Raw genomic sequence first — 57,671 nt, 5'->3', positions numbered from 1 at the left:
CGTGGCCGGTGACCGTGGACGCCGTCAGGATCCTGGGGTGGACACCGGACTCGGTCTCCAGCAACCGCCGCAGGTCGGTGAGCAGTTCCTCGACCTCGTCGTCGGCCACCCGATCGACCTGGTTGAGCACCGCCACGGTGACCGCGCCGTGGTCGGCCATCTCGGCGAGGTAACGGTGGTGGACGGCGGCGTCGGCGTACTTCTGCGGGTCCAGGACCCACACCAGCAGGTCGACGGCGCCGATGAGACGGTCGGCCTCGGCCGTGTGGACGGCCCGGACGGAGTCGTGGTCGGGCAGGTCCAGCAGAATGAGCCCGGACAGCTCGGAGTCGCCCTTGTCGAGTTCACTGACCCGCGAGTGACGGTGGCGGGGCGGGACTCCGAGCCAGTCGAGCAGCCCGCCCGCGCCCTCGTCCCCCCAGACGCAGGCGTGCGCCGAGGAGGTGGTGGGCCGGGTGATGCCGACGCGGGAGAGGTCCAGCCCGCACAGCGCGTTGAACAGCGAGGACTTGCCGCTTCCGGTGCCGCCCGCCAACGCGACGACGGTGTGGTCGGCCGACAGCCGAAGGCGCGCGCCGGCGTGTCCGAGCAGGTGCCGGGCCCGCTCGATGAGGTCGGGGGCGAAGTGGTCGCGGCCGATCTCGACCAGCGTGGCCAGCGCGTCCAGGCGTGCGATGAGTTCGGCGCGCGTGGTCTCGGGCATCGGCCGCCACGTCTCGTAGCTGGTCGGCCGGTACTCCTCTTCCTCTTCCTCCTCCACCGGTTCGGCCGGCGTCCAGGAGGGGGCCCCGTCGAGGCGCTGGTCGGCCTCCTGCTCCTCCGCGGGCGGCACCGCCGCGTGCTCGGACAGGGCTTCCTCGGGCTCTGACGCGGTGCCGTGTGCGGGGCCGGACGCGCTGCGACGGCCGGCGATGGAATCGTCATCGGCGACGGCCTCGGTGAGACTGCCGACCCAGCCGGCCAGGTCCTCGGGGTCGTCGGGGTCGACGGAGGAACCGCCGGCCTGCGACACCGCCTCGGTCTCGGAGGGCTCCTCCTCGGCCGGGGGGACCTGGACGGTGGGCCGGACGGGCGCCGCGTGACGCCCCTGGCTCTCGGGAACCGGCGTGTCGGTAACGCTGTCGGGCCGCGCGAAGGGGCCGGCCTCGGAGTCGGAGTGGGGCCGGGAGGTGCCCGCGGTGGGAACCGCGTACCGGAAGGCGGGCCGTCCCCCGGGAGTGGCCGCCGCGTCGCCGTCCAGGACATCGCCGTGCCGCGCCGGACGCAACCGCGGCTCGCCTTCCGCGCCGGCGGCGGACGCGTTCGCGGTGTCCTCGCGCTCGCGCGGGGCCACCCAGGTCGGCCCGGTGGCGGCGTGATCGGCGGCCCGGCGCAGGGGCGGGAAGGCGCCGCCCGTGTCTCCGCCCCCATCGGGCGGGGCCGCGGCGGGGCGGAGGGGCTCGGAGGCGTCCGGCTCGGCGGGCGCGGCAGCCGAGTACCGGCCCTCCTGCGAATGTCGGTCAGCGCCCGCGGGACGCGTGGCCGTCTCCCGGGGATCAACGTCCTCCGTCGTCTCGTCGACTGGGGCGGGGTTCCGGTGAGTCGTCATCGCGCAATCTCAAGGTTGTATGTGGCTTGGTAGAGCTGGACGGCGTCGTCCTCGCCCGGCAGGTCGGCGGCGGACAGCGCGGCGGCGAAGCGGCGCTTCTCCTCGTCGAAAAGCTCACCGATGCGCGCGTGGAGGTCGTGGCGCGCCTTGGTCCCAATGTTACGCAGGGACTCGGCGCCGAAGAGCGCTTTGAGGAGCCGCTGTGGGGCCGCCCCGCCGCCGGCCCTGTCCTCGGAAGCGTCGAACCCGAGCAGACCGACGATAAGCACCAGCGCGAACGCCTCTTCGTCGTAGGTGACGAAACGCGCGACCGAACGCTTCGTGACCCCTTCGGAGGCGATCAGCCCCACCACCCGGCGCTGCCAGGCGGCGACGGCCTCGCGCGTCCTGCGGTCCAGGCCGACCGGGGTCGCGCCCAGCCCGTGCCGCTCGACGAGTTCCTGCGTGCCCGGGACCTGGGCCCAGCGGTCCATGATCTCCTCGCCCGCGCGCTGGGCCGCGGTCACCACCAGCGTCTCCAGGCCGTCGTGGATGGCCTGTTCCAGCGCCTGGACCCGTGTCGCCTCGGCGGCGGACTCGTTCTTGGCGCCACGGCGGCTGCGCACCCGCAGGGAACGGAGGAGTTCTCCGCTGGAGACGACGTCCTGCCAGCGGGCCAGCACGTTGCCGCGCAGCAGCGCGCCCTCGCCCAGGGCCGCCTCGACCTCGGCGTGCGCGGTCCCGAAGGCCTCCGAGACGGCCGCCTCGAGCGTCCTGCCGACCTCGACCTGGATCTCGACCTGCTTGGCGAGCTCGGGGACACGGGTGCGGAAGCTGTCGAGCACCCCGGCGAAGGTACGGCGCGCGACGGTGTCGCGCAGGGCGAGATCGCCGGCGACGTCGGCGAGGTAGCCACGGACCTGGTCGGCGGTGCCCGCGGTGAACCGGCCGTTGGCGATCTGGTCGGTTTCGGGAATGACGAACCGCGCCGCCCCGCCCAGGCCGTTGGCCTCGAGCATCGCCCCGAAATGGTCGACGAGTTGTTCCCGGCCGCGTCTGGGCACCCTCGACAGCACCACGGCGAGCGAGGTGTCACGGTCGCGGGCGACCTGGAGGAACTCCCACACCCTGGCGTCGGCGTACCGGCGGCTGGTCGTGACGAACACCCACAGGTCGGCCGCGTCGAGGAACTTCGCGGCGAACTCGTGGTGGGCCGCGACCGCGGAGTCGACGTCGGGGGTGTCCAGCAGCGCCACGCCTTCGGGCATGCACTCGCTGGCGGCGAGGACGAGCATGCCGTCCTTGCCCGGCATGGCCAGTCCCTGCTGACGCACGCGGGGCAGCGACGGGAGGAACGCCGCCTCGCTGAACCAGTCGACGTCGGCCGGGTTGCAGGCGAGCACCGGGCTGTTGGTGGTGGGCCGGCGCACACCGGTGGTGGTGACCTGCTCGCCCACCAGGCTGTTGACGAGGGTGGACTTGCCGGCTCCGGTGGAGCCGGCGACGGCGATCAGCAGCGGGGTGTCGGCACGCCGTACGCGCGGCAGGACGTAGTCGTTGAGCTGGTCGAGGACGTCGCTGCGGGCGGTCTTGCCCTCGCTGGCACCGGGCATCCCCTCGGCGAAGCGGATGCCCTGGACCCGAGCGCGCAGCGTCTCAAGGAGTCTCTCCAGTTGCGCGTCGCTGGCGACGGGCCCCCGGTGTTTGGGGCCTGTTCGCCGTCCCTGGGCGGCGGACGGGGGGGTTCCCCTCGTTCCGGGCCTGCCCGATCCCGTCGCGTCCGGCTCAGCAGGCGGCCGGGGCATGGCGGTTCCGCCCTTCTCGTCGGCCTTCGTGGTCACAGAACCCGATTCCCCTCGGAGGCGGTGTCACTTCCGGTGCCGGCGGTTCCGCCGGGAAGAAAAGCGGATCCGGCGACGTGCCCGCCCATGTGCAGTATGTCAAGGTCGCGAGCCGTGTTCACCACCTCTCCGATGACGAGGACCGCCGGCGGTCGGATACCGGCCCGCGCGACCTCGGTGGCGACGGTGCCCAAGGTGGCGGTGAGGACACGCTGGCTCGGCAGCGTGGCCTCTTGGACGACCGCCACCGGGGTGTCCGGGGAACGGCCGTGTCCGGTGAGGGCGTCCGCGATCGCTCCGACGCGCTCCACCCCCATCAGGGCGACGATCGTCCCCCGCAGACGGGCCAGAGCCGCCCAGTCGACGGTGGACCGCTCATCGCCCGGGGCGACGTGGGCGGAGACGATGTGCACGTCCTGGGCGACCCCGCGGTGGGTGGCCGGGATCCCGGCGGCGGCCGGCGCGGCGAGCGCGCTGGTCACCCCGGGGACGACCGTGACGGGGATCCCCTCGCGCACACAGGCGGCGACCTCTTCGCCTCCACGTCCGAAAAGGAAGGAGTCGCCCCCCTTGAGGCGGACGACGAACTTCCCGGCCTTGGCCCGTTCGACCAGCACCTGGTTGATCCGCTCTTGGGCCATCGATCTGCCGTAGGGGATCTTCGCCGCGTCGATGATCTCGACATCGCCCGGCAGCTGGTCCAGCAGGGAGGTGGGCGCGAGACGGTCGACCACGACGACGTCGGCCTGGGAGAGCAATTGGCGTCCGCGCACGGTGATCAGGCCGGGGTCCCCGGGCCCGCCACCGACGAGAGCGACACCGCGCAGCGGTTCGCGCCCGCGCCGGGCGTCGAGAGCGCCCTCGGCCAGCCCCTCGGTGATCGCGTCGCGCAGCCCCGCCGCACGACGCGGGTCACCGTCGGCGATCACGCCCACGGTGACCCCCGCGGCCGTCCCCGCGGCCGGGGTCCAGGCACTGGAGGCGTGGCGGTCGTCGGCGCGGACGCACCAGATGCGGGCCCCTTCGGCCTCCGCCATGACCTGCGCGTTGACGTGGGGATCGTCCGTGGCGACGTGGACCAGCCAAAACCCGTCGGAGAGGTCTGCGGTCACGTCACCGGGCCGGTAGGCGCGCCGGTGCCAGATCAGGCGTCCGGACGCGGCGAGATCCTCCAGGGCGGGGGTGACCTCGGGGGCGACCAGGACGACGCGCGCTCCGGCGTCGAGCAGGACGGGCACCCTGCGTTGGGCGACCCGGCCCCCGCCCACGACCAGGACGTCGCGTCCCTCCATCCGCAGCCCGAGAAGGTAGGTCATCGAGGCAGCCTCCAGATCCCGTTCGTTCCCCTGCGCCTCAGGGGACGTGGCGCTCCGCCGGGCACCGGCCGCTCACGCGGCGCACCGGATCCGCGCGGCACGCGGCCGCAGGCGTGTCCACCCTGCCTGATCGGCCCCCTGGTGATCAACAGCAGCGTCATATCCGGCGATGCCCCAAAAAATACCGTGCCGGGCCGGGAACATGCCCACAGCCCGGCGGTTCCTCCCCCGTGTGCCACGGCTCACGTGGGCGGTCTCTCTCAGGAGCGTTCGGTCACACCGGCGCTGTCGAAGGTGGCGACCTCGCGCAGCGCCCGCACCGCCCCCTGGAGCAACGGCAGCGCGAGCAGGGCCCCGGACCCCTCGCCCAGGCGCAGTTCCAGGTCCACCAGCGGGCGCAGCCTCAGGTGTTCCAGGACCACCGAGTGCCCCGGTTCGCTGGATCGGTGGCCGGCGACACAGGCGTGCAGGACGTCGGGGCTGAGGGCCGCGGCGGCCAGCGCCGCCGCGCCCGCGATCACGCCGTCGAGCAGGACCGGGACCCGCAGCGCCGCCGCGCCGAGGATGAACCCGGTCAGCGCGGCGTGTTCCAGCCCGCCGACCGCGGCGAGCACGCCGACGGGGTCGGCCGGGTCGATCCGGTTGGCGCGCAGCCCCGCGCGGACGACCTCGATCTTATGCTCGTGCATCGCGTCGTCCACCCCGGTGCCGCGTCCGGTCACCTCGGCCGGGTCGCGGCCGGTGAAGGCGGCGATGAGCGCGGCCGAGGGGGTGGTGTTGGCGATTCCCATGTCCCCGGTGACCAGGCAGCGATTGCCCGCGGCGACGAGGTCGCGGGCGACCTCGATGCCGGCCTCGATGGCGTATCCGGCCTGGACCCGGCTCATCGCCGGCCCCCGGGTGAAGTCGGCCGTGCCGCGGGCGACCTTGCGGGGCAGCAGGCCGGGCACGGTGGGCAGGTCGGCGAGGACGCCCACGTCCACGACGGTGACCTCGGCCCCCACCTGGCCGGCGAAGGCGTTGACCACGGCTCCGCCGTCGAGGAAGTTGCGCACCATCTGCGCCGTCACCTCCTGCGGCCAGGCCGTCACGCCCTGGGCGTGCACGCCGTGGTCACCGGCGAAGATCGCGACGGCGGCGGGCTCGGGAATGGGGGGCTGGGCCTCGCCGGCCAGACCGGCGAGCTGCACCGCGACGTCCTCCAGGACACCGAGCGCGCCGGGCGGCGTGGTCATACGGCCCTGTCGTTCCCGCGCCTCGGCGACGGCGCGCGCGTTCGGCGGGCCGATCTCGGCGACGGTCTCCTCCAGCAGGCTCGTCGGCGCCTCGCCGGGCAGGCCGCGGCGGCCGTAATGGTCGCGGTGGACCGCCCACGACAGCGGGCGGCGTTGCGCCCACCCGCTGAGGGAGAGCTCGGGCTCGGTCGGGAAGTCGTCCACGTACCCCACGCACAGGTACGCCACGATCTCCAGGTGTGGGGGGAGGTCGAGCTCGCGGGCGAGGGCGCGCTCCTCGAAGAAGCTGACCCAGCCGACGCCCAGACCCTCGGCGCGGGCCGCCAGCCACAGGTTCTCGACGGCCAGCGAGGCGGAGTAGCCGGCGGTCTGGGGTTGGGCGTGCCGGCCGAGCGTGTGCCGGCCGCCGCGCGTGGGGTCGACGGTGACGACGACGTTGACCGGCGTGTCGAGGATCGCCTCGACCTTCAGGCCCGAGAAGGCCCGGGCCCGCGCTCCGGGGAGGGAGGAGGCGTAGGCCTCGCGTTGGCGGCGCACGAGTTCTTGGACACGTGTCCGGGTCTGCGTGTCATCGATGACGACGAAGTCCCACGGCTGGGAGAAGCCCACCGAGGGCGCCTGGTGCGCCGCCTCCAGGACCCGGGTCAGCACCTCGTGGGGGATCGGGTCGCCGCGGAAGCCCACACGGACGTCGCGCCGCTCGCGGATCGCCCGGTAGACGGCGTCACGCTGGGCGGCGGGATAGGCGTGCCTGGCGGGTCCCCTGTAGGGGGAGGGCGCCACGGACTCGGTGGGAAGGGCGCGGGCGGATTCGGGCGGCTCGGGCGCGGGGGCCGCCGCCCGCTCCGCCGGCCGGTCGGCGACCGCGCCGTCCTCGGCCGCGGAGGTGATCGCCTCGGAGGCGGGAACGGCCGCGCGCCGTGACGTGGTGGACGCCGTGGTCCGGTCGTGCGTGCTCCCCCGGAAGGGGATGACGTTGGGTTCCAAGAGGTGGTCCGTGTCCTGTGTACGGGGGTCGGCCGAGCGGGGCGCGCCGCCGGCCGACGGTTCTGCTGGGGCGGGTTCCTCCCGCTGGGAGGAGGTCTCGGGCTCGTCCGGGTCGGAGAGGGGGTCGGCGGAGGCGTTGCCGTGCGCGGGCGGGAAGAAGGGGTTGCGCCATTCGGGGTTGAGTCCGCGCCGGACGGCCGAAGGTCCCTCCTGGGCGGTCCCGGGGCGCAGCGGGGATGCCCCGCGCCCCTGTTCCGGCAGGTCGTCGAGGAGTCCACCGCCGCCCACCGGCGGGGCCGATGTCAGGGCCTCCCACCGGGTCGGTTCACGGACCGGCGGAGCGTCCACGGCGGCCGGCTCGGGCGTGGCGTTCCTGGCGGTGTGCTCGTGCTCGTCCGGGACGGCGGCTCCGTGCGGGCGGCCGTTGTCGTCAGCGGTCATGGCATCCCTCCCGCGTCGCGGAACATGGTCGGCGGACGGACAGGGCTGCCGTCCACGGGCGGTGTCAGCGCGTCACGTGGCGTTGCCGTGCGTCCGCTCCCTGCGGGTCTCGGCACGTCGTCTCCCCTCGTCGTTGCCGTCGCGGCGGTGCCGGTCTCCCCCTCGGCGTCCGCCGCGTGCGGGCGCCGCCCTCGCCGGCGGTCCCAAGACGATTCACAGCAACTCTGCCAGAGTTCGGGTCAGCCGTTCATTGGTCTGTCGATCCCGGACCGCGATGCGCAGGTATTCCGTTCCGAGCCCCGGGAACGTATCCCCCCTGCGCACGGCGATCCCGTGGGCGCGCAGCCGGGTGCGCAGCCGGTCGGCCTGCGGTGAGCGGACGAGCAGGAACGACGCCGCGGCGTTGGGGGTGACGCGCAGGCCCAGACCGGCCAGTTCGGCGGCGAGGCGGTCGCGTTCCCCGCCCAGCTCGCGCGCCCACTCCCGGGCCTCGGCGACGGCGCGGTCGGAACTGCATTCCAGGGCGGCCGTCAGCGCCGGGGTGGAGACCGCCCACAGGGGTTGCGTCTCGGCGAGGGAGCGGACCAGCGCCGCCTCGGCCAGCAGGTAGCCGACGCGCAGGCCGGCCAGTCCCCAGGTCTTGGTGAGACTGCGGACGACGATGAGCCCCGGCAGGTCGGCGCGGCCGCTCAGCGATTCGGGCTCTCCCGGCACGCAGTCGGCGAACGCCTCGTCCACGACGAGCAGCCGGCCCGGGCGCGCCAGCCGGGCCAGGGTGCGCGCGGGGTGCAGGACGGAGGTGGGGTTGGTCGGGTTGCCGATGATGACCAGGTCGGCGTCGTCGGGAACCAGGGCGGGGTCCAGCGTGTAGTCCGGCGGGAGGAGGACCCGGTGGACCTCGTGTCCCGCGGCCCGCAGCGCGGCCTCGGGTTCGGTGAACTGCGGATGCACCACGACCGCGCGGCGCGGCCGGGCGAACCGGGCGATCAACACGAACGCCTCGGCCGCGCCCGCGGTCAGCAGCACCTCGTCGGGGGCGCGCCCGTGCCTGCGGGCGACGGCCTCGCGGGCGGGGCGCGGGTCGGGGTAGGCGGCGAGGTCCTCCAGGGAGGCGGCGAGACGTTCGGCCAGCCACCGCGGCGGCGTCCCCGCGCGAACGTTGACCGCGAAGTCCAGCAGGTCCGGCCCGACCTCGGAATCACCGTGGTGACGCAGGTCGACACCGATCCCGTCGGCGCGGTCCGACCTCTCCTCCACGCGCATGGCCCACTCCGCTCCACCCGAAAAGGACAGATCGCAACAACAGGGCGAACCATATACCGGTGGCGGGGAGCGGGGACGTCGAGGGGACGCCCCTCGCCGCCACGGATCAGCCCCTAGTGGCCGTGCCCATGTCCGTGGCCATGTCCGTGGCCGTGGCCGTGGGCGGGATCGTCGGGGTGGTGGTGGGGCGTCTGCGGCGCGCCGACCTTGTCCTCGAAGCCCGGCAGGGCGATGCGGTAGACGCAGGTGTCGCAGTTCATCCGGATGTCGCCGGCGACGGCCTCGTCGTAGCGCTCGGCGATCACGTCGGCCAGCCCGTCGCAGTCGCCCACCACGGGCGCGCACCGCACGTCCAGTTCCGGGTGGGCCGAGGCGAACGCCGTGGCCTGGTCCACGACCCTGTCCGGCAGTACCCCGGCGAACAGGAAGTAGGGCAGGACGACGACGCGCCGGGCCCCCAGACGGCGGACCCGTTCCAGTCCTTCGGGGACCCCCGGCCAAGCCAGCGAGACGAACGCCGGCTCGACGAAGGAGACGCCGCGCCGCGCGGCGTGCCCCTCCTGGAGCAGGCGCGCGACCTTGCACACCTCCGCGTTGGCGTCGGGATCGGTGGAGCCGCGCCCGACGAGCAGCACCGCGGTCTCCCCCTCCGCCCGTCCGTCCTCGTCAGCGCCCAGGACGTCGTCCATACGCTCGGCCAGCAGGTCGAGCATCGTGGGGTGCGGCCCGATCGGACGACCGTAGACGTAGTCGAAACCGGCACGGCGTTCCCGCTCCCGGGCCAGCGCCCCCGGGATGTCCCCCTTGGCGTGCCCGGCGGCGACCAGCATCATCGGCACCGCGACGACACGGCGGTGGCCCCGTTCGTACAGGTCGCCGACGGCGTCGGTGAGCGGAGGCGGGGACAGTTCGATGAACCCTCCCGCCACGTCACGGTCGTCGAACCGGTGTCTCAGTCGCTCGACGAAGGCCTCGAACCCCGCGACGCCCTTGGCGTCCCGGGTCCCGTGTCCGACGAGCAGCAAGGGGGGTCTCATCCGTCACCTTTCACTATCTTCGGGGGAACCCCGCCAGGGGGCACCGGAACTCCGGGAGTCCCGTGGGCGGCGGGGACGTTCAGACGTGGGCGCGGGCCTCGGCGGGTTCCTCCTCCGCCGCCTCCTCCGCCACCGGGGTGGGCCCGTACAGCAGGGCGTTGAGCGCCGCCGCCGCGACCGCCGAGCCGCCCTTCTCCGAGATGTTGCTGATCTGGGGCAGTCCGCTGGCGCGCAGCGCGGCCTTGGACTCGGCCGCGCCGACGAACCCGACCGGCAGGCCGATGACCAGGGCCGGCTCGATCTTGCGGGCGATGATCTCCTCCAGGGCGGTCGGGGCGCAGCCCACCACCCACACCGCCCCGGGACCGACCTCGGAGTAGGCCAGCCGCACGGCGGCCGCCGACCGGGTGATGCCGGCGCCGCGGGCCAGGCGTTCGGCGATCGGGTCGGCGATGCGGCACACCGTCTCGCGCGCGGTGATCCCCGCGGCGACCATCGCGACGTCGGTGACGACGGGGGCGCCGGCGGCCAGCGCCGCGGCGGCGGCAGCGGCGCTCTCGTCGTCGATCACCAGGTCGGAGGCGTAGTCGAGGTCGGCGCTGGCGTGGATGACCCGCTCGGTGACGGCCCTGCTGTACTCGGGCAGGTGGGACAGGTCGATCCGGGAACGCAGGATGCGGTAGGACTCGACCTCGATCGGGTGGACCTGACGGCTCACGGACGTATACCCCCGGCGTGTTCGTGGACGGGACCGCTCACCTCGACGACGGCGTCGGCCGGACAGACCTCGACGCACTCCAGACACCCGGTGCACCGGTCGGCGAGGATGACCAGCGCGGCGCCGCGCCCCTGGGCGTCGTGCCGTGGCGTCGAGTGGACGGGACGGATCGCGTGCTCGGGGCAGGTGAGCAGGCAGGCGCCGCACGCGGTGCACGCCGGCGTGACGAGGACCGGGGCCGACGCCACTACGACGTCCGACACGGCCACGCCCCTCCCCTGGTAGGACACCCGATTCCCTCGGCGAGCCCGACCAGCGTACATGCCGGGGTCCCCGACCTCCCGGCGACACCACCGCGGGCCGGGAGAGCCGGGGACCGCGCTCCCGGGCCCGCCCCGGGGCACCGGTGCGGCGCTGTCACGGTGCGGCGCCGCCCTGCCCTGCCGCCATGGCGTCCGGAAGGCCGGCGCAGGCCCCTCACACTCCTCGCCGCCGTGCTCTGGAGGTTTCCGGCACCGCTTCGCGCGGACGCCGCGGGCCGGGCCGGGGCCGGCGGGCCGACGCCCGGGAGCAGCGCTGGGCCGGCGTCGCCGGAGGCCGGCTCCGCCCGTGGAGCGCGGACACCGGTGGCTCCCGTTGCGGCCCTCGCAACGGGAGCGGCCCCGCGCCGCCGGGGTCGTGGCCCCTCCGCGTCCGAGGAGGCGGCGCGGCCCTCACGAGGCGCGCGCGCTCAGCCGACGTCCTTCCACCGGTAGCCGCGTGGCGTGACGAACCGTCCGGCCACGATCCGGCTCGCCGAGGAACCGACGAGCACGACGGTGAACATGTCCACCTCCTCGACGCCCCCGGCGAGCATGTCCGACAGCGTGGACAGGGTGACCCGCTCCCCCTCGCGCGCGGCGTTGCGGACGTGGCCGACCGGGGTCTCGGCCGGGCGGTGCTCCGCGAGGATCTCCAGCGCGCGGAGGAGCTGCCAGTCGCGCTTGCGGCTGCGGGGGTTGTAGAAGCCCACCGTGAAGTCGCCTTCGGCGGCGGCGCGGACCCGGCGCTCGATCGCCTCCCAGGGCGTGTGCAGGTCCGACAGCGAGATGTAGGCGTGGTCGTGGCCGAGCGGCGCGCCGAGCAGGTTCGACGCGGCGACCGCCGCCGTGACGCCGGGGACGCCCACCACCTCGATGTCTGCTCCCGCGAAGTCCAGCGCGGGACTGGCCATGGCGTAGACGCCGGCGTCGCCGGAGCCGATCAGCGCCACCGCGGCTCCCCCGCGCGCCTCCTCCACGGCCCTGCGGGCCCGTTCCTCCTCCCGGCCCAGGCCGCTGGCGAGCACGCGCGTTCCCGGCCGCACCAGGTCGCGGACCTGGTCGACGTACTGGTCCAGGCCGACCACGACCGACGCCCGCTCCAGTTCGGCCACCGCGCGCGGCACGGTGAGGTCGCGGGCGCCGGGTCCCAGGCCGATCACGGCCAACCGTCCGCGTGGGACGAGCCGCGCGACCGCGACGGTCGCCGCGGCCGACTTGCGCTTGGGCACGACGAGTTCGGCCCCGCGACCGGCCCCGGCCGCGGTGCGCAACGCAGCGGCCTCGGCGACGCTGGGGGTGCCGACCTCGGAGCGGACGACCTCGCTGGGGTTGGGCACCTCGACCGCGGCGAGGTCCGCGGCGGCGTGGGTCACCACCTCCCAGCCGCGCTCCCGGGCCGCGGCGAGGATGCCCTCCTCGTCGGCCTTGAGGTCGACCGTCGCCAGGGCGCGCACCGAGGCCGGCGCCAGCCCGGCCTGCGCCAACGCGCCGTCGACGAGGGCGCCGACCTCCTCGGCCGTCACCCCCCGCGCCGAGCCCACCCCGACGACCAGGGAGGGCGGCCGATAGGTCACGACGGGCGTCTTCCGCGGACCCGCCGGGTCGTCGGCCCGGTCGCTCACCCGGATGACGGCGGCCGCCTCGCCCTCCGGCAGGTCGGCGGAGACGTTGCCGGGAAGGGCCGGCAGCGGCCACCCCGTGGCGCCCTCCAACCGGACGGGCTCACCCGAGAGCACCGCCGCGCCGACGCGCGCCAGCGGCCCCGGATCGTCGAGGACGAACCCCAGATCGGCCCCGTAGGCGTCGAGCGGTGTGACGCCGGCGCTGTCGCTGGCCGTGGTGACCACGGGCGCGCACCCCAAGACCCCGGAGACCCGTTGGGCGAGCTCGTTGGCCCCGTGGTGACCGCCGAGCAGGGCGACGGCGAACCGCAGCGACTCGTCGACGCAGACGACGGGCGGGTCGCTCCGCTTGTCCGCCAGCAGCGGGGCGAGCACCCGCACCGCCGCCCCGACGGCGAGGAAGGCGACGACCGACCGGCAGCGGGTGAAGGCCGAACGCAGCGCGTCGGCCGGGCGCTGCGCCGTGACCACCTCGACCTCGCCGGGCCAGGCCGCTGCCAGCCGCTCCGCCGCCGCCCGTCCGGCCGCCGTGACGGCGATGACGCCGATCTCGCTCATGTCCACCTTTCGTCTTGCGCGCCGCGATCCCCGTTGCGGGGACGGCGAAGCGCGCGGATCAGGCCCCGGCGAGCCCGCGCGACACGGCCCCGCCCTGCTCTCCCGTCGTCTCGGCGCCCGTCGCCCACAGCACGGTCACCGGGTTGGCCGCGGCGAACCGCAGCGAGCCCCCCGGCAGCGGCGCGAGCCGTGACGCCTGCACCTGGGCGCCCGACACCACGTAGCCGGCTTCGGCCAGCAGGTCGTGGGCCGGACGGACGCGGTCCACCGCGGCGAGCGCCACCACCACCCGCGCCGGCCGCCGCCGCACCACCCCGGCGAGCACCGCGGGACCGCCGCCGCCGACGAACACGGCGTCGGGGGACATGGCCGCCTCGGTGGAGGCCGGAGCCGTACCGGCGACCACCTCCACCCGCACCCCGTGCGCGGCGGCGTTGCGCCGGATCCGCTCCCGGTCGGCGCGGTCACGTTCGAAGGCGATCGCGTGGGCCCCGAACCTGGCGCACTCCACCGCGACCGAGCCGCTGCCGGCCCCCACGTCCCACACCACGGTCCCCGGACGCGGCCCGAGACGGGCGAGCACGAGGGCGCGCACCTCCGGTTTGGTGATCATCGACGCCCGGTGCTCGAAGGCGTCCTCGCCCAGCGCCCAACCGTCGGGAGCGCCCGGGTGGCCGGACGTCCAGGCCATCGTGGCGGCGACCGTGTTCTCGGGGTCCACCGCCACCACGACGTTGGGGTGGGCCCAGGTCCGGCGGGACGCCTCCTCCTCCCCCACCAGGGTGACCTGTTCGTCGGCCGTGCCGAGGCGCTGGGCGACGTGGACCCTGCGGCCGGCGGCCAGCAGGGCGGGCAGGAACGCCTCGGGTCCGGCCCCGCCGGGCGCGGTGAGGATGGCGGCCTTGGGGTGGGCCAGGGCCGCGGCGAGCGCCCGCCGGGGGCCGCGCCCCTGTTCGGCGCGGCCGTGCGCGGAGACGACGACCGCGTCGTCCCAGGGCAGCCCCAGCCGGGCGAAGGCCAAAGCGACGGAGGAGACGCCGGGAAGGACCCTCGGCTCGGCCCCCCGCGCGCGCAGCGCCCGCACGATCCCGAAGAAACCGGGGTCTCCGGAGGCGAGCACGGCGACCGGCCCGGGGTCGGACATGATCTGCTCCAGCGCGGCGTCGAGGGCGCGGATCGCGATCCGGCGCGTCCCGGCCGGCACCTCGACCGCGTCCAGGTGCCGTTGGGCTCCGGCCACGCACGCCGCTCCGGCGAGGCTGGCCACGGCTTCGGCTCCCAGCGGCCCGCCGTCGACGCCGATGACGGTGATCATCCGCCCGTCCCCCCAGCGCGGGGAAGCGGTCCTGCGCCCGGCCGGTCCCCTGCCGGCGACGGGCGGACGCCGGGCGTCGCCACGATGGTGGGGGGTCCGTCTGCGCGCCCCCACCGGGCTCCGTTGTCGATCACGGGCACCAAGGATCCCAGAAGCGGCGCCCGTGGCGGCGTGCGGGGGGCGGGGCAGGCGGTCGCGCGGCCGTCCCGGCCCGCCGGGTCTCCCTTCGGCGCGGGGCGCCCGGTGGCCCTCCTCATTCCGACGCGGGCGAAGAGGCGGCCACCACCCGGCGCCCCGTGAAGTCGACCATCGCGACCTCGGTCTCCAACGCCCCATCGGTGAAGCGGGCGAGTACGCGGGCGACCCTGCGGCACAGCTCGGTCCCCGCGCTGCCCAGCAGCCCGGCGGCCTCCCACAGCTCGTAGGCGTGCCGGCCGGTGTTGGCCGCGGCGACCTCGCGCGCCAGCTCCTCCCCTCCTCCGACGGCCCGGGTGATCTCGCCCAGAAGCCCGGTGGAGACCTTCGAACGGGTGTAGTGGGTCATCAGCACGCCCGCGGCGAGCTTGGTGAGCTTGCCCGCCATCCCGACGAAGACGACCCGGCGCACCCCGTGCTCCACCGCGCGGCGCAGCGCGGCACCGGTGAAGTCGCCCACCTCGACGAAGCACACCTCGGGAAGCTCCGGATGGCGCAGCATCGCGCCCTTCTCGGTCCGCCCGCCGGTGCACAGCACCAGCGTCGTCTCCCCCTGGGCCGCCATCACCGCCACCGCCTGTTCGACGCTGGCCCGCCACGACGCGGTGGAGAAGGGCCGCACGATCCCCGTGGTGCCGAGGATCGAGATGCCGCCGAGGATGCCCAACCGGGCGTTGGTGGTCTTGCGCGCCATCCGTTCGCCCTCGGGCACGCTGATGACGACCCGCACCCCCTGGTGTTCGACGTCGATCACCTCGCGCACCGCCCGGGTGATCATCTCGCGCGGCACCGGGTTGATCGCCGGGGAGCCCGGCTCCAGCCCCAGGCCCGGCCGGGTCACCACGCCCACGCCCACACCGCCGTCCAGCTCCAGCCCCGCCTCCGCGCGCCGGGTCACGGTCGCGGTGACGTGCGCCCCGTGCGTCACGTCGGGATCGTCGCCGGCGTCCTTGACCACCACCGCCTCGGCCCGGTCGGGCGAGAGCAGTTCGCAGCGCTGCGGGGCGAAGGTGACCCGCCGGCCCGAGGGGAGCGCCACCTCCACGACCTCCACCGGCCGCCCCGTGGCAAGGGCGTGGGCCGCCGCCTTGGCCGCGGCCGAGGCGCAGGTTCCCGTCGTCCACCCGGTGCGCAGCGCCTTGGGGCGCACCTTCATCGTGCGGGGGAGATCGGGTTCGCGCAGCTCCGGTCCCGGTTCGAAGGCCCCGCTCATGCCCGCCCGGCCTCGCGCAGCGCCCGCCGGGCGGCGCGGTCGGCGCGCCGATGCTCGTGGAAGTGGCCCGGGTGGTACAGGTGCGACCGGGTGCCGCCCGCGGCCAGGGCCGGGCCGACCAGCACCAGGGTGTGCTTCCACAACCGGTGTTCCTTGACGGTGGCCTCCAGATCGGCGAGGATGCAGCGCACCACCAGCTCCTCGGGCCAGGTCGCGCGGTAGGCGACGATGCACGGGGTCTCGGGCGGGTAGCCGCCCTCCAGCAGCTCGGCCTGCAACCTCCCGGAGCGGGCGGCCGACAGGAACAGGGCCATCGTGGTGCCGTGCCGGGCGAACTCGCGGACCTCCTCCCCCGCCGGCATCGGTGTCTTCCCCCCTCCCAGGCGGGTGAGGATCACCGACTGGGCGACCTCGGGGACGGTGAGCTCCCGCCCGGCGATCGCCGCGACCGCGCTGAAACTGGACACCCCCGGCACCACCTCGGTGGCCACCCCCAGCTCGGCGCAGCGTTCGAGCTGCTCCTGCATCGCCCCCCACAGGGAGGGGTCGCCGGAGTGGATGCGCACCACGTGCAGGCCCTCGCGCAGCGCGCGCTCGTAGTAGGGCAGCACCCCCTCCATCGGCAGTTTCGCCGAGTCGACGATCTCCGCGTCGGGGCGGGCGTGCTCCAGCACGTCGGGGTGGACCAGGCTGGCCGCCCAGATGACCACGTCGGCGGCCCCGATGGCGCGGGCCGCGCGGATCGTCAGCAGGTCGGCGGCCCCGGGGCCGGCCCCGATGAAGGTGACCTTGCCGGGGCGTGGTCGGGTGGCGCGTTCGTCGCTCACAGCTTTCCCCCTCGAATGTCGCGGCGGGCGGGCGCGACCAGCGTGGACAGGTAGGGCAGGGGCCGGCCGTCGAGCTCGGCCATGGGGGCGATCTCCTCGCCGGCCAGGCCCAACCGCGCGCCGTACACGGCCTCCCCCAGCCGGCCGGCGTCGCGCAGCGCGTCGGCGACCTCACCGGCGAAACGGCCGAACTTGTAGGCGACGACGGTGCCCTCGGAGGCCAGTGCCCCGCGCAGCCGCTCCACCCCGCCGGTGACCGGCAAGAGGGTGAGCGGCTCGGTCCCCTCGACGAGCACGCTGCCCGAGCGCGCGGCCAGGTCCTGCATGGCGGTGACGCCCGGCACCGTCTCGACCTCCACCCGCGGGACGAGGTCGCGCACGGTCTGGGCGAGGTAGGTGAAGGTGGAGTAGACGTTGGGGTCGCCGATGGTGGCGAAGGCGACGGTGGTCGCCCCCTCGGCGAAGTGGTGGGCGACGGTGCGGGCCGCCTCGTCCCAGGCGCGCACCCGCCGTTCGCTGCGTCCGCCGCGGTCGTTGAGGGCGAACACGACCCGGCGGATCCGCGCGGCGTCCACGTGGGCCCGCACGGTCGCCTCGGCGCGCCCCTGCTCGTCGTGGGACATGACCGGGACGAGCACGACGTCGGCCTCGCGCATCCGCCGTATCCCCTTGACCGTGACCAGCTCCGGGTCTCCCGGCCCCACCCCGACCCCGACGAGCCGTACGCCTGTGTTCATCCCCACCGTGCTCTCCGCATCACCGATCACGCCGCGGCCCAGGCTATCCGGGGGTCCCCGGCCGTTTCGGGGCGGGTGGGCCGGGGCCGGGCCGCGCGCGCCCGCCATCGGCCTTAACCTGGGACGCCGGTTCGGTGAAGGAGGGGGACGTGCGTCAGGTACCGCGGGTGGTGATCGCGGCGCCCGCCTCGGGCAGCGGGAAGACGACCGTGGCCACGGGCCTCATGGCGGCGTTGGCGGCGCGCGGGATGGTGGTCTCGGGGCACAAGGCCGGACCGGACTACATCGATCCCGGCTACCACGCGCTGGCCACGGGACGGCCACCGCGCAACCTCGATCCGGTGCTGTGCGGCGAGGAGCGGATCGTCCCGCTGTTCCGCCACGGCAGCGCCGGAGCCGACATCGCCGTGGTCGAGGGGGTCATGGGGCTCTTCGACGGCGCGGTGGAACCGGACGACTTCCCCGGCCCGGGCGACTACGCCTCCACGGCCCATGTCGCCGCCCTGCTCGGCGCGCCCGTCATCCTCGTCGTCGACGCCGCGCGCACCAGCAGGTCGGTCGCCGCGCTGGTGCACGGGTTTCGCACCTATGATCCGCGGGTCCGCGTCGGCGGTGTCATCCTCAACCGGGTCGGCTCGCAGCGGCACGAGGCCCTGGTGCGCCGGGCGTTGGCGGGCTGCGGCGTGCCCGTCCTCGGCGCGATCCGGCGCAGCGACGCCGTGGCCGCGCCCTCGCGCCACCTCGGCCTGGTCCCCGCCGCCGAGAGGGCCCCGCAGGCGCGCGAGGGGGTCGCCGCGCTCGCCGCGCTGGTCGCCTCCTCATGCGACCTGGCGGCGATCGTCGCGCTGGCCCAGACCGCGGCGCCGCTGAGCGCGCCGCCGTGGGATCCCGCGGCGGAGCTGGCCCGGGCCGGGCACGCCCTTCCGGCCCGGGCGCACGTGGCGGTGGCCGGTGGGGCCGCCTTCACCTTCTCCTACACCGAGAACACCGAGCTGCTGGAGGCGGGCGGCGCCGAGGTCGTCCCCTTCGACCCGTTACGGGACGAGGCGCTGCCCGAGGGCAGCGACGCGATCGTCGTGGGCGGCGGTTTCCCCGAGGTGCACGCCGCCACGCTGTCGGCGAACGCCCCGTTGCGGCGCCGCGTCGCCGCCCTGGCCCGCGCGGGCGCGCCGATCGTGGCCGAGTGCGCGGGACTGCTCTATCTCGCGCGCAGCCTGGACGGCGCGCCGATGTGCGGTGTCGTTCCCGCCGACGCCCACATGACCGAGCGGCTGACGCTGGGGTACCGCACCGCGGTCGCCGCGCGCGACTCGGTGGTCGCCGCCGGCGGGACACGGGTGCGCGGACACGAGTTCCACCGCACCGCGCTCTCCCCCTCCCACGGAGCGGTCCCGGCCTGGCGGTGGGAGAACGGCGGCGGCGACGGTTTCGCGAACGCCGCGCTGATCGCCTCCTACCTCCACCTGCACTGGGCCGGCGCGCCCGAGTGCGCGACCCGCTTCCTGCGCGCCGCCCGCCTGCGAACCGGAAGGCCCAGACCATGACCACCCCGCACCAGGTCATGCCGAGCGTGATCCTCCAGACCGAGCGGCTGACCCTGCGCGCGTTCACCGAGGGCGACGTCGACGGGGTCCTGCGGGGCATGACCGACCCGCTGACCCGAAGGTGGCTGCCCCTTCCGGCACCCGGCCGGGAGTACACCCGGGCCGACGCCGAGGAGTGGTGCCGGGTGCAGGCGCCACAGAGCAGGATCTGCGGGGACGGGCAGCAGTGGGCCGCCGTGGAGACGGCGACCGGCGCCTTCCTGGGGGCGTTCGGTCTGCTGCGCACGTTGTGGGCGGCGCGCACCACCGAGGTCGGCTACTGGCTGGGGCCGTGGGCGCGGGGACGGGGGTACGCGCCCGAGGCCGTCACGGCGGTCGCCCACTGGACGCTGCGCGACCAGCGCTTCGAACGGGTGGAGTTGAAGGCCGCGACCGGCAACCTCCCGTCACGCCGGGTGGCCGAGAAGGCCGGTTTCGTCTTCGAGGGCGTCGAACGCAACGCGATGGTGTTGCACGTGGGCCGCGCCGACCTCGCCGTCTACAGCCTCATCCCCTCCGACCTCGCGGCCTGACGGGGTGGCGCGCCCGGCGGGGCGGGCGCGCCGGCGTCACCACTCGATGCCGCGCTGGCCCTTCTGGCCCACGTCCATCGGGTGTTTGACCTTGGTCATCTCGGTGACCAGGTCGGCCGCCTCCAGCAGGCGGGGATCGGCGTCGCGGCCGGTGATGACCACGTGCTGGCTCCCGGGCCGGTCGCGCAGGGTCGCCACGACGTCGTCGACGTCGACCCACCCCCATTTCATGGGGTAGGTGAACTCGTCGAGCACGTAGAGCCGGTAGGTCTGGGCGGCGAGGTCACGTTTGATCTGCTCCCAGCCCTCGGCCGCGTCGGCGGCGTGGTCGGCCTCGGTCCCGGGGCGCTGGATCCACGACCATCCCTCGCCCATCTTGTTCCAGGCGACACGGCCACCGGCGCCGGACTCGCCCAGGACGCGCAACGCCTTCTCCTCGCCGATCCGCCACTTCGCGGACTTCACGAACTGGAACACCCCGATGTCCCAGCCCTGCGCCCATCCGCGGGTGGCCAGGCCGAAGGCGGCGGTGGACTTGCCCTTGCCCGGGCCGGTGTGGACGATCAGCAGCGGCCGGTTACGGCGCTGGCGGGTGGTGAGCCCGTCGTCGGGGACGTGGGTGGGTTTGCCTTGGGGCATGGCTGTGTCGTCTCCTCGTCGATGCTTCTCAGGCGGCGCGGCGGGCGTGCCGCACCAGTCCGCTCAGCGCGTCCGCGCCCAGTTCCGCCAGCCGGACCGCGCTGCCGCCCGTGACGGCGGCCAGCCGCGCCGCCCCGCCCAGACGCACCGGACCGTCCTCGCAGTCCACGACGACCGTCTCGACCCCCGTGGACCTGATCCGCGCCCCGGCGCGCAGCACCGCGTCGGTTCCGCCGTGGGTGGCCCTGCCGTCGGTGACGACCACCAGCAGGGGGCGACGGCGCGGATCGCGCAGCCGTTCCACCCGCAACAGCTCGGCGGAGCGCGTCAGGCCCGCGGCCAGGGGGGTCCGCCCGCCCGTGCGCAGTTCCCGCAACCGGCGCGCGCCGGCCTCGACCGATGAGGTGGGCGGGAGGGCCACCTCCGCCTCACGGCCGCGGAAGGTGACCAGTCCGACCTTGTCGCGCCGCTGGTAGGCGTCGAGCAGCAGGCTCAGCACGGCCCCCTTGACGGCGCGCATGCGCTGACGCGCGGCCATGGAGCCGCTGGCGTCGACGCAGAACAGGACGAGGTTGCCCTCCCGGCCCTCACGCACCGCCTCGCGCAGGTCGCTGCGGGCCAGGACGAGACCTCCGGTACTGCGCCCGCGGTCGCGTTGCCGCGGAGCCGCGGCGCGCAGGGTCGCCGGCAGGTGCAGTGCCCCGATCCGTCCGCGGGGCAGCCGCGCCCCCGAGGTGCGGCCAGAGGGCGTCTCGGCGCGGGAGCGGCGGCCGGGAGCGCCGCTTCCCAGCCCGGGAACGCTGAGCAACCGCGGCCGGTAGGTCTCGCCGGGATCGGCTGCGGTCTCGCCGGAGCCGCCGGGGCCGCCCTCCTGAGGGGTGTCCTCGGGGGTGGTCTGCGGCCGTTCGGGTCCGGAGGCCGCGGGCGGCGCGGCGTCGGGATCCCCTGGCTGCGGGGCGGGGCCGCCCCCGCCGCCCCCGCCGGGCCCGTCCGGCCCGTCCGGCCCGTCCGGCCCCTCGGGGCCGTCCCCCGGGTCGGAGGGGTCGTCGGCCCCGGCCTGTTCGAGCGCCTCGTCCAGACGGTCCTCGTCGAGGCCGGGGGCGTCTAAGGGGTCGCGCCGACGCCGGTGCGGCAGCGCCAGGCGGGCGGCGTCGCGGACGTCGTCGGAGGTGACCTCCGGGTGGTCCCTCCAGGCGGCCAGCGCCATCGCCGCGCGCGCGGTGACCAGGTCGGCGCGCAACCCGTCCACGTCGAAGGCCGCGCACACGGCCGTGATCTGCCGCAGCGCCGCGTCGGTGAGGACGACCCGGGGCAGACGCCGCCGAGCGGCCCGGATGTGCGCGGCCAGACGCGCCTCCTCATCGGCGTAGGCGGCGGCGAACCCCGCCGGGTCGGCGTCGAAGGCGAGCCGGCGGCGCACCACCTCGGCGCGCTCGGCCGGCTCCCGGGTGGCGGCCACCTCGACGGTGAGTCCGAACCGGTCGAGGAGCTGTGGCCGCAGCTCACCCTCCTCGGGGTTCATGGTCCCCACCAGCAGGAACCGCGCGGCGTGGCGGACCGACACCCCCTCACGTTCGACGTGGGAGGTCCCCATCGCGGCCGCGTCGAGCAGGAGGTCGACGAGGTGGTCGTGGAGCAGGTTCACCTCGTCGACGTAGAGCACGCCACGGTGGGCGGCGGCGAGCAGGCCGGGCTCGAACGCGGTGACCCCCTCGGTGAGCGCGCGTTCGATGTCGAGGGAGCCGGCCAGCCGGTCCTCGCTGGCCCCGACGGGGAGCTCCACCAGGCGGGTCGGACGGGTCTGGGCCTGGTGGGCCGCGGCACCGGGGTGCGGCCCGTCAGGGCAGTCGGGGTCGGGGGCGGCGGGGTCGCAGGAGAAACGGCACCCCGCGACCACCTCGACATCGGGCAGCAGCGAGGCGAGCGCGCGTACCACCGTTGACTTGGCGGTGCCCTTCTCCCCGCGTACCAGCACACCGCCGACCGCTGGGGAGACCGCGTTGACGAGGAGCGCGAGCTTGAGGTCGGCCATGCCGACGATCGCGCTGAAGGGATAGCGAGCAGCAGTGCTCACACGGGTCCTTCCTTCCCGGGAGTCCACGCCCGGGGGTGCGCCGGGCGTGGACGGCGCGCGGACATCCCGCGCACACCCTCAACGCCCGTGAGGGGTGGGTCGTGGCGCCTGGCAGTGTCCTGGCTCCCAGATCCTCGCTCGCCCGCGCCTTCCCACCGGTGAGGTCCGGCAGTGGCGGAGTATGCGGGCCTGCTCCCTGGTCACAGTGGCGGGACCGCCCCGGATTCGCACCGGGTTCCTGCACGCCGATGGCTCACGGAGGAGCCACCGGCCGACGCCGCTCCCAGGATCGCACACGCCCTCACAGGCGTCCTCCGCGGATCAGTCGCCGCCGTCGAAGGCGTAGTAGCGCGTCACCGCGACCGGGCGAAACCCCATCCGGGCGTAGAGGTGCTTCGGCCGGTCGTCGTGGGCGGCGCGGATGAGGACCGGGCCGGCCCCCTGGGAGCGGGCGTCGGCGACCGCGTGGTGCAGCAGGCGGGTCGCCACTCCCCTGCCCCGGTGCTCCGGACGCACGAACAGGTCCTCGACCTTGGCCATCTCGCCCCGGCGCGGCCAGGAGGAGAAGAACCCGCACGGCCTGCCCTCTTCGACGGCCAGCCAGTAGCGCACCGCGGGCGTCTTGGCCCTGCGGGCGAGGACGGCCTGGGCGGTCTCCTCGGCCGGGCGCGGCGGGCGGCCCTCCCCTGCGTCCTCCTCTTCGTGGTCGAGCCGGAACAGTTCCGCCAGCCGTTCCCATCCCGCGTCGTCCTCCACGGGGAGGATGTCGACGCCCGCGCCCGCGGGTGTGGGTCCGACGAGCGGGCCGGTGACGACCAGCTCCAGCAGGGTCTCGACGAGTTCGCACCCCGCCAGCAGGAGCGCCGCCTCCGTCGCGGTGGGGGTGGTGGCTCCGACGTGGACCCGCATGGCCGGCGACGCCGTCCAGGCGCGGGCCTGGCCGAGCAGGTCGCGCAACCGGTGGGGATCGTCGCCGACCAGACCGCCCACGGTATTGCAGTACTCCACCGCGGGGGCCTTCAGGTTGCGCGTCCAGTGGGCGCCGTTGACCGTGCGCTCCTCTCCCCCGATCGCCCAGAAGGCGGCCACCGTCTCGTCCACGGCCTCGACCAGTCGTTGTGTCATGCCGGCCACGTTAACGACCCCGCGCCTTCCCGACGGTCGGGGCGCGGCGCGGCCGGGAACGACCGTTCGACGTTTCACCGGGAGTGGCGGTTGGAATATGGGGGTATCTTCCCTTTGGCCGTTTATCGACCCTTTCGACCCCCCGACCCGAGGCGGTGCCCGTGCTCTCCCCCGAACTCCAGGTGTGGTGGCGCAAGAAGGACCAGGACGACGAGAAGAAGAAGCGGCGCGGCTCAGGCGGCGCTCCACGCCGCTCCCGCGATTCCGATTCCTCCGCGCAGGACGGCGGCTCCGACGGCGCCTCCTCCTGGAGCTGGAGCTGGGGAGGCGACGGCGGCTCCGGTGGTGACGGTGGGGGTGGCGGAGGCGGAGGCGACTGAGCCGGCCGCCGAGGTTGCGCCATCGCCACGCGGGTAGCCCCGGGGAGGGGCCGGACACCGGCCCCTCCCAGCGCCCCGAGGAGGATCCGTGAACGCCGTCCCGTTCGACACCTGGAGCGCCCAGGCGCCCGACCCCCGGTTCAGCGCGTGGCTGCGGGAGTCGAGCGAACCGGACTGGTCGGCCGTGACCGGCCATCCGTTCGCCACCGCCATCCTCGACGGCACGGCCGCGCGGGAGCGGATGCGCCGCTACCTCCTCCAAGACCTCCTCTTCCTGGACCGTTGGACGGCCCTGCTCGGCGCGGCGGTCGCCTGCGCCGACACCTTCCCCGGCCGGCTCACCTTCGCCCGCTTCCTCGGCCAGACCGCGGCCGAGGAGGAGGCGTCCTACTTCGACCGGGCCCTGGACGCCCTGGGCGTCACCCCCGGCGAACGCGCCTCGGCGCGCCCCGAGCCGGCGACGGCGGATTTCCTCGCCCTCATGGACCAGGCCCGTTCCAGTCAGGACTACCCGTCGATCCTCGCCGTCCTGTGCGTCGTGGAGTGGAGCTACCTGGGATGGGCGAGCCGCGCCGGCGAACCGCCCGCCGACTTCGTGCTGCGCGAGTGGATCGACCTCCACGAGGGACCGGACTTCCGGGCGTGGGTGGGGTTCCTGCGCGGCGAACTCGACCGGATCGGCCCCGCCCTGCCCGATGAGGGGCGCGAACACGTCCGCGCCGTGTTCCGGAGGGCCGTGCGGCTGGAGGCGGACTTCTTCGACATGGCGGCCGAAGGCTGACCCACGCCCCGTCCCCGCGGACAGCGCCTCGCCGCCGTCGGCGCCCCCTTCCCTTTTCCCGTTCCGGGGGTGATGCTGTTCCCCGGCCCACGCGATCGGGAGGGCATGTGAGCGACCACGGCAACGACGGTTTCGCCCGGGTCCTGGGACGCGGTGACGTTCTCGCGCTCGCCTTCGGCGCGATGATCGGGTTCGGCTGGGTCGTGTTGACCGGCGAGTTCCTCACCGGGGCGGGCAGCCTGGGCGCGGCGCTGGCGTTCGTCATCGGCGGTACGGTCGTGGCCCTCGTCGGGCTCACCTACGCCGAACTCGTCTCGGCGATGCCGCGCGCCGGCGGCGAGCACAACTACGCGCTGCGCGGCCTGGGCGCCCACGGCGGTTTCGTCGCCTCGTGGGGCATCGTGCTGGGCTATGTGACGGTGGTGGCCTTCGAGGCGGTGGCGCTTCCCGAGACCGTCCTCTACCTCTTCCCCGACATGCGGGTCGGCCACATGTGGACGGTCGCCGGCTACGACGTGTACGCCTCGTGGGCGGCGGTGGGGGTGGTGGCGGCGCTCGTCATCACCGCCGTCAACTACGTGGGCATCCGCCCCGCGGGGGTGTTCCAGGCGGTCGCGGTGCTGTTCCTGCTCGCCGTGGGCGTGGCCCTGGCGACGGGGACCCTGGTGGGCGGTTCGGCGGCGAACATGCGGCCGCTGTTCGACGGGGGTGTCTCCGGCCTGGTCGCGGTCCTCGTGGCGACGCCGTTCCTGTTCGTCGGTTTCGACGTGATCCCCCAGTCGGCGGAGGAGATCCGGGTCCCCTACCGTCAGGTGGGGCGGCTGCTCCTGGTCTCGGTGGGGTGCGCGACGGCGTGGTACGTCCTGGTCATGCTGGCGGTCGGCGCGGCGCTGCCGCGCGAGGAGCTGGCGGGGGCGCGTCTGGCGTCGGCGGAGGGGATGGCCGCGCTGTGGGACAGCCCGGCCATGGGCACCGTCCTCGTCCTCGGCGGCATCGCCGGCATCCTGACCAGTTGGAACGCCTTCCTCATCGGCGCGAGCCGGCTGTTGTACGCGATGGCGTCGTCGGGGATGCTGCCACGCTGGTTCGCCCGGTTGCACCCTCGCTACCGGACCCCGTCGAACGCGCTGTTGTTCATCGGCGGGCTGTCGGTGCTCGCCCCGCTGTTCGGCGACCGGATGCTGTCGTGGCTGGTCAACGCGGGTGGTGTCAACATCGTGGTGGCCTACGTGGTGGTGGCGCTGTCGTTCCTGGTGCTGCGCCGGCGCGAGCCGGGGATGCCCAGGCCGTTTCGCGCGCCGGCCGGGAACCTGGTGGGCGCCCTGGCGCTGGTGCTGAGCCTGGGGCTGGCGACGCTGTATCTGCCGGGCATGCCGGCCGCGCTGACCTGGCCCTACGAGTGGGGGATCGTGGGGGCCTGGTGGCTCCTGGGCGGAGTGTTCCTGTGGCGGCTGCCACGCGTGGGCGCCGGACCGCAGGCGGAGGAACGGCTGCTCGCCGAACTGGCGCGCCGGACCGCCCGCCGCCGGGACGGGGCCGGCGCGGGCTGAGCGGGGCGCGTCCCGCTCACCCGCCCGGCCGGATCAGCCGCCATTCGCGGTTGGCGGGGTCGTGGCGCAGTTCGTAGACGCCGGTGGCGTGGTCGGGACCGGCGCTGACCCTCCAGACGTGGAGCCGCAGGGCGCCCTCCCCGCCGTCGGACACCGCCGCCGCCTGGGTCACCCAGTGGTCCAGGATCCGATGGACGACGTGGATCCGCCCCTGCCACTGGAAACGCACCGGGCGTTCCTCACGCTCCCACACCGTGACCAGCGCCCCGTAGCCGCGGCCCATGCAGCCCCCTCCACCATCCGGCAGGCACGCCCAGGCGTGCGCGGAACCGTCCGCGAGGAGGAACGGACTCCTCGTTCGAACAAGTGTTCTAATGATAGCGAAGGGGGGGTCCGCCGGGGAACGTCTCCCACCCCCCGTGACCGGATCGACACCGTCGCCTCCACGGACATCCCCGAGCGCTCGCGGCGCCACAGCCGATCGTGGTTCACTTCTGAACGGGTCCCACGCCCGCCCTCCCGAGCCGGGTCCGCTCCCGGCCTCCCCTGACGGGGATCTCTGTACGCTATGAGGCGCGAATCACGCGATCCACAAAGGAACTCAGCACTGTGACGTCAAACGGGCACGAGCGCGCCAGGCCCCTCCGCACCGGCGATCCCACCGAGCTCGGGGAGTACCGCATCCTCGGCCGGCTGGGCCGTGGCGGCATGGGCACCGTCTACCTCGCCCGCGACAGCGCGGAGCGCCTCGTCGCGGTGAAGCTCATCCATCCCGACCTGAGCGACGACGAGGACTTCCGCCGACGCTTCGCCCGGGAGGTCGAATCCGCCCGCAGGGTCGCCCGCTTCTCGACCGCCGCCGTGCTGGACGCCCGCCTCGACGGTGACCCGCTGTTCATCGTGTCCGAGTACGTCGCCGGCCCCAACCTCGCCCAGGCGATCGCCGCCGAGGGCCCCATGCAGGGCGGCACCCTCGACAGCCTCGCGATGGGGGTGGCCGCCGCGCTCTCGGCGATCCACCGGGCCGGCGTCATCCACCGCGACCTCAAGCCGGCCAACGTGCTGCTGTCGTCGGTCGGACCGAAGGTGATCGACTTCGGGATCGCGCGGGCCATGGACGACGACGGCGCGGTGACCCGCTCCAGCCAGCTCATGGGCACCCCGGCCTACCTGGCCCCCGAACTCATCGAGGGGCGGGAGATCTCGCCGGCCTCCGACATCTTCTCCTGGGGGTGCCTGGTCGTGTTCGCCGGCACGGGCAGAGCCCCGTTCGAGGCGCCGACCGTCCCGGCCGTCCTCCAACAGATCGTCTCCATGGCCCCCAACCTCGAAGGACTCGATCCCACCCTTCGTGACCTGGTGTCCCACGCCCTGGACAAGGACCCGTCCCGCCGGCCGACCGCCCAGCAGCTGCTCAACCGCCTGGTCGGCCAGGAGGATCCGAGCGAGTCCGTTATCGACCAGACCGTGGTGCGCTCCTGGACGCCGCCCTCCACCGCGCGACCGGCGCCAGAGGAAACCGAGGGCCCGACCACCACCCCATCGGACGGACGCGAGGGCGCCACCGTCACCGAGGACCTGTCCCGGCAGGCCACCGCCGCGCTGCCGCCCGACCCGGCTCCCCCGACCACGCCCACCCCGCCGGGCGGGCGTCCTTCGCACCCGCGCGACCCGGCGTGGGCGGGTCCGCCCTCCGGCCCACAGGGCCCTTCCCCGTCGCCCTCCCACGTCCTCCCCACCGGTCCCCAGGGCGTGCCCTCCGGCCCCCAGGGCGTGCCCTCCGGCCCGCAGCAGGGCTTCCACGGCCCCTACCGGATCGGAGCGGCGGGACACGGAACGGGCCATCCGGGCTTCGACGTCCCCGGCTCCCCTCCTCCGGCTCCCCCCGGCTTCGGCGGCTTCGGACCGCCCGGTCCCGGCGCGCCCGGCACCCACCTCCCTCCGGGAGGACAGGACGGATCCGCCAAGCGGCGTCGCGGCCTCAAGGCGGCCGGGGCCGCGACGGCGGGGGTCGTGGTGCTCGCCGCGGCGGTCATCGGCGGCGTGGCCCTCTTCGGCGGCCCGTCCATCCCCGAGGGAACGCCGCTGTACAGCGACGACTTCTACAGCCCCGAGACCGGCTGGAACAACGGGCAGCAGTACGTCCCCGGGGACGACTACTACGACGACGGCTACTACGAGGGGCAGTACGCGCTGCGGGCCAGCGTCGACGACCAGCCCACCCGCGGCGAGTTCGCCCCCTATGAGGGGGCCGTGCCCGACCGGATCCTGGTCGGCGCGAAGACCGTGGTCGACTCCGGCCCCGGCTACGGGCAGATGGGATTGCACTGCTTCCACCAGGACGAGGAGGACCGGACCAGGTACGAGGCGCTCGTCCGCCTCGACGGCGCCGGCGCCCAGATCCGCCGCGTCGCCGGAGACGAGGGCGGCGCGAGCGCGCTCGCCACCACCGACGAGGTTCCCGGGTTCGACACCGCCGAGGGTGCCGGCAACCGGCTCACGCTCGCCTGCGAGCTCGACCGTTCCGCCAACACCATGACCCTGAACCTGTGGGTCAACGACGAACACGTCCTGGAGGCGGTCGACACCGCCCCGCTCCCCCACGGGGAGGAGCGCGACGTGGGCATCACCGTCCAGCGCAGCAGTGGCGGCGGTGACGACGCCCTCGTCATGTTCGACGACTTCTTCCTGCACCGCATCGGTTCCGACGAGCCCACCGACGGCTCCAGCGCGGCCGAGGACTGATCCGACCGACCCCAGGAGGCCCCATGCGCGCCATCGTCGTCACCGAACACGGAGGACCCGAGGTCCTGCGTCCGGCCGAGACCGCCGACCCCCGGCCCGGTCCCGGGGAGGTGATCGTCGACGTCGAAGCCCGCGGCGTGAACTTCATCGACGTCTACCAACGCTCCGGCGCCTACGCCACACCCCTGCCCTTCACCCCGGGCGTCGAGGCCGTCGGCACGGTCGGCGAGCTGGGCCCCGACGTCACCGGCGTCACGGTCGGCCAACGGGTCGGCTGGGTCATGCTCCCCGGGGGTTACGCCGAACGCGCCGCCGTCCCCGCCGACCGGACCGTCCCGATCCCCGACGGCGTCACCTCCGAGCAGGCGGCCGCCGTGCTGCTCCAGGGGCTCACCGCGCACTACCTGACCCACACGACCTACCCGGTACAGCCGGGCGACACCGTCCTGGTGCACGCCGCGGCCGGGGGAACCGGCCTCCTGCTCACCCAGTTGGCGAAGCTGCGCGGCGCGCGCGTCATCGGCACGGTCTCCACCGGCGCCAAGGAGGAGGCGGCACGGGCGGCCGGCGCCGACGAGATCGTCCGCTACACCGAGACCGACGTGGCCGACGCGGTGCGAAGGCTGACCGATGGGGCCGGGGTCCAGGCCGTCTACGACGGCGTGGGAGCCACCACCTTCGACGCGAGCCTGGCCTGTCTGCGCCCGCGAGGCGTGCTCGCGCTGTTCGGTCAGTCCAGTGGCGCGGTCCCCCCGGTGGACCCCCAGCGGCTGAACTCCGCCGGGTCGGTCTACCTGACCCGGCCGAGCCTGGCCCACTACACCGCCGACCGGGAGGAACTGCTGGAACGCGCCTCCGACGTGCTCGGGCTGGTGGGGACGGGAAGCCTGAAGGTCCACGTGGGAGGCCGCTACGACCTGGCCGACGCCGCCCGGGCGCACGAGGACCTGACCGGGCGGCGGACGACGGGCAAGCTCCTGCTGGGCTAGGCCGGGCGCCTTCCCCGTCGGACCGGGCGGCGCCCCGCGGTCAGTCCTGTCTGCGCTGGCCGGGCAGCGTGGCGGGGCTCGCCGCCGCGTCGGCCTCGGCCCGGGCGTCGGCCACCGCCTCGGCCGCGCGTTCGGCCGCCTCGTCGGCGGCCCGCACCGCCTCGTCGCCCATCTTCCCCGCCGTGAGCTGTGGTGTCGTCCCCTCCTCGGTGGCCCCCTCCTTCCCCGCGGGGGCGGGCCGCTCCGCGGCACCGTCGTCCTCGCCGGCGAAGGCCCGGGTGACGCTGCGGATGGCCTGCGTCAACTCGCCGGGGATGACCCAGAACGTGTTGCCCTCGCCCTTGGCGAGCGTCGGCAGCGTCTCCAGGTACTTGTAGGCGAGGAGCTTGGAGTCGGCGTCGTTGCGGTGGACCGCCTGGAAGACACGCTCGATCGCCTTGGCCTCGCCGTCGGCACGCAGGATCGCCGCCTGCTGCTCTCCCTGAGCCTCCAGGATCGCCTGTTGGCGAGCGCCCTCGGCCTTGAGGATGCGCGACTGCCGCTCGCCCTCGGCGTGCAGGATGGCGGCGCGCTTGTCGCGCTCGGCCCGCATCTGCTTCTCCATCGCCTCCTTGATGGTGGGAGGCGGGTCGATCGCCTTGATCTCCACCCGGTTGACCCGGATGCCCCACTTGCCGGTGGCGTCGTCGAGCACCCCGCGCAGCCGGGAGTTGATCTCCTCGCGCGAGGTGAGCGTGCGCTCCAGGTCCATGCCGCCGATGACGTTGCGCAGCGTGGTGACCGTGAGCTGATCGATGGCCTGGAGGTAGTTGGCGACCTCGTAGGCCGCGGCACGCGGTTCGGTGATCTGGTAGTACAGGACGGTGTCGATGTTGACGACCAGGTTGTCCTCGGTGATCACCGGCTGGGGACGCGAGGAGAACACCTGCTCGCGCAGGTCGAACTTGGTGTTGACCCGGTCCACACCCGGGATGATGAAGTTCAGTCCCGGTTGCAGGGTGCGCATGTAACGGCCGAAGCGCTCGATGTTGTAGGCGCGGGCCTGGGGCACGATCCGTACCGTGGAGACGACCGCGACGATGATGATCGCCGCGAGGACCAGGAAGACGATTTGTATCCCGAACATCTGTTTCCTGCCTTAGCGGATACCGGGGATGGGGCTCAGGGGTGTGGTCACGGAAGCTGGTCGTGGGGATAGACGATGGCCGTCGCGCCCTCGATCTCCATCACGTCGACCCGGCTTCCGGCCGGGATGCTCTGGGTCTCGTCCAGGGCCCGGGCCGACCACTCCTCACCGGACAGCCTGATACGCCCCTGCTCCGCGGTGACCTCCTCGACGACCACCGCCGTCCTGCCCACGAGGGCGGCGGTCCCCGAACGCAACGGCGGTGGCTGGCTGAGATGACGGCGCGCGATCGGTCGGACGACGAGCAACCCCGCCGCGGCGGCGACGGCGAAGGCGAGCACCTGCACGATCACCCCGGCCCCAAGGGCTCCGACCACCCCGGCGACCAACGCGGCGGCGGCGATCAGGCCCAGGGACAGGGTCAGCGTGAAGATCTCGGCCACGCCCAACACCAGGGCCACGAGCAACCAACCAACCCACAACGCCATGACGACCGGCCTCCCTGTGGCGGGTATCACTAAAGCTACCCCGCGGGACGCCGGGGGGCACCCGCCCGTAGGCGACGATCCGGTGTAGATCGCCGCCCACGCGGCACCGGGCCGCCCCGGCGTACGGCCGCTGCTACCCCCTCCGATCGGCGAACTGGTGGACGATCTGGTAGGTGGGCCGGTTCTGCCAGGCGACGCGGTACATGACCACCCCGCCGAGCGGAGAGTGGATGATCGCGTCGGCGCAAACCTGGTCACCCGCCTCGCAGTCGGCGTCCCCCGGGTAGACCTCGCCGGCCGGCAGCGCCGCCGCCTCGGCCAGCGAGGCGAGCAGCACCTCCCGGCAGTCCGCGAGGTCGCCGCCCCCGCAGTAGACCTCCCCGAGCGGGGCGGCGACGTCCTCGCCGAGGACCAGGCGCAGGTCCTTGTCGACGTAGGACCACCAGCCGTACTGGAAACTCGACCCCTTGTGGGTCTGGCCCTGGTTGACCCCGCCGGAGCCTCCGCCGCCGGTGAATCCCGAGGGCGATTCGTCGATCTGGACGGCCCTGGTCAGCCCCTCGTAGAGGTCGGGGCCCAGCCCCGGCTCGAACTGGGCGCGCACGAGCAGGGGCCACCAGGCGTCCATGATCCTGATCGCCTCCGCGTGCTCGTACTCGCCGTCCCCCTTGGCCGCCTCCCTTCGCGGGGCGCCGGCCTGCATCCACTCCCGCAGCGCCGCGACCTGCCCCGCCAGATCCGGGTCGTCGACGGGCGCGCTGTCCAGCACCCGCAGCAGCTCTGGAAGGACCTGCTCGCCGCGCAGGTCCGTGCTTGCCGCCTCCTCCATGGCCTGCACGACCTGGGCCGGGGTGACGTCCCCCGCGTCGACGAGGTCGCGCAGCCGCCCGTCGATGAGGTCGGCCCGGTGCACCGAGCCGGTGCCGTAGCCCGACGTGTAACCGGCGGCGGGCTTGTTGTTCCAGTTGGCGTAGTAGTCGGCGTTGACGGAGTGGGGGTGTTCGGCCAGCGGCGTGTACTCGGCCTCGTTGGTGGCCGGGTCCCAGCCGGCCCACCCCGCCGGGGACGCCGCGTCGATCGGCATGTTCGGGTTGGTGCCCGGGGTGCGCACCGGGTTGGCGCCGGAGTTGACGTAGGCGATGTCGTCGGCGTCGTTGTAGTGCCAGTTGAAGGCGTAGCCGATGTCCATGGCCGCCTCCTGGAAGTCGGCGGCCGAACGGATCTCCGCCGGATCGTTGAAGCGCTGGAAGCCGATGATGGAGTCCACCTCGCGCAGGTAGGTGGAACGGCGGACCATGAAGGCGACGGGCGTGCCCTCGACCGTGCCGAACGACTCCACCAGACCATGGGGCGAGCGCAGCGAGGTCAGCGTGTAGGAGCCGGCGGGCGTCTGATCGGCGACCGTGGGCTCCCACTCGTTGGTGACGGACAGCTCCTCGAAGGGGACGCACCCGGACCCGTCCCGGTAGTGGCGCGACTCCACGCTCGGGTCGCTCCCGTCGGGTTCGCACAGCTCGACCGCGAAGGTGTCGGTGATGTCCTGCCCGGCCGACGTCGGGCTCCAGGCGTAGTCGGCGCCGCGGCCGATCTGGACGTAGAAGCTGACGCCGGGGAAGGAGGCGCCGCGCGCGCTGATCCCGGGTCCCTGGAGCTCTTGGACCAGGAGCAGCTGCGGCGAGTAGTAGCCGGTCTGTGGTCCCGAGACCGAGATCGGGTGGCCGTCCGCGGTGTGCTCGCCGGCCACGAGGAGCGCGTTGGACATGCCCGGCTCCCCTTCGAACAGGTCGGCGGGGAGCACACCGTCGTTGAAGACGCCTTCGGCGGCGTCGAGGTCCCCCTCCCGCGCCATCCGTTCCAGTTCCGCCTGCTGCTCCTCGGGAAGCCGGTCGACGGTCGTGGTCTCCTCGCCGGGCGCCGTCTCCCCGGTCGAGGCCGCGACGGGATCGGCGTCGGCGCCGGTGCGCGCCGACCCGGTGGCGTCGTGCACGATGTCGTAGGGAACGACCGATCCGGGGTCGGGGATGGCCTCGCCGACCGGTTCCCGCGGCGTCTGGGCGTAGGGGAACTCTCCCGACACGGTGACCACCGCTTCGGGGTCGTTCTCCATCCGCCAGGCGTCGTAGAGCTCGACGCCTCGCTGTGGCCCGTAGCGGTCCTGGAAGGAGGCGCGCAGCAGCGCCGAGTGCACCTCGCCGCCGCCCCCACCGCCGAACAGCAGGCCGACCATGGCCGCGATGCCCACGACGTCGGTCGGGGTGAAGTGTTCGATCTCGCCGGCCTGGGTGATGGCGTCCTTGTGGCCGGTCAGGACGTATTCGCCGGGATAGTCGCGTCTGCGCTCCGCGCGGTCGATGTAGGCGTTGATGCCGGCGATGTAGGCGTCAACGTCGGCGAGCGCCTGGCGGCCCCGTTCGCCGCTCGCCGCCACCCGGTCGATCTGGGCCTGTTTGTCGGCCTCGGTGTAGGGCGCGCCGCGCCACAGGCTCTGTTCCAGTTCCCGGTTGCCTTCGGCGCCGCCGGCGAACCCGGTCAGTTCGCCGCGGCCGAGGTGGCGCAGCAGGTCCATGAGGAACAGCCGGTCCTCGGCCGCGACGTATCCGGCGCCGTACATGGTGCCTTCGCGAGTGGTCCCGTAGACGTGCGGAATGCCGTGCTGTTCGTCGCGGACGACGGTGACGTCGTCACGGGGGCTGTACTCGCGTCCCACCTGGTCGGGGGCGACACCGAAGGAGGCGTCGAGGAAGTAGTCGCCGAGGGCGGCGTCGGTCAGCTCCGGGTGGTCGTGGAGGAGGTCGTCGTAGGGTTCGAGCTGGGTGTCGGAGTGAGCGGGCCGGGTTCCGAAGAGCCGGTTGCCGAGGATCTCGACGAGGGTCGCGTTGCCGTTCTGTCCAGGGGCCAGGATGTCGTGGCAGCCGTCGCCGCAGTAGTCCTCGACCGCGGCCATCATCGCGGCCGCGTCGGGACCCTCCGGTTGCGCGGAGGCCGTGGGGGCGGCCACCGTTCCCGTGGCCAGACACACGACCGCCACACCTGACGCGACGACCGTGCGCCCGTGAGCGCGTCGGACCATGTTCCACCTCGTTCACGCGGGGGTGCGGGCAGGTTACGCAGCGGAACGATTTCGCGAAAGAGTTTCACGTTTTCTCGTCCGGCCGCGCCACCGTCACCGGCGGCCACCGATCCGCCGGAGCGGACCGGCCACCCGCGCCACCAGCGGTGACGGCGCCCGAGGACGTCGCGACGCACATCTCCGCCGCTCCCGCAAGAGGCGGGACCGTTTCCGGCCACGAAGGCCCCTACCACAAGGCGGTGCCGCCCCCGGGGACCGGAAATCAGGAAAAAATAACTGCATAAGCATGGAAATGGGCGTTCTTTCCGCCCCAGGCCACGAGAGGAGGCAGGCCGCCGACGGCCCCGGTCCACCCGCCGACCTCGCGCGGGCACGGCCCTCGCCCGGGGACCGCCGTGGGTCCACTCGGTAGCTCCGCGGCCCTGACCGTCGTGCGCGGACCCGCCGACCGTGTCGTCGCCGGCGCCCCGTGGTGACCGCGCGTGGACCGCCCGCGCTGCCGCCACATGGTGGGCGGCCACCACCGGACACCGCCCGCTCCCCCGCCCGACGCGCCGTGGCCCCAGGCCGACGATCTGGAACACGACCACCCGAGGGTGGCGCGCCCGCTCCACGCGGTCGAGGAGCACACAACCCTGCGGGGACGGTTCCCGCACGGCCCGTTCCCGGCCCACCGCGGTCCTACGCGACCTCTCCGACCTCCTGCCGCCCCACCCCGACACCGAAAGCGGACGCCCTGCCGCCGGTACAGCGCCGTGTGGTCCACCGGCTCCTGGCCGGCCGACCATGTCCCACCGAACGGCATCGCCCTGCCGGGACGGCCATCGCGGACGGAGCACCGCACGCGCCGGGGCCGATGTGGCCGGCCCTCGACAGGCCGGCCGTCCCCGAAGAGCGGGCGAGGCGGACCCCACGGCCGGCGGCTCCCGGGAGCGCGCCGACCCCGACGCGGCGGCCGGCCGCAAGGGGCGCGCCCTCCCGGCCGGCACGAGACGGCGCGCCCCTTCCGCGCGACGCCGGCGACTACGCGCCGTCCTCCAGGTCGCCCTCGATCCGCAGGTAGATCTCGCGAAGACGCTCCAGGGTCGCCTCGTCCGGCCGCTCCCACAACCTGCGCTCGGCCGCCTCCAGGAGACGTTCGGTCATGCCCCGCAGCGCCCACGGGTTCGAGCGTTCCAGGAACTCCCGGTTGACCGGGTCGAAGACGTAGGTCTTCGCCAGGCTCTCGTACATCCAGTCGTCGACGACCCCGGCCGTCGCGTCGTAGCCGAACAGGTAGTCCACCGTCGCGGCCAGTTCGAACGCCCCTTTGTACCCGTGCCGGCGCATCGCCTCGACCCAGCGGGGGTTGACCACCCGCGCGCGGAACACCCGCCGGGTCTCCTCCCCCAGGGTGCGCGTGCGGACCTGGTCGGGGAGCGCCGAATCCCCCACGTAGGCGGCCGGGTTCGTCCCCGTCAGCCTGCGGACCATCGCGACCATGCCGCCGTGGTACTGGAAGTAGTCGTCGGAGTCGACGATGTCGTGCTCGCGGGTGTCCTGGTTCTTCGCCGCCACCGAGATCCGCCGGAAGGAGGCCTCCATGTCCGCGCGCGCCTCCCGCCCGTCCAGCCCCCGCCCGTAGGCGTAACCGCCCCACACCGCGTACACCTCGGCCAGATCGGCGTCGTCACGCCAGTTACGGGCGTCGATCAACGGAAGGAGTCCCGCCCCGTAGGCGCCCGGCTTGGAGCCGAAGATCCGCGTCGTGGCGCGACGCCAGTCGCCGTGCTCGGCGTGGTCGGCGAGCGCGTGGGCGCGCGGCCGGTTGTCCTCCGGCGGCTCCTCCAGCTCGGCGACCGTTCTGATCGCGTCGTCGATCATCCCGATGACGTGGGGGAAGGCGTCACGGAAGAACCCGGAGATCCGCAGCGTGACGTCGATGCGCGGCCGGCCGAGCTCCTCAAGGGGCACCACCTCGAACCCGGTGACCCGGCGTGAGGCGTCGTCCCAGGTGGGCTCCACCCCCAGCAGCCACATCACCTCGGCGATGTCGTCCCCCTGGGTCCGCATCGCCGCGGTGCCCCACACGGTCAGACCGACCGAGTCGGGATAGGTGCCGGTGTCGTCGAGATGGCGCTGGATCAGTGAGTCGGCGAGCGCGCGACCGACCTCCCAGGAGTTGCGCGAGGGAATGGCCTTGGGGTCCACCGAGTAGAAGTTGCGGCCGGTGGGGAGCACGTTGACCAGACCGCGCGTGGGCGACCCCGAAGGCCCGGCGGGCACGTGTCCTCCGTCGAGGGCGTGCAGGACCGCGCCGATCTCGTCGCGTGTGGCGGCGAGCCGGGGCACGACCTCCTCGGCCGCGAACGCCAGCACCCGGCTCGCCTCGGGCAGGGGCCGCCCCAGCGTCTCGCCGACCACGGCGTCGGTCTTGCCGGCCGCCCACCCGATCTCCTCCATCCGCTCGACCATGCGCCGGGCCAACGTGTCGATGAGATCGATCGCGTCGGAGCCGGTGCGGGCCGGCCCCTCGACCAGGGAGGTCAGCGCCTCGGGGACGGTGACCGCCGCCCCCGGCTCGGCGAGCAGCGCCTTCTCCGCCAACCCGAACTCGGCGGCGAGCACCGCGCGCAGCCCCGGCAGGGCCCCCATCTGGTTGGCCCACACCTGCGAGGCCCGCAACACCGCCATGACGAGGTTGACCCGCGCCTCCCCCTGGGGCGCCTCACCGAGGACGTGCAATCCGTCGCGGATCTGCACGTCCTTGATCTCGCACAGGTAACCGTCGACGTGCATGACGAAGTCGTCGAACTCGTCCTCGGCCGGCATCTCCTCGGTGTGCAGGTCATGGTGGAGTTCGGCGGCCTTGATCAGCGTCCAGATCTGCGCCCGCAACGTGGGCGCCTTGTCCGGGTCCAGGTCACCGACCAGGGCGTACTCGTCGAGCAGCTGCTCCAGTCGGGCGATGTCGCCGTAGGTGTCGGCACGCGCCATGGGCGGGACGAGGTGGTCGACGACCGTGGCGTGGCCGCGCCGCTTGGCCTGGGTGCCCTCTCCCGGGTCGTTGACGATGAACGGGTAGACCAGCGGAAGATCGCCGAGAACGGCGTCGGGCGCGTCCTCCGCGGCCAGCCCCAGCCCCTTGCCCGGCAGCCACTCCAAGGTTCCGTGCTTGCCGAGATGGACCACCGCGTCGGCGCCGAACCCGCCGGCGTCGCGCGGGGTCTCGAGCCACCGGTAGGCGGCCAGGTAGTGGTGCGACGGCGGAAGGTCGGGATCGTGGTAGATCGCGATCGGGTTCTCCCCGAACCCGCGCGGCGGCTGGATCATCAGTACGACGTTGCCGAAACGCAGCGAGGCCAGCACGATCTCGGGCCGTCCGGAGGAGTCGTCGACGTAGAGCTCGCCCGGGGGCTCCCCCCAGTGCTGGCGGATACGCTCACGCAGCTCGACGGGCAGCGCGTCGAACCAGCGGCGGTAGTCCTCCAGGGGGACCCGGGCCGTCGCGCCGGCGAGCTGTTCCTCGGTCAACCACTCCACGTCGTGACCGCCCGCGGCGATCAGCGCGTGGATGAGGGGGTCCCCGTCGTCCTCGCGGCGCCCCTCCTCGGGTGCGGGGCGACGCCACAGCGCATCGTCCGTGCCGAGGTCGTACCCCTGGGCGGCGAGCTCGCGCAGCAACCGCACCGCCGAGGCCGGGGTGTCCAGTCCGACCGCGTTGCCCACGCGGGAGTGCTTGGTCGGATAGGACGACAGGACCACCGCCAGGCGCCGCTCCCCGTGGGGGACCGACCGCAGCCGGGCGTGGCGCACCGCGATCCCCGCCACCCGCGCGCACCGCTCGGGGTCGGCGACGTAGACCGGGATTCCGCTGGCGGGATCGGCCTCCTTGAACGAGAACGGAACCGTGATCAGCCGGCCGTCGAACTCGGGGATGGCCACCTGCATGCCGGCGTCCATGGGGGTGAGCGCGGCGTCGGACCCCTGCCAGGAGTCACGGCTGGAGGTGAGGACCAGCCCTTGGAGGACGGGCACGTCCAGCTCCGCGAGCGCGCCCGCGTCCCAGGCGTCCTCGTCCCCGCCCCCGGAGGCGTCGGCGGCCACCGCCCCGCCCGCGGCGAGCACGGTCGTCACGATCGCGTCCGCGCGGGCGAGCAGGTCGAAGAGCCCGGGGGTGGTCGTCCGGGACAGTCCCCGCAACGACCCCGAGAACACCGGAAGCGCGTTGGCCCCCGCGGCCTCGACCGCGTCGCACAGGACGTCGACGAAGGCGGTGTTGCCCGACAGCTCGTGCGCGCGGTAGAAGACGACGGCCACGGTGGGCCGGTCGTCGCGTTGCTCCCGGTCGCCGTGGACACCGAACTCGGGCATGCGCTGCGGCGGTTCGAAGCCCTCGCCGGTGAGCAGGACGGTGTCGGAGAGGAAACGGGCGAGCTCACGGAGGTTGCCGACCCCGCCCTCCCGCAGATAGCCGTGGGCGTCGGTGGCCACGCCGACCGGGACGGTGGAGAGCCGGATCATCTCGGCGTCGGGAGCGGCCTCGCCGCCAAGGGCGACGACCGGGACACCCGAGGAACGGAGGACCTCCAGGCCCTCCGCCCACGCCTCGCGGCCCCCCAGCAGGCGCACCACGGCGATGTCGGCTCCCTCCAGCAGCGCGGGCAGCTCCGCGGGGGCGGTCCGAGCGGGGTTGGCGGTCCGGTATCCGCAGTCGGCGGCGCGGGCGGCGAGCAGTTCGGTGTCGGCGGTGGAGAGCAGCAGGATGGTTGCCACGCGGGTCCTTCTTCCTGTCGGGGTCCTCGCCCCTTGACGGAAACTCGTGCGTGACGTCGCGAAGTCTCCTGGCTCGGGTTCGGGCACCGGCCCCCGCCTTCCCACCGTGTCGCGGCAGTGGCGTCGTCTCGGGGCGGCTCCCCCTCACAGTTGCGGGACAGCCACGGATTCGCACCGTGTTCCTTCGCGTCGTCGCCTCATCATGGCAGAGGGGGGCGGTGGGGGCGTGTCCGGATCGATGTCCGGGAACATCGGCGTCGCCTCCGCGGATTCGCGAGGATCGCCGAGCGTGAGCCTCCCCGCCACCCCGGCGGCTCCCCTCGGCTCTGCCGGCCACCATGCCGCCTCCTACGACGAGGCCGCACGGCATTACGGCGAGCTCGCGTTCCACGCTCCGCACCGGCCCGTGGCGGTATCGGGGACATCACGGTGACCTTGACGGAGGTGCTCACTCCTTCCGGCTCCCTCCCCCCTGCGTAGCGGCATCTGGTCCGGCGACGACATGAGCGGCCAGGAGGAGAGGACGGCCACGTGGGCGCTGGTGCTCGCGATCATTGGGGGCTTCCTCGCGTGCTTCTTCATCCTGTTCCTGCTGCTGGTCGAGGAGCGGGCGGTCGGCGGAAGCACGATGGTGACCGTCCACAACGGCCAGGCGTGCCCCGGCCCGGGGCGCGATCCGGGATGGTTCGACTACGTTCGGACGCTCGCGCGGTCGGCGTGACGCCCCGCGGTCCGCGGCGGGGAACGGGGCCCGCGCACCCGTTCCGGGCCGCATGTCGACCCCGCCTCCCAGGTCACGCTTTCGCATGCGCACGGCAACGGAATAGTCACCATGGCCCGATAGGTGAGTAGTCTCCGCATGGCTGGCTAAGAAGCGGCCCATGATCGAACCCCTTGTCCTTGTCCCCTCCCGGTCCCGGGAGGCGGCCCTACAGTGACCCTCTGGGAGTACATCGCCGGCCGTTCCGACATGCTGGCCTTCCAGGCCCTTCAGCACGCGAGCATGATCGCCCAGTGCGTCCTGGTCGCGGCGGTGGTCGGTGTCGGCCTGGGCGTCGTCGTCCACCGCAACGAACGCGTCGCGGCCATCGCCACCGGGGCGACCAGCGTCGTCTTCACCATCCCGTCGCTGGCCATGCTGGGCCTTCTCATCGGCCCCTTCGGCCTGGGAGTCGCCCCCAGCGTCATCGCCATCGTGCTCTACGCGCTGTTGCCGATCCTGCGCAACACGATCGTCGGACTCAACGGTGTCGATCCCGCCCTGGTGGACGCCGCCCGCGGGATCGGCATGAGCAGGACCCGGGTCCTGGTGCGCGTCCGCCTGCCGCTGGCCTGGCCGGTGATCCTGACCGGGCTGCGTGTCTCCACCCAGCTCGCCATGGGGATCGGCGCGATCGCCGCGTTCGTGTCGGGTCCCGGCCTGGGTGAGCAGATCTTCTCCGGACTGGCCCGCCTGGGGGCGGCGAACGCGCTCAACGCCACGCTCGTGGGGACCGTGGGCATCGTCCTCCTGGCGCTGCTCTTCGACGCCGTCTTCGTCCTCATCGGCAAGCTCACCACCTCGCGAGGAATCCGCACCCATGCCTGAGACCACCCCATCCCCGTCCCTGGCCGAGCTCGTCTCCGAGAACGGCGGTGCCCGCGGGGTCCCCATCGAGCTCATCTCCGTCTCCAAACGCTACGGGGGCTCCCCCGACGCCGCGGTGGACGATCTGACCATGACGATCCCCGCCGGGGAGATCGTCGTCTTCCTCGGCCCGTCCGGCTGCGGCAAGACCACCACCATGCGCATGATCAACCGGCTGATCGAACCGACGTCCGGGCGCATCCTGATCGGCGGGCTGGACGCCCGCGCGCAGAAACCCGACGAGTTGCGGCGCCATATCGGCTACGTCATCCAACAGGCCGGTCTCTTCCCGCACATGACCGTCGCCGCGAACATCGCGCAGGTCCCCCAGATGCTGGGCTGGGACCGTCAGCGCATCCGGGCACGGGTCGACGAGCTCCTGGAACTCGTCGGCCTGGACCCCGTCCAGTACCGCGACCGTTACCCCCGGCAGCTGTCGGGCGGTCAGCAGCAACGTGTGGGGGTGGCCCGCGCGCTCGCCGCCGATCCGCCGGTGCTCCTCATGGACGAGCCGTTCGGCGCCCTCGACCCGATCACCAGGGAAAGCCTCCAAGACGAACTCCTGCGCCTCCAGGAGGAGCTGTCCAAGACCATCGTGTTCGTGACACACGATGTCGACGAGGCGTTGAAGCTCGGCGACCGCATCGCGATCCTCGACAAGGGGTCGCGCATCGTGCAGTACGCGACGGCCGAGGAGATCCTGACCAACCCCGCGGGATCCTACGTCGAGCAGTTCATCGGCGGGGAGTCGTCGATGAGGCTGCTGAAACTGACCCGGGTCTCCGACGTCGCGCTGGAACAGGCCGTACGGGCCCGCGCCACCGACGACGCCGCCGACCTCCGCCGGCGGATGGCCGAGGAGGGCGGTGACTGCGCGATCGTGTTGGACGAACGCCAGCGCCCCCTGCGCTGGGTGAGCGCGGCGGCCCTGGAAGGCGCGAGCGGACCGGTCGGCGAACTTCCCGGAGGTGAGGAGGACCGGATCGACACTGTCATCTCCGGCCGCTCGACACTCCAGGAGGCGGTCGAGGCGCTGCTCAACGCCGAACAGGAACTCGTCCCGGTCGTCGGCAAGCGCCGCCACTACACCGGCGTGGTGACGTTGGCGACCGTCCAGCAGGCGATCGCCGAGATCAAGGAACGGGAGCGGCGGTTGCGTCGCGAACGTGTCGCGGCCGGACAGTCGGCGGTCTCGGTGGCGGCCGAGCCGGCACCCGCCGCGGTGGTCCCCGACGCCACAGGGCGCGACGGCGGTGATACGGCATGAGCGTCACCTCCGCCGAGCAGAGCCGCTCAGCGGCCCAGGAGGCGTCGGCACCGCTCGGCGCCGGACTGCGGATCCTGCTCACTCCCGTCTCCATCGTTCTCCTCGGCCTCCTCACCATCGTCTACGTGCGAAACGCCGACCTGGACTCCACCGAGGCGCGGTCGCTGGCGCTCGACTACATCTGGACCAAGACCTGGGAGCACGTGGCCATCACCACGGTCTCGACCGCCCTGGTGCTCGCCATCGCCCTGCCCCTGGGCATCCTGGTGAGCCGACGGTGGATGCGCTGGTCGACGCCCCTGGTCCTGGCCATCGCCAACGTGGGCCAGGCGGCGCCCCCCGTAGGGGTGATCGTCCTCCTGGCCATCGGCGTCGGGGTCGGGTTCTGGCCGGCGATCACCGCGCTGGTCATCTACAGCGTGCTGCCCGCCCTGCGGAACACCATGGTGGGCCTACGGCAGGTGGATCCGGCGCTCATCGACGCCGCGCGGGGAATCGGCATGCCCGCCTGGCGTGTGCTGGTCAAGGTCGAACTGCCGCTCGCCGCGCCGGTGATCCTCGCCGGGATCCGCACCACCCTCGTGCTCAACGTGGGCGTCGCCGGTCTGGCCGCCTTCATCAGCGCCGGAGGGCTCGGCGAGCTGGTGGTGTCGGGTGTCAACACCAGCCGGACGCTCGTGCTGGTCGTCGGCTCGATCCTCATCGCGCTCCTGGCGTTGCTGGTCGACTGGGCCGCCGGGGTCGTGACCAAGCTCGCGCAACCGAAGGGACTGTGATGTCGGTTCGTCTTCGTTCCGCCGTCGCCGCGGGCCTGAGCCTGGCGCTCGTGACCTCGGGCTGCGGCCTGCAATCGGCTTCGGGATACATCCCCCCGATCGAGCCGGGATCGATCCCCCACCACCCCGAGCTGGAGGGCGAGGAGGTCCGGGTGACCTCCAAGGAACTCACCGAACAGCTCATCCTGGGCAAGATCGCCGTTCTCGCGCTGGACGCCGCGGGCTTCGAGGTGATCGACCAGACCAACATCCAGGGCAGCGACAACGCCCGGCGGTCCATGCTGATCGGCGAGAACGACCTGATGTGGGAGTACACCGGCACCGCCTGGCTGGTCTATGAGGGACAGGACGAGGTGATCCCGGACTCCCGTGAGCAGTTCGAGCGTATTCGCGACCTGGACCGGCGTGAGAACGGCATGGTCTGGTTCGATCCTCCAGCACCGATGAACAACACCTACGCGATCGTGGTGACCCCGGAGACCGCGCAGAAGTACGACCTGTCGGGGATCTCCGACATCGCCAACATTCCGCAGGAGGAACGCTCCCTGTGCATGGACACCGAGTTCTTCAACCGTGATGACGGACTGACCGCGCTGCGTCGTGACTACGACCTGCCCGAGGAGGAGTTCCCGAGCAGTGCCGAGGTGATGTCGGCCGGGGTCGTCTACCCGGCGGTCAGCGACGGTGCGTGCACACTCGGTTCGGCCTACTCCACCGACGGCAGGATCGACGTGCTCGGCCTGGAGATGCTGGAGGACGACCGGAAGGCGTTCCCGATCTACAACCCCGCGATCACGGTGAAGGAGGAGTTCGCCGCGAAGTACCCGCAACTGGAAGAGATCTTCGCGCCGATCGCCGAGAAACTCGACAACGAGACGATCACCCGGCTCAACGCCCGGGTCGACGAGGAAGGCCAGGAACCCGTCTACGTGGCCCGTGACTGGATGGTGCAGGAAGGGTTCATCCGGGAGGGAGACGCCCTCCTCTCCGCCGACTGACCCGCTGGGCGGACGTTGGGTGACCGCGGGAGCCGACGAGGGGAATCGGCTCCCGCAGCCACACCCGGAGCGCCGAACCGGTGGCCACCTCCTGGTTCTCCGCGGGCGGAGAACCGGCAGGCGACCTAGCCGGCCACCGCGCCCCTTCCGGAATCATCGGATGGGCCGGTGCCACCATCCTGCCCGGCCGATCCGGTGATGTGGTCCAAGAGGACCTCACGCGCGTAGGACGCCATGGGACGGTCTCCCGCCTGGGCGTCCAGCGCCGCGAACTCCTCGGCGTCCAGCGTGATGGTCAGTGACCTGCCCTCGGATCCGGCAGACCGCGGAAGACCCAGCATCTGACGATAGAGCCGTTCCAGCGCCTCAGGCGGAAGCTTTCCGTAGGCGCTCTCGAGCGCGCTCAGCCACTCCCTGGTCTCGTTCCAACGGACGTAGCGACCGACAAGGGCGGCCAGGTGGGAGGAGATGTCCCCCTCGCCCACGGCCTTTTCGACCTCGGCCCGGGTCACGGGGTCGAGGAACAGGGTGACGCGGTGACCGGACGCCACCTCGCCCGTGAGAGGGGACGACTCCGCGGACATGACGGTGCTCACCTAAAGCCTCCATTGGGAAGAGTGCTTCGCCGCCGGCGGAAACCGGAGGCGGCTTAGGCGGTTGTCTCGTTCCGTGGGGAGATCCACATCGTCCTCGTACACACCACGCCCACCACAGCAGGCGGGTGCCCACGCGATTCTCACACTGACCGCTTACGATCACCAACTGTAATCCCACGGTCACGAAAACGCCAGCGTTTTCTCCGGTCCCGTGCGCCCCGCCCCTCACGCCCCCCAGCGCGGCCCCGCGGGAGGCACAACGGGCAGTCCCGCCGGCGCCCCCGTCTCGATCAACCGCCACAGGGCGTCCGTGTCGACGTTCTGCTCGACCAGATCGCCGAGCGCGTCCAACCTCGCCGCGCGCTCCGCGGCGAAGTCGGTGTCCGGCGCGCAGACGAAGGCCCGGCCGGCCCGCCCGGCGACATCGGCGAGGAAGGCACGCCGGAAGCCGTCGTTCTCCAGGGCCCCGTGCCAGGTCGTCCCCCACACCGCTCCCAGGCGGCACCCGTCGAGGAACGGCTCCGCCTCCGTCTCATGGTCGACGGAGATCACCCCGTGGTGGATCTCATAGGCGCTCACCCGTTCGCCGTAGGCGGCGCCCACGGGGCGGCCCAGGGTCTTGTCCGCCGCGAACACCACGCGGGCCGGCAGCAGGCCCAGGCCCGCCACCTCTCCCGCTCCCGACTCCACATCGTCGTGAATGGCGCGTGCCAGCATCTGGTAGCCGCCGCAGATCCCCAGGACGGGGCGGCCCTGCGCGGCACGGCGCGCGATCACGTCGGCCAATCCGCGCTCGCGCAGCCAGGACAGGTCGGCCACGGTGGCCCGGCTGCCCGGGAGGATCACCAGGTCCGCGTCCGCGAGCTCGTGCGGCGCGGTCACGAAGCGGACGTCCACCCCCGGTTCGACGCTCAGCGCGTCGATGTCGGTGAAGTTGCTGATGCGCGGAAGCCGGACCACCGCCACGCGCAGCGTCTGGGAGCCCACCGGAGGACGTGGCGCGCCGCGGTCGGCGCCGAGCCCCAGGGAGTCCTCGACGTCGAGCCACAGTCCGTCCAGCCACGGCAGCACCCCCATGACCGGACGTCCGGTGAGCCCGCGCAGCATGTCCAGGCCGGGCTCCAGGAGCTCGGGCGCGCCGCGGAACTTGTTGATGAGGAAGCCGGCGACCAGCGCCTGGTCCTCCGGCTCCAGCAACGCCAGCGTCCCGTGCAGCGCGGCGAAGACCCCGCCCCGATCGATGTCGCCCACGACGAGGACGGGCAGGCCGGCGGCGCGGGCCAGTCCCATGTTGGCGATGTCCCCGGCGCGCAGGTTGATCTCGGCCGGGCTGCCGGCGCCCTCGCAGATCACCACGTCGTGGGAGGAGCGCAGTTCCGCCAGCGCCTCCACCGCGATCCCGCGCAACCGTTCCTTGTAGTCCTGGTAGCTCACCGCGTCGGCCTCGCCGATCGGCCTTCCCCGGACGACGACCTGGCTGCTGCGGTTGCCTCCGGGCTTGAGCAGCACCGGGTTCATCGCCGCGCTCGGCTCGATTCCGCAGGCGGCGGCCTGCATGGCCTGCGCCCTGCCGATCTCGGCCCCGTCGGGGGTGACCACCGAGTTCAGCGACATGTTCTGCGCCTTGAACGGGGCGACCTTGACGCCCTGACGCGCCAGCCACCGGCACACCCCTGCGGTGATGACGCTCTTGCCCGCGTCGGAGGTCGTTCCGGCGATCAGCAGCGCCGGGGCGTCGCCGTCGTTGGTGGCGCGGTTCACGTCGTTCCTCGTTCGCGGGTCAGGGGCGTGGTGGGATCGTCCCACCGGCCCGGCGGGACGCCCAGAACACGATATAGCCGGGCGGTCCCGGCATGTCCGGTGGTCTGGACATCAGTGCGGGACGCGCCCGCCCGATCTCACCCGCGATCCCGCCCGAAGCGGCGGGAGAGGGCGAGGGCGAGGAGCGCCGCGGTGACCGCCGCCGCGGTGTCGACGGCCCCGGCCAGCCGGATGGCCCGGCGGATGTCGCCCACCTCGGGAGGGCGGCCGTCGCCCAGCTCCGGGCGGTGCTCGACCCGCTGCCCGTAGACGTTCGTCCCGCCCAGGCGCAGGCCCAGGGCGCCCGCGAACGCGGCCTCGCACTGGCCCGAGTTCGGGCTGGGGTGCCGGTGGCCGTAGGCCCGGCGGGTCCGCCAGGCCCGCGCCACTCCGCCACCGACCACGGGGGCGGCGGCGGCCGTGAGCAGCGCCGTCAGCCGGGCCGGCGCCCAGTTGGCGACGTCGTCCAGGCGCGCGCCGGCCCATCCGAAGCGCTCGTACCGCTCCGACCTGTGCCCGACCATCGCGTCGAGCGTGTTGATCGCCCGGTAGCCGAGCAGTCCGGGCACCCCGAGCAGGGCCCCCCACAGGAGCGGCGCCACGACGGCGTCGGAGGTGTTCTCCGCCACGGACTCGACCGTCGCCCTGGCCAGGTCCTTGGCGTCCAGCCCGTCGGGGTCGCGTCCGCACAGGTGCGGCAGCCTCCGGCGGGCCGCGTCGAGGTCGCCGGCCTCCAGGGCGTCGGCCATCAGGGCGGCCTCGCGCCGCAGCATGCTGCCTCCGAGGACCGCCCAGGTGGCGGCCGCGGTGACGGCGGCCTCGCGACGAGGGCCGGCGCCGTGTTCGGCGAGCGCCCCGAGCGCGGCCGCCGGGGCGACGGCCAGGAGCGCGAAGACGGCGCCCCGGGCCCGCTTCGGGGCGTACACGCGACGCTCCAGGGCCGCGGCCGCGGCGCCGAACAGGGCGACCGGGTGGCCGCGGCGGGGGTCGGGAAGCACCCGGTCCAGCACCACGCCACCGATCAGGCCGAGCGCGCTGGAACCGGATCGTCGTCGCCGGCGTCTGTTCTTCACGGGCTCAACCGTAGTGCGCCGGTCGTCCCCCTCCGGTCGGGCGGGCACGAGGGCGAGCCAGCACTATCCGCTTTCGGTGAACACACATGTACGAAATCGGCACACGCGTTTCCCTCCCGCACCCTGCCGGGCTCGTTAGGGAGAGGCCTCATGATCGTTCTGCTCACCTGGATCGCCATGCTGACCTGCGGCCAGTGGTTCACCTGGTGACCCACGCGTTCCCTCCTGGAGGGCCCTCCGCCCGGAGAAGTCCCGTGCTCGCGCGCGCCCCCGTGGGATGGCGAAACACCCACGGCCTGCGCCGCGCCGACCATTGATCAGCGGTAACGTGTTCCCCGAGCCGATAGCCACCGTTTTGGCGGATACCACACGCTAACGAGGCGCGACTACGAATGGCCGTAGTTGTTACTATTTCGCCCGGCCATGGGTGACATCTGCCGAATACCCTAAGATGACCCCTTGAGGACATGAGAGAGCCGACCGGCTCTCCCCTGTCGGCCGTAGCATCACCAAGCAGCGGGGAACACCGCCGGACCCAGGTCCACGACGCCCCCCGCCGACGGTCCACAATTGAATCAGGCACCCGTAGCTCAGTGGATAGAGCACCGGACTTCTAATCCGATGGTCGCAGGTTCGAATCCTGCCGGGTGCGCCCCGAAACCCCAGGTCAACCTCACTCCAGCGCGGCCCCGGCCTGGGGTTCCCCGTTCCCGACACCCGTTTCGTCCCCACCGGCCCCGTGTTCGTCCCCCGCGTGTCCCTGTGCCGCTCCGGAGACGCCCCGCAGCCACCACGCCCCTCACCCCGGGCGGACGCGCGGGCGCCCGGGATCCACCCCCAGGGCGCCGCCCCTTTCCCAGACGCCTCCGGGACGAGGCTGTACGCGGTCGTCGCGGCCCCCAGCCACTTCAGAGGGGCGGCTGCCACCTCGAACCCACGACCACCGGATTAGAAGTTCGGTGCTCACGATCCCCCACGCCCCCCCGGAGGGCGACTGCCACGACGCGGTCCGAGACGGCCTCCCGATCGTGGCCATGTTGCGATCCTCAGCCGTCCCGGAGGACGGCTGCCACACCCCTGGAACACGGTGGCCCGGAGATCAGACTGGGTTGCGATCCTCAGCCGTCCCGGAGGACGGCTGCCACGCCCCCGAGGCCGAGGCCGAGGACCTTCCCCTTGAGGTTGCGATCCTCAGCCGTCCCGGAGGACGGCTGCCACCCCCCACCCACCGCCAACACCACCTCAGCGGAAGCAGTTGCGATCCTCAGCCGTCCCGGAGGACGGCTGCCACTCTCCCGGGACCCGATCCACATCAGGGAGGAGCGGGGGTTGCGATCCTCAGCCGTCCCGGAGGACGGCTGCCACCCCCCACCCACCGCCAACACCACCTCAGCGGAAGCAGTTGCGATCCTCAGCCGTCCCGGAGGACGGCTGCCACTCTCCCGGGACCCGATCCACATCAGGGAGGAGCGGGGGTTGCGATCCTCAGCCGTCCCGGAGGACGGCTGCCACTGCTGGCGCGCTGCCGACACCGCCGCGGGATGGAAGGTTGCGATCCTCAGCCGTCCCGGAGGACGGCTGCCACCTCGGGCGGGCTCCCTTCTTCTTAAGGAGCTGTCATGTTGCGATCCTCAGCCGTCCCGGAGGACGGCTGCCACTTCCTCCCCCGCCCTGGACAGGTGGCCGTTCTGCGGGTTGCGATCCTCAGCCGTCCCGGAGGACGGCTGCCACGGAGACGACCCAGTGGACCTTCTTACGGATCAGCCAGTTGCGATCCTCAGCCGTCCCGGAGGACGGCTGCCACCCCAGGTGGCACGCGAGCGGCGCCTCGCCGCGCTGTTGCGATCCTCAGCCGTCCCGGAGGACGGCTGCCACGGCGCCCGAGCAGCGAAAACGTTCCGCTGAACAGCGTCGAGCACCCGATCCGAAACAGACACGACACCCGGAAACCCACCAAACATGCTTGGGAACCTCCCCGGGAATCCATGTCCACTCCAGGTTCCCAACTACAGCACCAGCGCCTCGTCGTGCGGCAGCCGGCGGGCCGCCCCCAATACCTCTACCGCCTTGAACGAGCCTCGGTTCATCCGGTAGATGCGGATGCTGTCCTCGGTGTCATCGATGATCCGGTGCAGCGCGTCGTTCAAGCGCACCAGATCCGCGTCGCTGCACACCACCTCGAACACCGACTTCTGCACCCGCAGCCCATAGCCCTCGCACAGTTTGGCCACCCGCCGCAGCCGCTGGGCGCCCTCCGGGGTGGTGGTGGAGACGTCGTAGGTGACCAGCAGTTCCATTCACACCGTCCAGGGCAGGTATCCGGGCAGGTCCTTGCGCAGGTGGCGGGCCATCAGACGGGCCTGCACCGAAGGCAGCAGCGCCGCGGGCACCTGCCGTCCCAGCACCCGATGGTTGTACTCCTTGGCGCGTTGCTGCTGCCAGTACCCCAGCACCGTCTTGCGGCCCTCCTCGGTGAGCTGGACCGCTCCCCCTGGCAGGGTCTCGAAATCCTCGGGGTCGATCTGACGTCGGTTGATCAGGGTCAGCGCCGCCCGGTCGGCCAACACCGAGCGGAACTCCTCCATCAGGTCCAGAGCCAGCGCCGGCTTGCCCGGGCGGATGCCGTGCAGGAACCCTACATAGGGGTCCAGGCCGACCTGCTCGCAGGCGCCGTGCACCATCGAGCGCACCAGCCCGTAGAGGAAGGACAGCAAGGCGTTGACCGGGTCGGTGGGCGGGCGCTTGACACGGCCGGGGAACACGAACCCGGTCTCGGGGCGCACCAGCAGCGCGAAAGCCTCGAAGTAGGTGCGGGCCGCGTTGCCCTCCACCCCCATCAGGGTTTCCACGTCCCCGGCTCTTCCCGCCGATTCCAGCGACCCCGCCAGATCTTCGGCGGCCGCGCGCAACCGGGTCTTGTGTGTGGTGGAGTCGCGTGCGCCTTTGAGGAGGATCTGGCGGGAGTTCTGAATCTTCCCGGCCAGGCAGGCCCGGGCGATCTCCACCCGGACACCGGGGTCAGCGTGGGCGAGATGCTGGGCGTGGCGCAGCAGTACGTTGCCGCGGGTGGGCCCGCCCGTGCGGAACCGGAAGCGCCCGCCCTGACTCATCCACACCACCGGACGGCCGTCATCGGCGCAGCGTCCCAGCAGCTGGGAGGAGACCTGGATGTTGCCCATCACCACGATGGACTCCAGGCGCAGCAGCGGCAGGGGGCGGCGGGGCCCGCCCTCAGGCAGCGCGACCCGCACCGCGTCGCCGTCCAGGTGCAGCGAGGCGCCCGGCGTCTGCACGTACAGGGTGTTGAGGAGTTCAGTCATCCCATTCCGTCTCGGGAGCCGGTGTGAACAGCGCGCCCCGCAGTTTTTCGAACCGGGGGCGCTTGGCCAGGACCTTGGGCATGCACCCGGTGTTCATCGAGCAGCGCCGGCAGCGGGCATCGGCGGCCGGGGCCGGCAGGGCCTGGCTCTTGATCACCTCGCGGACCTGTTCTGTGATGCGCGCGACCCTCTGGCGCATGGCGGCGTCGACGGCCACGGTGTGGCGGCGGCGATCGGCCATCGCGTAGATCGCGGCGGTGTCGATGCGGGTGCTCAGGCGCTGCTCCAAGCAGATGGCCTGGGCGGCGACCTGCACGTCGGCGGCCCCGCCGGGCCGGTAGGCGCCGGATTTGTGCTCGACGGGCAGCACGGTGCCGTCCGGGTGGATCTCGACCACGTCGCACACCCCGGTCAGGCCCAGCTCGTCGTGCCAGACGGGCAGCGCCCGCAGGGTGCGCACGCGGGGACGGGACTCCTGACCGGGGTCGTGGACCCTGCGATGGGCCAGGGTCCCGCGCACTGTTGCGGCGTCATCGGTGAAGGCGTCCTCCAGGAGGATGAGCCCGGCCTGGCGAGGGCAGTAGGCGTAGTGCTCCAGCGCCGACAGCGTCACCGGCCAGGGCGGCCGGTGACCGGGGGTGGCGCTCACCCGTCCACCAGTGGCGTCAGCGTGATGCCTTCGGGCAGGCCCTCCTGGTCGACGGTGATCTTGTACTCGTCGAAGGAGCGCACCACCCGGGCCCGCTCGTCCGCGCCCTGGGGCTGGTCGGTGAGGCGGGCCTGGACACGGTCGAACAGGGTGTGGGCCGGGGCGCGGCCGAAGGCGTCGTCGTGGGTGAACACGTAGAGGCCGCGCAATGCCATCTCGCCGCGGGAGGCGGCCCGGTCGTGCTCGAACATCATGGTCATGGCCCGCCAGAAGGCCTCCAGGTCGGCTGTGGTGACACCGGTGCGCTGGGCCAGCGGGGCGCTGAAGTGCCCGAATCCCTGGTAGAGGCCGTAGGGAACGGTGTGCTTGGTGCCCATCTCGGTGGATTCGCCCTGCTCGGTGTCCTCGGTCTTGGTCTGGGTGACGCGGGTGATGCCGTGCTCCTGGTCGAGCACCCGGTGCAACGACCGGGAGAAGGTGAGCTGCATCGGGCCCTGGACCCGCCCGGCGGGTTTGTCGCCGGTGCTCATGACCGCGCCGAACATGCGCACGTCGAAGAAGGTCTCGCACATCCAGTCCCGGGCGCGGGGCTGGTTGACCGCGGTCTGCTTCTTGTTCTTCTTGTCGCCTTCGAGGCCCAGGGCGGCGTAGGCACGCTCGTGCTGGGAGTTCAGCGATACCCCGGCCTCCACGTAGATGTCGAAACCGGGCTCGCCGTGTTTGAACAGCGGGATGGTGTTGCGGATCTTGCGTTTGATGGCCACGTCGGTGACCAGGCCCTGCCCGGTCTCGGGGTCGGTGCGGGGCATGCCGCCGGCGTCGGGATCGCCGTTGGGGTTGCCGTCGCGCACGTCGAAGAAGAAGACGAAGTCGTGCTTGCGGGCGGGGTCCAGGTACGGGCTGGGCGTGCTCACGTGTTGTTCTCCTCAGGGGTGGTGGTGCGGTTTGCTCGCTGGGCCGCGCGGGTGGCGGCGCGCTGCTGGTGGTAGCCCACGATGAACAGGCCCTGACCGTGCAGGTCCAAGGTCGCCGGCGGGCCTTCGGGCAGACGGCCGAACAGCTCGTGCAGCCGGTCGCTGAGCGCCACCGCGGTTGCGGGGGCCTCGCGGCGCAGGCGTTTGAGGTGACCGTTGGCGTTCGTCCGCAGCCGCACCAGCTGGGACAGCGGCGCCACGGCGGCCTGTTTGAAGAACCGGTCGGTGATGGTGGTGTTGGGTCCCTTCTTGGAGCGGGGGTCGCGCAGGGCGTAGTACTGGATGTCCTCCAGTACGGCGAAGATCCGCCCGCAGAGCACCGCGGGGCGATCGTCGTCGGGGTTGAGCTGAGGCATCAGCCGGTTCCTTTCGGCGGGGTCGCGTCGGATGAGCAGCAGCCTCAGCAAGGCCGCCCGGGCCAGGTCCACCCGGCCATCGGCGCGGACGCGCTGGATGAGGCGCTGCAGCAGCCGGTCGGGCGGACGGTGCCGGGGGCCTTGCAGGGCGCAGGCCAGCAGGTCGCGTTCGGCGTATGCGGGTTCGCTACCGTGGATGTAGCGCCAGGAGCTGTCTCCCTCGCCTGTTCCACGCCCCAGGCTCAGCGCCATCAGCCACAGCGGAACACACACCGGCTCCGCGGAGCGCGGGTCTTGGATCCGGTGGTCGTCGAACCAGGCCGCGATGTTGGCCAAGGCCCGTTCGAGGGGGACCTCGACCCAGTCGCGCACGACCACCCGGCTCTGGTTGGCCGACAGGGTGAGCGCGTAGAACTTGTTGGGGTCGATCCGCCGGCCTGCCCGGGGGTGGCGGGCCCGGTCCAGCTCGGTGAAGACCGCAGCGACCTGGTCGGGGCGGGCCTCGCGCAGCGTGCGCAGCGGAGAGAAGGGAACCGGATCCTTCAGCCACCACACCGTGACCGAGTCAGCCGTCCGATAGCGATGTTTCTCCTCGGCCAGCAGCGCGTTGAGCACCGCGGCCGACCCAGCGCCACACCGCTCGCACAGCGGGATGTCGGTCAGTTGGATGCGGCCGCCCCGCCCCTGGGCGCTCTTGTTGACCGACACCAGCTGGGCGTCGCGGCCACGGGTATTGCCGGTGGGGATCGCCCCGGCCTTGATGGGTTCGGGCAGGGTGTCCAGCAGCACGCCCTCCTGGCCGCAGGACAGGCAGTATCCCTGGCCGGCGCGGGCGCTTTTGCGCTGGGTCACGGTGCGCCGCCAGCACTCCTGGGCGGCCTGGCCCAGGTGGGGCCAGCCCGGCTGCCCCGCGACCTGCAGGGCCACCGTGTCGGAGGGTTTGGCCTGTTCGGGCACTGTGATGTCGAGATGGTGCCCATTGGTGAAGAAGGCCAGCACGGCCGCGGCCGTGGGGTCGGCGGGCTCGGTGGCGGCCCACTGGTGCAGCAGCTCGATGTAGGCGTCGTTGCGGCGGACGGCCTCCTCCGCGGCCTTGGCGGTGTCGGTCTTGGGCCGGGCCAGGACGAACTCCAGGGTGTCCACCAGCAGCATCGGTGGCGGTTTGGTCCCTGCACGGTAGATGTAGGGGGCGTCGGTGAGGATGCCGTTGCGGTTGTCGGCGTCGGCCAGATCGTCCGGGGCCGGCCTGCCCTCGGCGTCACGGCTGAGCGGGCGCCCTTGCTCGTCGATGAGGATGCGCCAGCGCAGAGCACGGGGGCGGTAGCCGGCCGGGGGCAGCCCCGCCACGTGGGGGGCGTGATCGGCCAGGGCTTTGAGGAGCACCCCGCTCACCCCCGCCCACCGGTGCGCGCCGTCGGGGCCCCGGGCAGCTCGGCCCCCTGCTCGGGCACCTGCATCACACCGTTGTCCATGCGGGCGTGGAACCACCGGTAGGTCTCGCGAGGCCCGGAGTAATCGATGCTGTGCAGCATCATCCCGAAGTCCTCGCTGGCCTGGATGGGGCGGCGGGCGGTGGGTGCGCTGAAGGAGGCGGAGAACTCGCGGGTGCCCAGGAAGGGCTGGGAGAAGCAGGCGCCGCGCTCCACGCGGCGGCGGAACTGGTCACGGTACTTGGCCTGGGGGGCGTCGGCGTGCTCGCGCAACCGGATGTGGGCGAAGACGCGGTAGGCCACGTCACGCAGGCCGACCATGTTGCGCTGGTCGCGCTTGGTCTCGGCGTCGAAGCGCACTGCGGGATCGGCCATGGCACGGCGCACCCAGTCGGTAGAGGTGATCTCATCGACCTCGTTGCGGCGCACCGAGAACCAGGCGATGGGGGAAAGCACCTCGATGCGCTCGATGAGGTAGGTGAACTCCGGTTTCCAGAAGATCGCCTCCAGCAGCCCTTTGGCGGCCGAGGGGGTCATCACCGGATAGCTGAACCGCTCGGTCTTGAGCTCGGGACGGGTGAAGCAGGCATAGGGGCCGGTAACCTCGACCGCCAGCGGCGGGGGTCCGCCCCTGTTGGGGGTGGTCAAAGCACATACTCCTGACTGTCGGAGAGTTCGATGCCGCGCAAGGGGTCGTAGTCGCCCAGCCACTCGCACAGGTCGCCCGCCACCGGGGCGAGCAGGCCCGCGGCCTGCCTGCCCACCGCCCCCTTGGGCAGGGTGGCCAGGTAGGGGCGCAGTTCGCGCAACAGCCCGCCCGCGGGCACACCCCGGCGCAGCAGGCCGATCACCTGGCGGACACGCGATTCGGCCTCGGGGACGGCATGGGGGACGACGACGGGGACGGTGTGCTCCTCGATCATCCGGAACAGGGCGGCGGTCTTGGGGAAGTCACAGTCGGTCCGGGCCTTTTGGATCTCCTCGCCGCGCTTTTCGACGCCCTTGCCCGTGAACCGGACGGGGTAGTACCTGCTCAGGGCCTCCAGATCGTCGGGCAGGGCCCGCCCCGGCCCGAAGTAGGCGCGGGTGGCCCCCAGCGCGGCCCCGTAGACGAACTCCCCGCCGGTGCGCAGGCGGCCGTCCTCACCGGCGACCTCGAAGACCACCACCCGTCCCTTGTCCAGGTGCCCCGAGCGGTTGCAGCGGCCGGCCGCCTGCTGCATCGCCTCGGCGGTGGCGAAGGCACGGAACACCTCTGGAAAGTCCAGGTCCACCCCGGCCTCGACCAGCTGGGTCGAGACGACCGCCACCGGGGCGCCCGCGGCATTGAGCCCGGCGATCTCCTCGATGGTCTTTTTACGGTGGAGGGCGACCATTCGGGTGGACAGGTGCAGTACCGGCCCCTTGCCCGCTCCGCGCTCCCGCTGGATCTTCTGGTGCAGCTCGCCGGCCTGGGCGGTGGTGTTACACACCACCAGCACCGAGGCACATCGCGCGGCGCGCTCGGCGACCTGCTGCAGGCTGGGCGCCGGGTCGCACCACCACTCGTAGTCCACCCGGGACAGCTCGGCGTACAGCGGCGCGGGCTCGGTGATGATGTCGCGAGCGCTGATATCCCTGAGCGGGGAGAGTTCGAAGAAAGCGGGCTGGGTTGCCGAGGCCAGCAGCACCGTCACCCCGAAGTGCTCGGTCAGGGTGCGCAGCATCGAGAGGATCGGCACCAGCATCCCATCGGGGAGGGACTGCACCTCGTCCAGCACGATCACCGACCCGGCCAGGTTGTGCAGGCGGCGCGTGGCCGCCGGGCGGCGGTCGAACAGCGACTCGAACAACCGCACGGTGGTGGTGACCACGAAGGGGGCGTCCCAGTTCTCCGCGGCGAGTTTGGCCCACCGGTGCTCGGGGGCGTCGTCGCCGTCGTCGAGGTCCACACCGCTGTGGTGCTCCAGCACGACCGGCTCCTCCCCCTGCCGGTCCAGCAGGTCCCGGTACTCCTGGGCGTTCTGCTCGGTGATCGCGGTGAACGGCACTGCCACGATCACCCGGCGCAGGCCGTGGCGGTGGGCGTGGTGCAGGGCGAATCCGGCCGCGGCGAAGGTCTTGCCCGAGCCCGTCGGGGCGGGGAGGCGGTAGAACCCCTGCGGCCCCTCGGCCGCGGCGACCGCCTGGGCGTAGACCCGGCGTCGGATCCCGTCCACCGGTGTGGGCTTCCGCCTGGCGAGCTTGGCTCGCAGTCCTTCCTCGAAGCGCTCCGCCAGGTCACAGGCACGCACGGGATGCTCGCGGCGCGGCGCGGCGGCGAAGTGCTCCTCGGTGTCGAGGAAGTCGGCGTCGACCACCGCACTGAAGACCATGCGCACCAGCACCTCGACCACCAGCGGATCCCGCGCCGCGGCTTCCTCAAGCCAGACCGGAAAGTCCGGTCCGTCAAGGATCTCGGGTACCCGTGCGGCCACCCGGTCGATGGCCTCCTGGACCAGCGAGGACTGCTCGTTGTCGGCCTCGTCCAGCGCGGCCTCCAAGCCGGCTTTGGAGGGCAGCCCGCCGTGGTGACCGAACACCACCCCACTGAACACGTCCAGTCCGGCCTTATCGGCCAGCCAGGTCCCGGCGTGCTTGTGCGGAACCCCTACTCGGCCGCCGGACGCCTCGGCCCGTAGCAGCCCGTTTTGCCAGGAACAGGCGCCTTTACCGACATCGTGGACGATCCCGAGGTAGGCGGCCAGCTCGCCGGCGCCGAACACCTCCGCGTGGCGCCGTGCCCGTTCCTGCGTACCACGCAGGTGATCTTCGAGCCGATGGCGTCTCCCCCACTCATCAGCGCTATGCCCCCAGAGTTCCATGTCCCCCTCCCGCTTTAAGCGCGTTGAGCTGGAATCTCTGGAACGGTAGCCCACCCCGCCGACAACCGCTGGAGTTTCCGCGAAATGCCTAAAAGATCGACATATGGAACAACTCTGGCCCCAACCGGGCCAGAGTTTCCCATTTTGTCCCGCTACACGCAGAGCGTCCTATTTACGATCCTCGGCGCCGCATGAACCCAGAACAGGCCGGCACCGCCTTGGGCCTCACCCACACCAACGACCTTAACAGGCCGCCTCCTTCTAGGAAGCTCTAGCGCGTAGCGGGTCAATGAATTACCCCGTTGCCCCCAACAGGGCCTTGCGGTGATCTAAGCTCCTCACCGCAAGGCCCGCAGACGCCGCGGGCACGATTCGGACAGAGAGGGAAATTTCATGAGTTACCTACTTCGGACACTCAAGCTGGTCAGGCTGGCGTCAGCTCTAGCCAGGACCGTCCTCTCGCTGCTCAGGATTTTCCCCTGAAATGCGAATAGGTCCTAGAAGGGGGCCTTATTTAACCCCTTCTAGGACCCTCTCCGGGGCCCGAGGACGACCTCCAAATGACTCCTCGGACCCGCTTTCCGAGGATAAGGCAACTCACGCCCGCGTTCGCGAGGCGCCCGATTGCGTTCCTCAACCGCCCCAGAGAGCGGCTGCCTCGTCCACCCGCTCAGGTGGCCCTAGTACCAGTTGTAGTTGCGATCGCTCAGCCGCCCCGGAGGGCGACTGCCACGGCGACCACCGCCATCGGGGTACCCGACGCCTCGGCGGTTGCGATCCTCAGCCGTCCCGGAGGACGGCTGCCACATGATCGCAGGCGACCGCTCCCCCGTGGTGAGGCTGTTGCGATCCTCAGCCGTCCCGGAGGACGGCTGCCACGACCTCTCCGGGGTCGCGCGCGGCCCTGCTGGTGGTTGCGATCCTCAGCCGCCCCGGAGGGCGGCTGCCAC

General features: G+C 72.8%; 43 protein-coding genes, 1 tRNA gene, 1 CRISPR repeat array and 2 riboswitches (1 of these 47 cut by a window edge). Of the genes, 13 read left to right on the top strand and 31 right to left on the bottom strand.

Translation table 11 applies throughout. The annotated features are described in order from the left end of the window. The 13 genes from B5D66_RS22790 to cobI form a co-directional block, all read right to left on the bottom strand. A protein-coding gene (locus B5D66_RS22790; protein WP_078763862.1) for a GTPase crosses the window boundary here: on the bottom strand, positions 1-1,588 show its 5' portion. The gene continues 911 nt to the left of window position 1, outside the view; 1,588 of the gene's 2,499 nt are visible here — the first part of the coding sequence; the start codon lies at positions 1,586-1,588; the stop codon falls past the left edge of the window. Beyond that, positions 1,585-3,372 (bottom strand): GTPase, encoded by a 1,788-nt coding sequence (locus B5D66_RS22785; protein ID WP_078763894.1) that lies wholly within the window; start codon positions 3,370-3,372, stop codon positions 1,585-1,587. Before B5D66_RS22785 ends, B5D66_RS22790 begins: the two co-directional genes overlap by 4 nt. A gap of 32 nt (positions 3,373-3,404) precedes the next feature. Then, positions 3,405-4,724 carry a uroporphyrinogen-III C-methyltransferase gene (cobA, locus tag B5D66_RS22780; RefSeq protein WP_078763861.1) on the bottom strand — a complete coding sequence of 440 codons (1,320 nt, stop codon included), beginning with the start codon at positions 4,722-4,724 and terminating at the stop codon, positions 3,405-3,407. Between the two features lie 260 nt (positions 4,725-4,984). Then, positions 4,985-7,387, bottom strand: a complete 2,403-nt coding sequence (cobT, locus tag B5D66_RS22775; protein ID WP_078763860.1) for a nicotinate-nucleotide--dimethylbenzimidazole phosphoribosyltransferase — start codon at positions 7,385-7,387, stop codon at positions 4,985-4,987. 213 nt (positions 7,388-7,600) lie between these two features. Then, entirely contained in the window at positions 7,601-8,650 is a 1,050-nt protein-coding gene (cobC, locus tag B5D66_RS22770; protein ID WP_078763859.1) for an Rv2231c family histidinol phosphate aminotransferase CobC, read from the bottom strand. 113 nt (positions 8,651-8,763) lie between these two features. Beyond that, the gene (locus tag B5D66_RS22765; protein ID WP_078763858.1) at positions 8,764-9,687 is read right to left on the bottom strand and encodes a sirohydrochlorin chelatase; all 924 of its coding nucleotides are present in this window, start codon (positions 9,685-9,687) and stop codon (positions 8,764-8,766) included. 79 nt (positions 9,688-9,766) lie between these two features. Further along, positions 9,767-10,405, bottom strand: a complete 639-nt coding sequence (locus B5D66_RS22760; protein WP_078763857.1) for a precorrin-8X methylmutase — start codon at positions 10,403-10,405, stop codon at positions 9,767-9,769. Then, a complete protein-coding gene (locus tag B5D66_RS22755; RefSeq protein ID WP_235001174.1) occupies positions 10,402-10,668 on the bottom strand; it encodes a 4Fe-4S dicluster domain-containing protein in 267 nt (88 codons plus the stop codon). Before B5D66_RS22755 ends, B5D66_RS22760 begins: the two co-directional genes overlap by 4 nt. A gap of 467 nt (positions 10,669-11,135) precedes the next feature. Then, the gene (cobJ, locus tag B5D66_RS22750; protein ID WP_078763855.1) at positions 11,136-12,887 is read right to left on the bottom strand and encodes a precorrin-3B C(17)-methyltransferase; all 1,752 of its coding nucleotides are present in this window, start codon (positions 12,885-12,887) and stop codon (positions 11,136-11,138) included. Positions 12,888-12,945: 58 nt separating this feature from the next. Next, positions 12,946-14,202 carry a precorrin-6y C5,15-methyltransferase (decarboxylating) subunit CbiE gene (cbiE, locus tag B5D66_RS22745; protein ID WP_078763854.1) on the bottom strand — a complete coding sequence of 419 codons (1,257 nt, stop codon included), beginning with the start codon at positions 14,200-14,202 and terminating at the stop codon, positions 12,946-12,948. A gap of 253 nt (positions 14,203-14,455) precedes the next feature. Further along, complete coding sequence (locus tag B5D66_RS22740) at positions 14,456-15,610, bottom strand: cobalt-precorrin-5B (C(1))-methyltransferase (protein WP_078763853.1); 1,155 nt, start codon at positions 15,608-15,610, stop codon at positions 14,456-14,458. Continuing rightward, positions 15,607-16,437 carry a precorrin-4 C(11)-methyltransferase gene (gene cobM / locus B5D66_RS22735; RefSeq protein ID WP_078763852.1) on the bottom strand — a complete coding sequence of 277 codons (831 nt, stop codon included), beginning with the start codon at positions 16,435-16,437 and terminating at the stop codon, positions 15,607-15,609. The genes B5D66_RS22740 and cobM overlap by 4 nt, the downstream gene beginning before the upstream one ends. Further along, the gene (gene cobI, locus B5D66_RS22730) at positions 16,434-17,174 is read right to left on the bottom strand and encodes a precorrin-2 C(20)-methyltransferase (RefSeq protein ID WP_078763851.1); all 741 of its coding nucleotides are present in this window, start codon (positions 17,172-17,174) and stop codon (positions 16,434-16,436) included. Before cobI ends, cobM begins: the two co-directional genes overlap by 4 nt. 167 nt (positions 17,175-17,341) lie before the next feature. Between cobI and B5D66_RS22725 the strand changes: the two genes are divergently transcribed. Continuing rightward, the gene (locus tag B5D66_RS22725; protein WP_078763850.1) at positions 17,342-18,718 is read left to right on the top strand and encodes a cobyrinic acid a,c-diamide synthase CobB; all 1,377 of its coding nucleotides are present in this window, start codon (positions 17,342-17,344) and stop codon (positions 18,716-18,718) included. Continuing rightward, entirely contained in the window at positions 18,715-19,290 is a 576-nt protein-coding gene (locus B5D66_RS22720) for a GNAT family N-acetyltransferase (RefSeq protein WP_235001173.1), read from the top strand. Before B5D66_RS22725 ends, B5D66_RS22720 begins: the two co-directional genes overlap by 4 nt. A gap of 36 nt (positions 19,291-19,326) precedes the next feature. Here B5D66_RS22720 and cobO read toward each other — a convergent pair whose 3' ends face one another. The 3 genes from cobO to B5D66_RS22705 form a co-directional block, all read right to left on the bottom strand. Beyond that, positions 19,327-19,929: a cob(I)yrinic acid a,c-diamide adenosyltransferase gene (cobO, locus tag B5D66_RS22715; RefSeq protein WP_078763849.1), complete on the bottom strand. Its 603-nt coding sequence runs from the start codon at positions 19,927-19,929 to the stop codon at positions 19,327-19,329. A gap of 28 nt (positions 19,930-19,957) precedes the next feature. Then, the gene (locus tag B5D66_RS22710) at positions 19,958-22,003 is read right to left on the bottom strand and encodes a putative cobaltochelatase (RefSeq protein ID WP_078763848.1); all 2,046 of its coding nucleotides are present in this window, start codon (positions 22,001-22,003) and stop codon (positions 19,958-19,960) included. A gap of 112 nt (positions 22,004-22,115) precedes the next feature. Beyond that, a riboswitch (cobalamin riboswitch) is annotated at positions 22,116-22,244 on the bottom strand. Between the two features lie 80 nt (positions 22,245-22,324). After that, complete coding sequence (locus B5D66_RS22705) at positions 22,325-23,128, bottom strand: GNAT family N-acetyltransferase (protein WP_144390277.1); 804 nt, start codon at positions 23,126-23,128, stop codon at positions 22,325-22,327. Between the two features lie 161 nt (positions 23,129-23,289). Here B5D66_RS22705 and B5D66_RS25290 point away from each other — a divergent pair, with 161 nt between their 5' ends. The 3 genes from B5D66_RS25290 to B5D66_RS22690 all read left to right on the top strand — a co-directional run bounded on the left by B5D66_RS25290 (position 23,290) and on the right by B5D66_RS22690 (position 25,839). Further along, complete coding sequence (locus B5D66_RS25290) at positions 23,290-23,508, top strand: hypothetical protein (RefSeq protein WP_144390276.1); 219 nt, start codon at positions 23,290-23,292, stop codon at positions 23,506-23,508. Positions 23,509-23,596: 88 nt separating this feature from the next. Further along, a complete protein-coding gene (locus B5D66_RS22695) occupies positions 23,597-24,289 on the top strand; it encodes a TenA family protein (protein ID WP_078763845.1) in 693 nt (230 codons plus the stop codon). Positions 24,290-24,396: 107 nt separating this feature from the next. Continuing rightward, positions 24,397-25,839 (top strand): APC family permease, encoded by a 1,443-nt coding sequence (locus B5D66_RS22690; RefSeq protein ID WP_078763844.1) that lies wholly within the window; start codon positions 24,397-24,399, stop codon positions 25,837-25,839. Between the two features lie 16 nt (positions 25,840-25,855). On the opposite strand, the gene B5D66_RS22685 is transcribed toward B5D66_RS22690, so the two are convergent. Further along, positions 25,856-26,122 (bottom strand): DUF6504 family protein, encoded by a 267-nt coding sequence (locus B5D66_RS22685; RefSeq protein ID WP_078763843.1) that lies wholly within the window; start codon positions 26,120-26,122, stop codon positions 25,856-25,858. Positions 26,123-26,448: 326 nt separating this feature from the next. Here B5D66_RS22685 and B5D66_RS22680 point away from each other — a divergent pair, with 326 nt between their 5' ends. Continuing rightward, on the top strand, positions 26,449-28,584 hold the full coding sequence (locus B5D66_RS22680; protein ID WP_078763842.1) for a serine/threonine-protein kinase: 2,136 nt from the start codon (positions 26,449-26,451) through the stop codon (positions 28,582-28,584). Positions 28,585-28,607: 23 nt separating this feature from the next. After that, positions 28,608-29,573: a quinone oxidoreductase family protein gene (locus B5D66_RS22675; RefSeq protein ID WP_078763841.1), complete on the top strand. Its 966-nt coding sequence runs from the start codon at positions 28,608-28,610 to the stop codon at positions 29,571-29,573. Positions 29,574-29,613: 40 nt separating this feature from the next. On the opposite strand, the gene B5D66_RS22670 is transcribed toward B5D66_RS22675, so the two are convergent. The 4 genes from B5D66_RS22670 to cobN all read right to left on the bottom strand — a co-directional run bounded on the left by B5D66_RS22670 (position 29,614) and on the right by cobN (position 39,012). Then, complete coding sequence (locus tag B5D66_RS22670; RefSeq protein WP_078763840.1) at positions 29,614-30,699, bottom strand: SPFH domain-containing protein; 1,086 nt, start codon at positions 30,697-30,699, stop codon at positions 29,614-29,616. Positions 30,700-30,746: 47 nt separating this feature from the next. Then, entirely contained in the window at positions 30,747-31,187 is a 441-nt protein-coding gene (locus B5D66_RS22665) for an NfeD family protein (RefSeq protein WP_078763839.1), read from the bottom strand. A gap of 133 nt (positions 31,188-31,320) precedes the next feature. After that, a complete protein-coding gene (locus B5D66_RS22660) occupies positions 31,321-34,257 on the bottom strand; it encodes a penicillin acylase family protein (RefSeq protein WP_078763838.1) in 2,937 nt (978 codons plus the stop codon). A 1,023-nt stretch (positions 34,258-35,280) separates the two neighbouring features. Then, entirely contained in the window at positions 35,281-39,012 is a 3,732-nt protein-coding gene (cobN, locus tag B5D66_RS22655) for a cobaltochelatase subunit CobN (protein WP_078763837.1), read from the bottom strand. A gap of 61 nt (positions 39,013-39,073) precedes the next feature. Next, a riboswitch (cobalamin riboswitch) is annotated at positions 39,074-39,197 on the bottom strand. A 317-nt stretch (positions 39,198-39,514) separates the two neighbouring features. Between cobN and B5D66_RS22650 the strand changes: the two genes are divergently transcribed. From B5D66_RS22650 to B5D66_RS22630, 5 genes are all read left to right on the top strand, one after another. After that, positions 39,515-39,733: a hypothetical protein gene (locus B5D66_RS22650; RefSeq protein ID WP_078763836.1), complete on the top strand. Its 219-nt coding sequence runs from the start codon at positions 39,515-39,517 to the stop codon at positions 39,731-39,733. A gap of 213 nt (positions 39,734-39,946) precedes the next feature. Next, entirely contained in the window at positions 39,947-40,600 is a 654-nt protein-coding gene (locus B5D66_RS22645) for an ABC transporter permease (RefSeq protein ID WP_200813761.1), read from the top strand. Continuing rightward, positions 40,593-41,906 (top strand): ABC transporter ATP-binding protein, encoded by a 1,314-nt coding sequence (locus B5D66_RS22640; RefSeq protein WP_078763835.1) that lies wholly within the window; start codon positions 40,593-40,595, stop codon positions 41,904-41,906. The genes B5D66_RS22645 and B5D66_RS22640 overlap by 8 nt, the downstream gene beginning before the upstream one ends. Further along, positions 41,903-42,682 (top strand): ABC transporter permease, encoded by a 780-nt coding sequence (locus tag B5D66_RS22635; protein WP_078763834.1) that lies wholly within the window; start codon positions 41,903-41,905, stop codon positions 42,680-42,682. Before B5D66_RS22640 ends, B5D66_RS22635 begins: the two co-directional genes overlap by 4 nt. Next, on the top strand, positions 42,682-43,680 hold the full coding sequence (locus B5D66_RS22630) for a glycine betaine ABC transporter substrate-binding protein (protein ID WP_078763833.1): 999 nt from the start codon (positions 42,682-42,684) through the stop codon (positions 43,678-43,680). Before B5D66_RS22635 ends, B5D66_RS22630 begins: the two co-directional genes overlap by 1 nt. Positions 43,681-43,805: 125 nt before the next feature. On the opposite strand, the gene B5D66_RS22625 is transcribed toward B5D66_RS22630, so the two are convergent. The 3 genes from B5D66_RS22625 to B5D66_RS22615 form a co-directional block, all read right to left on the bottom strand. Further along, entirely contained in the window at positions 43,806-44,276 is a 471-nt protein-coding gene (locus tag B5D66_RS22625; RefSeq protein WP_078763832.1) for a hypothetical protein, read from the bottom strand. 225 nt (positions 44,277-44,501) lie between these two features. Then, a complete protein-coding gene (locus B5D66_RS22620) occupies positions 44,502-46,037 on the bottom strand; it encodes a cobyric acid synthase (RefSeq protein ID WP_078763831.1) in 1,536 nt (511 codons plus the stop codon). Between the two features lie 137 nt (positions 46,038-46,174). Then, the gene (locus B5D66_RS22615; RefSeq protein ID WP_078763830.1) at positions 46,175-47,149 is read right to left on the bottom strand and encodes a cobalamin biosynthesis protein; all 975 of its coding nucleotides are present in this window, start codon (positions 47,147-47,149) and stop codon (positions 46,175-46,177) included. A gap of 579 nt (positions 47,150-47,728) precedes the next feature. Here B5D66_RS22615 and B5D66_RS22610 point away from each other — a divergent pair. Continuing rightward, positions 47,729-47,801, top strand: a tRNA-Arg gene (locus B5D66_RS22610). Positions 47,802-48,185: 384 nt separating this feature from the next. Continuing rightward, positions 48,186-49,024: a CRISPR direct-repeat array (repeat unit 37 nt; unit sequence GTTGCGATCCTCAGCCGTCCCGGAGGACGGCTGCCAC). 131 nt (positions 49,025-49,155) lie between these two features. On the opposite strand, the gene cas2 is transcribed toward B5D66_RS22610, so the two are convergent. Genes cas2 through B5D66_RS22575 form a run of 7 tightly spaced genes read right to left on the bottom strand, consistent with a single transcriptional unit; the run spans position 49,156 to position 56,721 of the window. Next, positions 49,156-49,446, bottom strand: coding sequence for a CRISPR-associated endonuclease Cas2 (cas2, locus tag B5D66_RS22605; RefSeq protein WP_078763829.1), 291 nt, complete (start codon positions 49,444-49,446; stop codon positions 49,156-49,158). After that, a complete protein-coding gene (gene cas1c, locus B5D66_RS22600; protein ID WP_078763828.1) occupies positions 49,447-50,469 on the bottom strand; it encodes a type I-C CRISPR-associated endonuclease Cas1c in 1,023 nt (340 codons plus the stop codon). It abuts the gene before it with no gap. Then, positions 50,462-51,118 (bottom strand): CRISPR-associated protein Cas4, encoded by a 657-nt coding sequence (gene cas4 / locus B5D66_RS22595; protein WP_078763827.1) that lies wholly within the window; start codon positions 51,116-51,118, stop codon positions 50,462-50,464. The genes cas1c and cas4 overlap by 8 nt, the downstream gene beginning before the upstream one ends. Next, positions 51,115-52,032 carry a type I-C CRISPR-associated protein Cas7/Csd2 gene (cas7c, locus tag B5D66_RS22590; protein ID WP_078763826.1) on the bottom strand — a complete coding sequence of 306 codons (918 nt, stop codon included), beginning with the start codon at positions 52,030-52,032 and terminating at the stop codon, positions 51,115-51,117. The genes cas4 and cas7c overlap by 4 nt, the downstream gene beginning before the upstream one ends. After that, on the bottom strand, positions 52,029-53,840 hold the full coding sequence (cas8c, locus tag B5D66_RS22585) for a type I-C CRISPR-associated protein Cas8c/Csd1 (protein ID WP_159457304.1): 1,812 nt from the start codon (positions 53,838-53,840) through the stop codon (positions 52,029-52,031). The genes cas7c and cas8c overlap by 4 nt, the downstream gene beginning before the upstream one ends. Next, positions 53,837-54,526 carry a type I-C CRISPR-associated protein Cas5c gene (gene cas5c, locus B5D66_RS22580; protein ID WP_235001172.1) on the bottom strand — a complete coding sequence of 230 codons (690 nt, stop codon included), beginning with the start codon at positions 54,524-54,526 and terminating at the stop codon, positions 53,837-53,839. The genes cas8c and cas5c overlap by 4 nt, the downstream gene beginning before the upstream one ends. Continuing rightward, complete coding sequence (locus B5D66_RS22575; RefSeq protein WP_078763824.1) at positions 54,523-56,721, bottom strand: CRISPR-associated helicase/endonuclease Cas3; 2,199 nt, start codon at positions 56,719-56,721, stop codon at positions 54,523-54,525. The genes cas5c and B5D66_RS22575 overlap by 4 nt, the downstream gene beginning before the upstream one ends. Between the last annotated feature and the right edge of the window lie 950 nt (positions 56,722-57,671).

This window comes from Marinactinospora thermotolerans DSM 45154 (assembly GCF_900167435.1).
Taxonomy (GTDB): Bacteria; Actinomycetota; Actinomycetes; order Streptosporangiales; family Streptosporangiaceae; genus Marinactinospora; species Marinactinospora thermotolerans.
Note: the sequence above shows the minus strand (reverse complement) of the source record. Positions and strands in the feature narration are given on the sequence as shown.

Coding starts and splice junctions, on each gene's coding strand:
- B5D66_RS22670 (WP_078763840.1), bottom strand. CDS start 30,699: ATGTTCGGGATACAAATCGTCTTCCTGGTCCTCGCGGCGATCATCATC.
- cobA (WP_078763861.1), bottom strand. CDS start 4,724: ATGACCTACCTTCTCGGGCTGCGGATGGAGGGACGCGACGTCCTGGTC.
- B5D66_RS22575 (WP_078763824.1), bottom strand. CDS start 56,721: ATGGAACTCTGGGGGCATAGCGCTGATGAGTGGGGGAGACGCCATCGG.
- B5D66_RS22650 (WP_078763836.1), top strand. CDS start 39,515: ATGAGCGGCCAGGAGGAGAGGACGGCCACGTGGGCGCTGGTGCTCGCG.
- B5D66_RS22640 (WP_078763835.1), top strand. CDS start 40,593: ATGCCTGAGACCACCCCATCCCCGTCCCTGGCCGAGCTCGTCTCCGAG.
- B5D66_RS22685 (WP_078763843.1), bottom strand. CDS start 26,122: ATGGGCCGCGGCTACGGGGCGCTGGTCACGGTGTGGGAGCGTGAGGAA.
- B5D66_RS22765 (WP_078763858.1), bottom strand. CDS start 9,687: ATGAGACCCCCCTTGCTGCTCGTCGGACACGGGACCCGGGACGCCAAG.
- cobI (WP_078763851.1), bottom strand. CDS start 17,174: ATGAACACAGGCGTACGGCTCGTCGGGGTCGGGGTGGGGCCGGGAGAC.
- cobT (WP_078763860.1), bottom strand. CDS start 7,387: ATGACCGCTGACGACAACGGCCGCCCGCACGGAGCCGCCGTCCCGGAC.
- cas2 (WP_078763829.1), bottom strand. CDS start 49,446: ATGGAACTGCTGGTCACCTACGACGTCTCCACCACCACCCCGGAGGGC.
- B5D66_RS22705 (WP_144390277.1), bottom strand. CDS start 23,128: ATGACACAACGACTGGTCGAGGCCGTGGACGAGACGGTGGCCGCCTTC.
- B5D66_RS22675 (WP_078763841.1), top strand. CDS start 28,608: ATGCGCGCCATCGTCGTCACCGAACACGGAGGACCCGAGGTCCTGCGT.
- B5D66_RS22630 (WP_078763833.1), top strand. CDS start 42,682: ATGTCGGTTCGTCTTCGTTCCGCCGTCGCCGCGGGCCTGAGCCTGGCG.
- B5D66_RS22740 (WP_078763853.1), bottom strand. CDS start 15,610: ATGAGCGGGGCCTTCGAACCGGGACCGGAGCTGCGCGAACCCGATCTC.
- B5D66_RS22635 (WP_078763834.1), top strand. CDS start 41,903: ATGAGCGTCACCTCCGCCGAGCAGAGCCGCTCAGCGGCCCAGGAGGCG.
- B5D66_RS22720 (WP_235001173.1), top strand. CDS start 18,715: ATGACCACCCCGCACCAGGTCATGCCGAGCGTGATCCTCCAGACCGAG.
- cas1c (WP_078763828.1), bottom strand. CDS start 50,469: ATGACTGAACTCCTCAACACCCTGTACGTGCAGACGCCGGGCGCCTCG.
- cobJ (WP_078763855.1), bottom strand. CDS start 12,887: ATGAGCGAGATCGGCGTCATCGCCGTCACGGCGGCCGGACGGGCGGCG.
- B5D66_RS22785 (WP_078763894.1), bottom strand. CDS start 3,372: ATGCCCCGGCCGCCTGCTGAGCCGGACGCGACGGGATCGGGCAGGCCC.
- cbiE (WP_078763854.1), bottom strand. CDS start 14,202: ATGATCACCGTCATCGGCGTCGACGGCGGGCCGCTGGGAGCCGAAGCC.
- B5D66_RS22660 (WP_078763838.1), bottom strand. CDS start 34,257: ATGGTCCGACGCGCTCACGGGCGCACGGTCGTCGCGTCAGGTGTGGCG.
- cobO (WP_078763849.1), bottom strand. CDS start 19,929: ATGCCCCAAGGCAAACCCACCCACGTCCCCGACGACGGGCTCACCACC.
- cobC (WP_078763859.1), bottom strand. CDS start 8,650: ATGCGCGTGGAGGAGAGGTCGGACCGCGCCGACGGGATCGGTGTCGAC.
- B5D66_RS22665 (WP_078763839.1), bottom strand. CDS start 31,187: ATGGCGTTGTGGGTTGGTTGGTTGCTCGTGGCCCTGGTGTTGGGCGTG.